Origin of the sequence: Leptospira tipperaryensis (assembly GCF_001729245.1) — a bacterium.
Classification (GTDB): Bacteria; Spirochaetota; Leptospiria; order Leptospirales; family Leptospiraceae; genus Leptospira; species Leptospira tipperaryensis.
Map to the genome: position 1 here is coordinate 3380001 of NZ_CP015217.1, position 57671 is coordinate 3437671.

A 57671-nucleotide genomic window follows, 5' to 3' on the forward strand; every position below is an offset into this window, starting at 1 on the left:
ATCTTATTATGAGCACATAAGAGAAGAGTTAGAGAAAAAAGCCTAAAAAAAGAAAAGGATTCTCCAAAACGGCATCAGATCGTTTTCAAAATTTTTTTAAGAGAATTTTTACAACACAAGCTCTTCGAAAGAGGAACTCCTTTTCTGAAACTTTCCCGAAAAGAAAAAGTAGGAACTCCTTCTTTAGAAAATTCTAAAATAAGCGATCATGCACTCCCGAGCGGAATTCAATTCCGACCGACGAAACCCGCAATTTTTCTTGATCTTCAAACGACCCAATACAAACGGAAAGAGAGAATCCCCGGAAGAGACGACAAAATTTAGATGGCAAAGGACATTCTAAAATTCTAAATTGAGAATCTGAATGAAGACCTTATCGGTAATCATCCCGGTTCAAGAAGGGGATTCAGAATCCGAGTCTCTTTTAAGGGAGCTCCCACATTTAATTCCTAAAGATTGGGAAATCGTCATTTCCACATCTCCCGAAAAAGGCAATCGCGCACAAACGCTGAACGAGGGAGTTGGAAAATCTCAAGGAGAATTTCTTTGGTTTCTCCATGGAGACAGTCAAATCACCTCGGAAACAATCTCTTTTCTTCAAAACGCAATTGCGACTTTTCCAAATGCATTACATTATTATAAACTTCAGTTCTATCCTGAAAGTTTACGAATGAAAATCAACTCGAACGGCGCAAATTTTCGTTCTTGGCTTTTAAACTCTCCTTTTGGAGACCAGGGGCTTTGCATCCGCAAAGAAACGTTTCTTCGCCTCGGCGGATTTGATGAAAAAACTCCCTATGGAGAAGATCTTCTTTTTGTTTGGACGTCTCAAGAGAATGGAATTCGTTTACACAGAATCAATTCTTTCCTGAGGACGAGCGATCGGAAGTATCGAAAAAAAGGTTGGTGGAAGATCACGCTACTTCATCAATATCTCTATTGGAAGTTGGCCTTTCTTCATTTCTTTGGAAAGAATGAAGATTCTCCGAAAATATAATCTTACATTTCAAAATATTTTTTTGAGAAGGTTTATCGGACACGATTTTTTGATTTTAGATTCCTCTGAAAAAGAACTCTATATTCTGTTTTAGCAAGAGCCGACAGATCCCCTTTAGACATATACATTCACGCAACGACGCGCGATTTTCATAGAAATATTTAAGAATAATTTAATTATCTAATATTACATTTATATTCAAGCCTGGAATCCGTTTGTCTTATGGGTTCCATCGCAATAAGGCTTATTCGCAGAACCTCCGCATCGACAGAGATAAGCTTCCGTAACTCGATTGATTGTTCTTCCCGTTCCGGAACAGAGCTCCAAACTTCCGGTAATTTTCAGAGGGCCGTTCCGAGTCGGCTTGACGATCAATTTTCCGTTTCTCACGGGAAGCGGAGTCGAATCCTGAGTTGTCGGTTCTCCAGTCGCATGAAAATCGATTTGATTATGACTCGAATCACAAAAGGGTTTATTTTTGGAGGCCCCACATCTGCATAACGTTACGCGAAACCCTGGATCTTCTTGACCTGTGATTTCCAGATCCGCGTGAAATGCAAGAGGACCGTTCTCGCGAACTCGAAGCAAATTGACGATCGGCGCCTTTTCATTTTCAGACTCGGCAACTGCCTCGTATCGAATCGCACCGGAAGGACAATTCAGCGCTAAGTTTTGAATTTCTCCGATGTTCGCCTTATCAGGATAGATCCAATCTCCTTCTACATTCGGAACAAAAACATCGGGTCTACTAAGAACACAATTTCTAGAATGAATACATTTTTTTCCATCGAAAAGTATGTTTGATTCTTTTCCTTTGACGATTTCCATTTTTAGACTCCTTCTTCCGAGCCTCCAAATCATAACTCAATTTTAGAATAAACCAAGCAGAATCATTTTCTAAAATTTATTTCCTCTTCCGGAAAATCGATTAAAAAAGAGTAATCACATTTCAAAACAAATTAGAAATCGTAGAAAAGAGGATTTGATATGGGATTGTTTTGGGGTTTTATCGAAGTTTTTATTTTTAGTCTCACTCTCCCCACGACCAAGTTGACCATAGAACATTTCGATCCTCTTTTTGTCGGATTGGGAAGAGCGGTCCTTGCGGGAATTCTCGCCGTCTTCGCATTAAAAATCACAAAGACTCAACTTCTTCCTCTCGCAACCGCGGTCGCGGGAACGATTCTCGCGAAAGAATCTCAGACGATTCTATTTTGGATATCGAGTCTTTTCGGTTCCTCAATCGTAATTTTCTATTTTCTCTGGAATCAGGAAGTATCGCTTCGTTTCGGAGATCTCTTTCTTTTCTTAGCGGTTCTCTCCGCGGCCGTCGGATACGCCGAAGGAGGAAAGTTAGCTCTTGGTCGCGCTCTCCATTTTCTCGGGAGAATCCGTTTCAAAAGTAAAAGGATTCTTCCGGAACCGCAGGTGAAATCATAATTTTAGTATATTCTAATTTTTTAAACTTCTGTTTCCATTCCATGAGAAGAATCTTCGGTTAAAATTTCAAACGCGGCTTTTCTTTTTGAAGTCAGCTTAAAGTAAGAAACGTCTTCTTTTCGTTTTACAAAAATTTCCGCGTTTGCGATCTTACTATTGAGGCAGTATTTCCATCCTCCGGGTGGATTCCAATACTGAAGACAGGCAAAGTCTTTACGATCGGCGAAGATTCTCCCTTTGATTGAAATTTCACTCGAACTCGCAGCAAAATGCCAATCAAAGTAACGATACTTTGCCCTCCCAAAACTTCGAAGGGGATGATTGAGTTTATAATCCTTTCCTCGAAATCGAAATACGATCGGAGTGATCGCGGGCGTCCAAAAAGGTCCGATCTTTAACTTCGCAGTCGCAAGCTCTAAAAAAGAATCTGCCTCTTCTTCAAATCCGACAACCTGTCCCCAAGCGTAACGATCCGTATGTTTGGATCCCCAGTTATGATTGTGGCTCCCGATCCAATCTTGAAGTCGTATCTCCTCGGTTCCGAGTTTGAGGGTTCCTGATATTTTGATCCAAGGATTTCCGACTAACACCTTCGCTTTGGGAAAACCTCCTTCGTATAAATTTTCAGGAAAAAGAAAAAGTGGAGGACTACCTCCCGCAATCTTAAGATCCCAGAAAAAGTTTTCGGGACCTTTTTTATTTCCAGCCTTTCCAATGAGATACGAATCCGTTAACTCGGAACCTCCTATCGAAATCAAGAGCGGCGAGGATTGAAAGGAACAAGAGGCAATCGGAAACTCCGACTTGGAAACAAAATGAGAATTTTTTTCTCCGTCAAAATAGATCGCCCAAAGTTCACCCATCGCTTTTTCCGGATGATCTTTTGGCGAAAAGATCGTATAACGGATCCAGACGGCCTTTGCTAAAGAAGGATGATTCGCCCTTACAAACCAGCTTTCGTAGTGCCCTCTCGGATCGTTCGGCTTAAACCTTGTGTAATTGAAATTGGATACGATTCCGCTCATAGCGCCTCTTTCCTCTAACTCTTTTTAAGATTTCTATATAAGAATTTTTTGCGAACTTCCCAACAAGAAGGAAGCCCGGTTCTTATTAAAGGAAAGCCCCCAACCCTCAAGAAGAATTCCTCTTTTCGGATCGAATTTTTTTCTCTATTTTTGTCTTCGTGATTGAAAGTATTCGCATCGAAATCGAATTTTTGATCCTTCCCCTTGCTTGTATTTGGATGAAAATCACTTTGATTTTAAGAATTTAGAGCCTCCGAATCCGATCGCCGCTTCCGTTTAGAAAACGAATTTCAATCGTCCTAATTCTAAATTCTATTTTGAAAGAATCCTTAGGATGAAAGAGGTCGAAGCGACTTCATTTTCGTTAACTCTCACTTATATTTGAATTATAAATATAAGAAAATTTATTTTCACCTGTTATAAATAAATTCAAAACTTTGAATGTCTTTTATCCAAGAAGCTTCTTTCTTACGTTCGTTTTAAATTTTGTTTGACCTTCCTTATTTTTCGGATACCCCTTCGGTGAGTGAGAGGGAATCGAAATGAAAAAGGAAAAATGGAAAATCATCTGCGTGTTAGTCGCATATCTTATCTTCGCAAATTGCGCGGATAGGAAAAACGAAACGGAAGCTCTCTTAGGTTTGTTAAATACAAATCAGGACCTCAATGTAGGAAGTAAAACTGCTGGAGTTTTGAACCTCGTAACCTCATCGGCCCCGGACGTTTTTCTTGTAGGCGCGGGAAAAGCCGATATAACCGGACCCTTTGTTCAATCGAGCACGGGATACAATAGCCCCGGAGACGAAATGTCAGGTCTTGCGATGAGATTATTTTCTCGCGCCTTCGTGATCGAAAGGCCGGGCGGTGCAAGGGTGGCAATCGTTACGAACGATATGATCCACATGTATCAGAGTATTAAGATGGGAGTGATTCAAAAACTTCAGGCGGACGGATACGGATCTGCGTTTAACAACGATAATGTGGTTTTATTCGCCACACATACGCATTCGGCGCCTTCCAACGTTTCCTGGTATACTTTATTCAATCTTTTTAATGGAGTTGTCGGCTTTGATAAGGTTCACTACAATCTCATCGTAAACGGAACCGCAGAAGCGATCAAAGCGGCATACAATCAGAGACGCGAAGCCAGAATCAAATTTGCGTCCGGGCCCCTTGTCGGCGGCTCCTTCAATCGTTCTTCCGCGGCGTATGAGTGGAACATCGATAAGGCGAATTATCCAAAAAACATAGAGGAGACGATGTCTCTCTTACGCTTCGAGGCCACGGACGGAAGTCCTATCGGGCTGGTAAACTGGTTTGCGGTACACGGAACTTCTCTGGGAATTACAAACCGAAGAGCGCACGGAGATAACAAGGGTTATGCGGCCTACCTCGTAGAAACAACGATGGGTGGAAATTTTGTGGCGGCGTTTCCTCAAGGACCGATGGGAGATTCCAGTCCCAATCATCCGAATCCTTCCGATATTACAAAACCGTTTCTTCGTCCGAACGACTTAGATCCAAGTCTCGATGCGCTCGAGAATCCGATCGTTCACGGAAGTTTGCAGGGAAACAAGGCGCTCGAACTCTACAACAATTCGACAACTGCGATTACGGGTAACGTAGGATTTCGACATTCTCACGTAACCTGGAATCAAAAAATTGCGATCGATCCGAATTATATCGGAGAAAACAAAATGCCTTGGGATTCGATCACCAATCCAACAACGTGTGTGGCGACGATCGGCGGGGGCTTTTTAGCAGGGGACGAAGAAGGAGCGCCGGTAGAATTTGCAAAAGAAGGAGAAATCCGAAACAACTTCGTTTTCGAAAACGGAACTTGGGTTAAAAAAAATTACAGCCTCACAAACTTGAGCGGCGCCGCTCAGATATTGGGTTATCTCTGGCCTCTCGCACAATTGGCTCTGAATTCTACGAAATACGAAGGTTGTGACAAAGAAAAATTTACCCTTCTCCCTGTAGGAGAAGTGGATAACTTCTGGTTTCCCAATCCGAACGTTCCTTTTGTTCCGGTTGTTCTTCCTTTGCAAGTAATCACGATCGGGAACACGGCGATTCTTGCTTCTCCTTTTGAAATTACGACTAACGCGGGAAGAAGACTCAAATCAAAAGTCAGCTCGACTCTATCTAACGCCGGTTATACGAACGTAGTCGTCGCGGCTATGGCAAATGCCTATGCTCAGTATCTCACAACCAGAGAAGAATACTCGGCTCAGAACTTTGAGGGCGGATTTACCGCTTACGGTCCTTGGGCAAACGCCGCGCTTCAACAAGAGTTTGATCGAATCGCAAAGGACATCGTAGCAGGAAGATCCACTAACGCAGGGTCGAATCCTCCCGATCTCTCCAATCAACAATTTATCCAAACCTGGCTTTCTCAAAATGGCGTTGTTAACGACGGAGGCGATTTTGGTAAAGTTTTAGCCGACGCCAATGTTTCGTATCAAAGAACAAAGGATAAGGTCGCGGTAAAATTTCAAGGCGCACATCCAAGAGTCGTTCAGGATAAAAAGTTGGACGGAAGCCTTTCTTCTTTCTACGATCCGAATCTTTATTCTTACTTGGAAGTGCAAAAGAAAAATGGGAATCAATGGACGACGATCGCAACGGATAACAACCCTTATACGGCGTATGATTGGGCGAGAACCGGAGGCGATCTTTCGATGACTTCCGAGGTCACGATTACTTGGTTGATTCGAAACCAAGAACCCGGAACCTATCGAATCGTCTACAACGGATTGGCGAAACAGTTCTGGGTATTTTTCTGGACGTATAAAAAGTTCACTGGAATTTCCAGAGAATTTGTATTGCAGTAGATCTTATACTAAGAAACGAAGATCGGAGAATAAAGAATCCTGACCTTGTGGAATTCTATATTCTCCATTTTTTTTATATTCAAAGTATAGAATGTATAAAAATAGAGACCGCGTTTTTTAGCTGAAACAATCCGGGTTCTTCGTAAGGAAAATGTCCCGCGCCTTCCAAAATTATAAATTTCTTTTCTCCGGGAATCCGATCAAAAAAAGGTCTACTAATAGACAATGGAGTCCAAGGATCCAGCTCAGGATGGACCAAAAGAATCGGACATATACGAAAGGAATCGGGTTCTATCTTTGCTTGGAATTCGGATATCGTACGCATCCAACGAAAGCTCACCTTAGCTCCGCCCGCGTAAGGATCCCCCGAAAACACTTTCGAAAAATCAGGGTCGTTTGTAATGAGCTCCATCTTGCTCAACCATCGAATCGGAACGTATAGATCGTCGGTGATCCAACTCAGCCAAGATGTCAAGGGAATCCCTAAGATTCTTAAAAAACGGTTTCGGGCAACCGCATCCTGGACCTCGGTTCGCCGGAGATCGGCGAGAGTCGTCACAATTAGACCTTGCACATTTCCGTTTTCCGCAGCGACATGATAAGCGAGCATACCGCCTATGCTCAATCCGAAAAGAATCATCTTTTTATCGGACTTCCTCTCAGCTTCTATCAAGTCGTTTAACAATTGGACCCAGTCATTATAGTCCATCTTGAAATTTTCATCCGTCAAAGTTAGTCCGAAGCCGGGAAGATCCGGCGCAATTACCTCACACCCGAGATCAAAGACTAACTTTGCCATCGAACCGAGAACTCTTCCATTTCCACCGCCTCCGTGAATCAATAATACCTTACAATCGGAGTTCGGATTTTCATATCGATCCAAATGAACTCTTAGCTTCTTCCAGACCCAATATTCTTCCTTTGGAAGTTTACCGTCCTTGAGTTTTAAACTTTCCGGTAAAAATTTCTGATATCTCTGCCAGTGAGTCGTGTTCAAATAACTTCCTCCCCTTTCCGGAGGAAAAGTTCCGCAATGAGAAAGAGCCAAAACACCGATAAGAATGATTTTTAATTTCATACTTTTCCAGGTTTTCCGAAAAAGTTTCTTTTTGTATATTTGGAAAACGATCGTCTTACTTTCAAAACTATACAGGTGTCAATTTTTATGTCTGAAAAAATAGAGAAACAATACAACACGATCATCCAAACGTTCCTGGATCGTTTTCTTAAAACGGAATATTCTAAGATTACGGTCGCGGATATCGCCGAGGACGCAGGAATGACAAGAGCCAACTTTTACAGCTATTTTACCGGCAAAGAAGAACTCCTCTGGAAGACTTTTAAATATGTTTTTTTAGAAAATAGCGAAAAGGTGAAAGAATTAAATGCGAATACTTTATTATCCGAGGGAAAGCCGCTTACATTCTATCTTTTTGAAAACGTAAAAAAGAACCGCGAGTTCTATAAACGGATTTTTCAGGAATCCGTACCGTATGAATTTCATATTAAACTTTCCGATTTTTTATCCGAAGAATCGTATCGAACCCATTCAAGTCTTAGAGAAAAATATGAGAATCCTTCCTTTCCCTACCAATACATTTCGCATTATCTTTCCGGCGCGGTGTTAGGCTTATTATCCCATCTTTTGCGGAAGGATTTGGACTGGGATTCGGAAACGATTTCAAACTGGTTTACTTCTCTTGCAGCCCCAGGAATCGTAAATCAACTCAAAGAAGGTTAAAAAGAAAAAGTGAAACCTGAAAAGATTGAATTCTTAAATTGGAAATTTATTCAGGTAGTTTGAATGTTGGAAGAGAAAGGTTGTAACGGACCGCAACGATACGAATCAGAACCACAAGAAGGACGGAAAAGCCCGTATTCCAATCTCCGTCTACATTCAAATAATTTAATGCGATATAAAGCGTAGCACCCGCAAGACAAGCGGTCGCATAAATTTCTTTTCTAAAGATCAAAGGAACTTCGTTAATCAGAGTATCGCGGATCACACCTCCAAAGATCGCAGAGATCATTCCTAAAATGACCGCGCCGAATGGATTGACTCCTGCACTGAGTGAAATTTTGGTTCCGATTACGGTATAAATTCCGATTCCAATGGAATCAAAAAGAAAGATTTCTCTGCGGAAACGAACCCAATAACGCGCAAAAAGAATCGTCAAAACAAATCCGAAAAAAATTGCCCAGAGAACGTTTGCGTCTCGAACCCAAGCGACTGGATAATTCCCGAGAGTGATGTCGCGGAGAGTCCCTCCTCCGATCGCAGTTATAAATCCGGTAAAGAAGGCGCTGAAGATATCGTTGTGATGACCCTTTTTTTCAGCGGCGGCCAAAGCGCCGGAGATTGCAAAAAAACCGACCCCGGTGAGTTCTATATAATATGATAAATTCAAATTCTTAAGTCGATAAAAAGTGTCGGGATGAATTTAAAATTTTCAAGAGCGAACTCAGAGTCCGTTCGTTTCGGACAAATGTCGGATCAACTCCGAAAGAGTTTGAATGTCTCCGTCTTCTCTTTTTAAATAAGACCTCCAACCGAGTGATTTCGGAACAACTACGTCGAGATCGAATTTATCTCCGCAATAGACCAAGGCTTCCGAAGGAAGATTTACAAGACGCATCGCTTCTTCGAAAATTTTCGGAGACGGTTTTTCGTATCCGAATTCCGCACTTACAATCACAGGATTCAAATGTTCTAATATTCCTTTCGCATCGAGCAAATCTCTCAGACGATGATCCCAATTGGAAATCGCGCCCAGACCCCAGCCTTGAGTTTTGCAAAAATCTTTGAGCTCCCAAAAACCGGGATCCACTTCCCAGAGTTCCGGATCCGCAAATCGATTGTAGATGATCGGAAACGCTTTTTCCAAAGGAACACTTTCCGGAATTCTTGAGAGAAAGTCGTTTAACAATTCTTTCCACCACCCCGGAGTTCCGCCTGGATGAAATTGATACTTATCTCGGTGATCGGGAGGAGCGTTCTCATTCATCTTATGCCAGGCTTCGGAGAAAGCTTTTCGAAAAATTTCACCCGCATTCTTTTCTTTTTTCAAGCCCGCGTCCAAAAGGATCTCAAGATACGTTTCTCCCGCGGCTTTCTTTAAGTGAAGAATGGTGTCTCCCACATCCAAAAATAAATAACGATTATGACTCACAAGACTGAGTTTCGGAAACCCTTTTGTTTTTGCATCCAGGTTTCGAAAGCGATTCCTCTAAAATCAAAAATGGCTTGTAAGAGTAATTCTAAAGTTCATTCTAAGAATCTATGTCAGGTGCAAATTTTTCCATTGGGATCTTTATCTTTCCGGGCGTCACACAACTTGACTTCACCGGTCCCTTCGAAGTGTTCTCAAGAATTCCGAACGCAAAGGTATTCTTGTTCGCCCAATCAAAGGGAACGATTACTACGGAATCGGGAATGAAATTTATTCCCGACTATGACTTTTCAAATTGTCCGGACTTAGATATTCTTCTCGTTCCTGGCGGGTCCGGAACGACTCATCTGATGGAAGACTACGAGGTTTTAGAATTCCTAAAGAAGAAGGCCGAAAATTCTAAGTTTATAACTTCGGTTTGCACAGGATCTTTGGTGCTTGCGGCCGCGGGACTTCTCGACGGTTACAAAGCGACGACCCACTGGCTTTCCTTGGATGTCTTAAAATTATTTCCGGTTCAAATTTCGAGTGAACGGTTTGTAAAAGATCGCAATCGAATCACGGGCGGAGGAGTTACCGCGGGAATTGATTTTGCCCTTTTTCTGACTGCGGAATTTTTCGGGTCCGAACTCGCGGAAGAAATTCAATTGATGATAGAATACAATCCCGCCCCTCCCTTTACATCCGGTCATCCGACCACCGCGAGCTCCCACCTTGTGGACAAGGTAAAAGGAAGTCGGGAGACCGCTCAAAATCGAAGAAAGGCCGCGGCGATTCGAGTATTAGAATCTCGTTCTAAAACCTGAGCTTTTAGATTCTTCTGTAAAAGGGGAAATGTAGGAACTCCCCTTTTTTTTCGGAGATCTCAGAAGAATTCCTCCGTGAGGAAAATTTTGGGTCTTTTTTTCTTCCCTCCTCTCACCTCCAAATTCTTTAAGAAAACGTCGATTCTTTGCTAAAGAGACATAATTCTCCACTTAAAATTGAAAAGTAGGAACTGACACTTTTCCTATCTCTTGAGAAAGTCTTGACCTTTAGTTACAAGTTACATATTTAGTTATTTGTAACTAAAGGAGAAAACGCAGATGAAACAAAAGAAATTGGGCAACAACGGTCCTCAAGTTTCGGAAGTCGGCCTTGGATGTATGGGAATGTCGGATTTTTACGGGAACAAAGAAACCCGAGATCGTTCGGAAAGCATTCGGGCGATTCACGCAGCCTTGGACGCGGGAATCAATCTTCTCAACACCGGAGATTTTTACGGAATCGGACACAACGAGCTCTTGATCTCGGAAGCTCTCAAAACGACTTCCGCAAAACCTCTCCTAAGCGTGAAGTTCGGAGCGATGAGAACTCCTCAGGGCGGTTTTACGGGATATGACGCAAGACCTGCCGCGGTGAAAAACTTCGCGGCCTATTCTTTGGTTCGCCTGGGCGTCGATGTAATCGATATCTATCAACCTTCTCGAGTGGATCCGAACGTTCCGATCGAAGAAACCGTAGGTGCGATCTCAGAACTGATAAAAGAAGGAAAGGTTCGTTACTTAGGTCTTTCGGAAGCTTCTCCGGAAAATATAAGAAGGGCGCATAAGATTCATCCTGTGACCGCGCTCGAGATAGAATATTCTTTGGCGACGAGACTCATTGAAAAGGAGATTCTTTCCACTGCAAGAGAACTCGGAATCGGAATCGTTCCGTATGGAATTCTTTCTCGCGGTTTGCTCTCCGGAAAAATTTCCGGAAATCTGCAAGAAGGAGATTTTAGATCCCATTCTCCTCGCTTTATGGGAAAAAACCTTGAATCCAATCTGGAGCGGGTCAATGTGCTTCAAGAACTCGCAAAGGAAAAGAACTGCACGCCTGCACAACTTGCAATTGCTTGGGTCCTTCATCAAGGAAACGATATCGTTCCTTTGTTGGGATCCACAAGAACAAGCAGTCTGAAAGAAAACTTAGGAGCCCTCTCGATCGAATTGAGTCCTGAAGAATTGAGAAGAATCGGAGATTCTTTTCCGGAAGGATCTTTTCAAGGAGAACGTTATCCAGCTCCTCAGATGCAGACGGTAGCAAAATGAAATATGCCCAGAACAGGCTTAACGCCGGAAGAACTCTATAACAAAGCGCTCGATTCCACGGAGACGGAAATTCGTAAGAATGGGGTCGAGCGTTTGAAACTGACCGACATCGCGAGGGATCTTAAAGTCAGTCACGCGGCCTTATACAAATTTTTTTCAGATAAACAATCTCTCTTGGACGAAGTTTCCAAGAGATGGTTGGATAGAATCGATCGGGAACTGGAAAGAATTTCCGCAAAAGAAGAACCGGTCGATGGAATTCTAAGAGAATGGTTTCTCAAACTTCATTCTATGAAACGGGAAAAAATTCTCGTGGATCCAAGACTTTTCACTGCCTTCAATCTCTCAGCGGAAAAAACAAGACCCTTTGTCGTTTCTCATCTTTCTACGATGTCCAGACTTTTAGAAGATCTGATTTCGAAGGGAATGAAATCCGGAATGTTTCATTGTTCCAGTCCGAAGGAAGGTGCGAGAATTCTTTTTGAAGGAACTGCTGCGTTTCATCACCCGAGACTCGTTTTAGAATCGATCGAGGAAGAAAGAACTCCTCTCTTGGAAGCTCTTCTGGAAACTCTACTCTCCGGTTTGAAAACGAAGTCCCCTGAAGTATCGAAAAAGTAGGAACTCCTCTTTCAAGCTATTTTACGATTTGAATCCTTTGTCGTAACAATTAGACAATTCAATGCGACTGATGAGGATGTAGTAGATGAGGCTCGTCTAAATCTTTCCAGAGCGCGGAATTCCCAATCGTAATCGAAGCCTCATGAATTTCGTGTAGGAACTCCTCTTCTTTTCCCGGATCTTTTTTCTTATCCTTCGAATCCAAGGATTCTTTCAGGCTCGCAAGAATCTTATCCAACAAAAAATTGATCGGCTTATCCCAAATCGCAGACGTCGTAACGATCACAATTCTCCGATGTGGGATCACATACACAAACTGGCTTCCCTTCCCGTTCGCCATAAATGTTTTTTTCCCTTCGAACTGATGAGTCCAGAGTTGATATCCGTAGTTCTGCGCCGCTCCGGGTTGAATCGCTTGTTTGACCCATTCCGGTTTAAGAATTTTCTTACCACGGAAAGTTCCATTGTCTAGATACAACATTCCTAATTTAGCCATATCGATGGATTTCAATCGAAGACCAAAACCTGCGGTCTGTCTTCCGGAAGGAGACGTATACCATTCATAACCTTTGAAATCGAGCCAAGAGAAAAGAGTCTTTTCGGCAAATTGTAAAAGAGTCATACCCGATTTATTTTCAAGAACGGCCGCAGCCAATTGAGAATCTCCGTTGCTATAATCGAACTTGGTTCCCGGCTTATCTTTGACTTCGGGTAACAGCGCGATGACGAGAGGATCCTCCGCAGTTCGGATATCATCCCTTTCCGGAAACTCGGACCAACGCATTCCGGAAGCCATGTGTAAAACGTCTCTCAAACGAAGAGATTCTTTTCCCTCTAAAAGAGGAAAAGGTAAATTTCCAAGAGAACGAAGTGAGTTCATAACGGGTTCGTCTACATTTTTTAGAACTCCTTCTAAATTAAGAATTCCTAATAGAGTAGACGTGACGGTTTTCGTCACGGAATATACGCTATGATTGTGATTGCGTGTAACACCGCCGGCATAACGTTCCATTACGAGTTTTCCGTCCTTAACAATCAGTAAAGATCGGACTTCGATTCCTTCTTCTCGAATGGATTTTGATAAACGAATCAGAGGAATCGAATCTAAGGAAACCTCTTCGGGAAACGCGACTGGAAATCCTTCAAAGGGAGTTCGATCCAGTTGTTTCGGAGGAAAAGAACGCGAGGCGCTTTTTAAATGAAGCTCGCCTTCCGGTTGAGCGGAAGCGCAGGAAAGAATCAATCCGATCCAAATCAGAATAAGCCAAATTCTCATATTTTAATTCAGTCTTGAATAATAGACTTTCAAATCGATTCTTTTTCTTTTGAATTCTACTTTTTTGAAATTTCTTTCCTAATTTACGGTAGTTGGTGCGCATTCTATGGATTCTTTTTTACGCGAGAGCATCTAACTTCGAAAAATGAAAGACTTTGTTCCATTTCAGTTCCAAACGTTAAAATCATCAGCTTCTCGTTGGAATACTCGAAGGCTAAGTCTTTTGCATTTTTCACAAAAAGAATTATAGATTCATCCGAGTTCTCCCTTTTGAATTTGTGTAGCTTTTTTACAATCTTTTGAAACAATCAAGATGGAACGGATCATTCGACAAATCAGATGAATTCAAGATGCATTCAACATTCTTTTCTGATATTCCTAATCCTGATTCAGATCGCGAGCGTCTCTTGTCTTATGCGGATCGACTGGGACGGAAATGATAAGAATCTGAAAAAACCTCCCTCCCCCGACGCCTTTCCCACCGCCGAAGAAGCAAATCTTACGCAAGCCGAACGAGCCAGATTGATCAAAGAAGGAAAAAGAACCACCTTGGGTCCCGAAGGAATGGAATTGGTTCACGGAGGAGATCCTAATTTTTCTTACGAAAAATCTTGTACACAACTTCTTTCCAAGTGCCAAGGGAATTGTATGGAAGAATGGTATCCTTTCACTTCCATATTCTTACCGATCATCGGCTATCGAAGCGCGAAACAACGTCAGTGTATGGAAAGATGTAATCAATTCTGCAATCTTCCCTTACCTACAAGAATTCTTTCGGGAGAAACGAGAACCTTTCCGACAAACCCCGGACCACAACCCCAATGAAATTCAACAAAGACAAAACAAGTCGATGTTTCAGAATCATTTTAAGAATTTATATTTTTACTTCATTACTATTCCTGTTGACCGATTGTATTCGAAATACGCGCGCCTTTGAAACTTCTAAACCGACCAAGGCTCAGACAGATTTTCGTTCCGAGATGAAAGTCACTCAAATTCAATCCGGTTCCAAAGATTCGGAATCGGGCAAACCAGTTTACAAAGACGGGCGCGAGGTAATCGCGACTTCCAGAGAATTCGATCCGGACCCTGCTCTCCTTGGAATCGAATTGGAAGAAACGGATGAAAGCGAAGAATCCAAAGAAAAAAAACCGAACGGATCCGCGAAAGAAACACAAGATCGAAATTCTCAAGAAGCTTGGAAATACTCTTGTATCTTTCTTCACCCGGATTGTACGAAAGGATGTAAACGAAGTTTGAATCTAACGAGCCAATATGTCCGGACTTCCAACTCGGATCTGTTAGCCGAATGTGTCCGGAATTGCACTTCCAATTGTAGCGAGTATTTTGAGGAAAGTCGCAGAAGAAGCAGAGGCCCACGATCAGCACAACCCCGCACTCGATGACCTGAGTCCTGAATTTTATCCCATCAATTCATCTTATAGAATGAAAACTTCTTGCCAAGGGAAGAAAATGAATCAATCTTTCCCTCCGGAGAAACCATGGCTGATTCAAATGAAATCATTGTATTTACCACTCTCAGTGATAGAGACCTCGCAGAGATCCAAATCTCAGAAATGCTCCAAGAAGGGATTATCATTTCCGGAACCATTTTTCCAGACGTAACGCTGATGTATCAGTGGGACGGAAAGATTGCGATGGATACGGAAAATAAGATTATGATCAAAGCGAGAGCCGATCAGTATTCCAAAATCGAGGAATACATCATGAAACAACATCCGTATCTTGCTCCCGAAATCATTCGGATGGACGTAAGTTTCGGATCGGAAAATTACAGAAAGTTTATCAAAACAAAGATAGAAAAAGCGGGTTAATCTCCGCTTCCTAACAAATTCCGCATTACTCTTCCTATAATCTGAGGATCGAGTAAAAGTGCGAAAGCGATTCCGCACAACGCACCCCAGAGATGCGCGTCGTGATTGATTCCGTCCGACTGAGAACTCTTAGAAGAATAATAAGTATAGGCCAAATACAATACCGCGTAGATCGCTCCCGGAATCGGGATCGGAATAAACATCATATAAAGAGAAAGGCCCGGATAAAACAGAACGGTCGCGAACAATACTCCGCAGACCCCACCCGAAGCGCCTAACGTAGCATAAAGAGGATTGTCTAAATTCTTTCTCCAGGAAATAACGCTCGTGATCAAAATCGTCCCGAGATAAAAGAGAACGTATTTTACCGGACCGACCGTCTGTTCCAAATTCTTTCCAAAAGAATAAAAGGAAACCATGTTAAAAATCAAATGCATCCAATCCGCGTGAATAAATCCGGATGTTAAGAGAGTATAATAATTCTTATCTCTTTCGAGCCGATACGGAGTTAAAATAAATTTCCGAAGTTGTGTTTCGGAAGAGAAACACCAAGCGCTGACGGCGAAAGTGACGACACAAATCAATATTGTAATCAAGATAAATTCCTGTGGTTTCTATTTTTCGATCGAGGGATCTTCTATATGAATGGAAAGCATTTTATCTCTTAAAATCGCCGCTCTTTCAAAATCCAGATCCTTGGCGGCCTTCATCATTTCCTCGTGAAGTTTTTCTTTAAACACGGCTCGGTCCGGGAACTTCTTAGGATTGAATTTTTTCTCGATGTCTTCGAGAATCAGATCTTCGGAAGTTTGTTCTTTTTCTTCCCTTTCGATAATATCGCCGACGTCCTTTTTGATCGTAAGAGGAGTGATTCCAAACTTGGTATTATGATCTTCCTGGATTTTTCTACGTCTTTTTGTTTCGTCGATCGCTTTCGCCATCGAATCGGTGATCCTATCGGCGTAAAGAATGGCGGTTCCGTTAACGTTTCTCGCCGCACGTCCGATCGTCTGTATTAGAGATTTATAATTTCTTAAAAAACCTTCCTTATCCGCGTCCAAAATCGCGACCAAAGAAACTTCGGGAATGTCCAATCCTTCTCTCAAAAGATTGATTCCTATCAAAACGTCATAGATTCCTTTTCTCAAATCTCGAATGATCGCGACACGATCCAGAGTTTCCACTTCGGAATGAAGATAGGCGACTTTTAAACCGATCTCTTCGTAGTAGTCGGTTAAATCTTCCGACATTTTTTTGGTAAGAGTGGTTACCAGGACGCGTTCTCCGGCGTCAATTCGTTTTCGAATTTCGACAAGGAGGTCTTCGATCTGATTTTTAGTGGATCTAACTTCAACAACCGGATCCAAAAGCCCCGTAGGACGAATGATCTGCTCCACTGCTTTCGAACTCTTTGCCAATTCGTATTCAGAAGGAGTCGCGGAAACATAAAGAGTTTTCGGGGTCAGCTTTTCAAACTCATCGAAGTTGAGAGGTCTGTTGTCGAGAGCGCTCGGGAGACGAAAGCCAAAGTCGACTAACGTTTGTTTTCTCGCCTTATCCCCGGCGAACATTCCTCCGATCTGAGGAATCGTAACGTGGGACTCGTCGACGATCAGAAGAAAATCCCCTCTGAAATAATCGATCAAACAAGCGGGTCTTTCTCCTGCCTTTCTTCCAGTGAGATGTCTGGAATAATTTTCGATCCCGTTACAATAACCCATCTCTTGGAGCATTTCCATATCGTAGTTGGTGCGGGAGACGATTCTTTCCGCTTCCAAAAGTTTTCCGTTTTTACGGAAGAATTCGGCCTGCGCGTCCACTTCCGCTTTTATGTTTTCAACGGCTTCCTTTACCTTAGGACCGGAAGTGATGAAGTGTTTTGCGGGATAAATATAAGCTTTTTCTAATTTAATAATCGTCTGTGCGGTGGTAGGATTGATTCTGCTGATGGAATCTATCTCGTCTCCGAAAAATTCGATTCTAATTCCGTCCGTATGATACGCGGGATAAATTTCGATAGAATCTCCGCGAACTCGAAAGTTCCCTCGAGAGAAGTCGATGTCGTTTCGATTGTATTGAATGTGAAGAAGTTTTCGAATGACCGCGTCTCTTTCGATCGTATCTCCGACCTTGAGAGAAACCACGGAGTTTGTATATTCTTCCGGAGAACCCAAACCGTAGATACAGGAAACCGAACTCACGATCACTACGTCGTCTCTTTCCAATAAGGAAGAAGTCGCTCTCAATCTGAGCTTATCGATTTCTTCGTTGATCGAGCTGTCTTTTTCGATAAACGTATCCGAAGAAGGAACATAGGCTTCCGGTTGGTAGTAATCGTAATAAGAAACAAAATACTCCACCGCGTTTTCGGGAAAGAATTCCTTGAATTCGCGGAACAACTGAGCCGCCAAAGTTTTGTTATGCGAGAGGACCAAGGTTGGCAATCCGAGAGTCTGAATCACCTGCGCCATCGTAAACGTTTTTCCGGATCCGGTGACGCCGACCAGAGTGATCTTTTGTTCCCCTTTTTGAAAAGCGGTTCCGATCGTTTCGATCGCCTTGATCTGATCTCCGGCGGGTTGATATGCGGAATGAATTTTAAAAATTGCGGACATCTTTGTTAAGATAATTTTTTCTTGGCGTTGAACTGAGCTTGTTTTCTTCCTTCCAAGATTTCAAGATCGAGTTCGTCAAAAAGTTTTTGCATCACCATCATACCGCGCATGAGCGTGGCAGTGGAAGAAAACTTTCCTCTTTCAATATCCTGTTCTAAGTTCAGCTCTTTGAGATTGTTTACAATTTTAATGAATAATGTCTGGGAACGATCTATGGAATATTCCACTTCCACCTCGGTTCCGTCTCCGTATTTTACCGCATTCTCGACGGCTTCGAGAGCGCCGATACAAAGATCCATAACGATGTCTTCCTGAGTGCCTTGACTTTTTAGAAAGAATTCGAAACGGCTTCGAACGTATTGCATCGGTTGAAAAGCGATCTTCCCAAGAAGAACATAACTGTCCTTAGACGGACTTTTTTTTCCCTGAGTGTGATCTGGGTGAATATGAAATTCTTTTTGATTGAACTTGTTGAGTTTTGCGAAACCGGAATTCACCAAGGATTCTAAGATCGTAGCGACAACTGAATTTTCCGTATCAGGTTCGTCTTTAAATTTGCGGAGAGTTTCCATCCGGATCCAAGCGTAAAAATCGTTTACGGTTCCGGTCAACCCCTGAGAAAGCATCGACTGAATTTGCTTTTCGATTTCTTCTCTTGTGAGGTGAAAGCTCATACTTTATCCATTTAGATGCAGAATTCTGAAAGTGTAAATCCGTTTTTACCAGGACTTAATTTGGCGCATCGCTTCATAAGAAATCACGGCGACTGAATTGCTTAGATTCAAACATCGGGATGAATCTTCCATCGGAATTTTTAAGATCTTTTCCTCATTCCAAGATTTTTTCATTTCTTCGGGAACTCCCGAAGTTTCATTTCCGAAGAGAAAAGCGTCTCCCGACTTATATTCGACTGACGTATAAGAGCGTTTACCGTGCACCGAGACCAAATACAAATTTGATTCAGGAGGAAGAACCTCTTTATATTCTTCTAAAGAAGAATGGAGTGAAATTTTTACCTTATCCCAATAATCCAAGCCCGCGCGACGCGCGGCCTTTTCGGAAAGATCGAAGGAAGCTTGTCCGATGATGTGAAGATCCGCTCCCAACGCGACACAGAGCCTCGCGATATTTCCTGTGTTGGGAGGGATTTCCGGTCTGTAGAGACCTATATGCAGAGACATAGAATCATTTTTTCTTATTCTTATTCAGAGAATTCTGAAGAATCGCTCCGAATGAACTCGTGGATCCGCTTGTGTCCGTACTCAAGTAACCGCTGTAATCCATTCTATCCTGAATCTCCTTAGCCTTCTGAATCGAAAGAGAAATCTGTTTTCTCTCCGGGTTTACTTCCATTACAAAAACGTCAACTACGTCTCCGGGTTTAAAACTCTGAGTCAAAGGAACACGGCTCGGAATTCCGGTTTCTCTTCCGGGAACGAGACCGTTGAAATGATCGTCTAACTTTACAAAAAGTCCGAATGTCTTCAGAGAATCGACGGTTCCTTTTACGATGTCGCCTTCTTTGAAAGGAACCGTCTGCGACCAAGGATCTTTTAAAAAGTCTTTTACGGTAAGAGCGATCTTCTGAGTTTCCCAATCTATTCGGAGAACTCTAGCGCGTAACGTTTGTCCGACTTGAAATTCTTTTTCGAGTTCCGGATTCTTTTTATAAGTAGCTTCGGAAATAGGAATGAGGGCGTTCAATCCGTCCATCTCCACGATGAGTCCGAAGTTCTGGATCGTCTTCACCTTGCAGGTGACGAACATTCCTTCTTTTAATTCTTGTTTGAGAACTCCGAGTTTGGCTTCCTTCGCTCGATCGGAAATTTTTTTCTGAGAGACGATGAGTTTGCCTCTGGTTCCGATATCCTGAATCAAAAACTTGAGTCGTTTCCCAACCAAACCCGACTTCTTAAATTCGGGATCAATTTGAGAGAAAGGACAGAATGCGGTAAACTCTCCGATCTTGACTTCGGCTCCGGATTCTCCCTCTGAAATAAATTGACCTAAGACTGGGATCTCAGCTCTTTTAGCGATTTCTAATAGATCTTTGTTGAGCGATTCTCCGCTCAAACAAGTAGTGAAGTGAATATCTCCGTGGTCTTCTCGCAAGAAATAAGCTTCGATCTCTTCTCCCGGAGTGGGCAAACCGGTCTCGAGAAATTCTTCGGAAGAAATGATCCCTTGAGTTTTCGAATCCTTTGCGGTAACGAATATAAAATCTTTTTTGGCGGAGTTCACAACTGCTGTGACTTTCGTGCCTGCTTCCATCGCTCTTTTCTTTTTAAAGGAAGCGTCTAACATTTTCTCAAAGAGTTCTTTTTCAGATTCTTTCATTTTTTCCCTCTCTTTTTTTGACTGGAAGTGGATTCCTTTTTTTCAGGCGGATAGGAAATTTCACCGGCGATCGTTTTACGAAGAGATTTCAAATTCTTTAAACTGATCATCGGGTCTTCCGTAAATACGTTGATATAAGCGGGCTTTCCTTCTCGTATCTTTCCTTCGTGCGGAGCTTCTAAGAAGGAACACGTGGACTCGGTTGCGATCCGAATCGTTTCTTCGTTTCCTAAAACGGAAGACAGAATTTCCATCTCCTTCCAACCGCCTATTCCCGGATGAACGTGAAGATAACCGGTGCCCGATGCGAGAAGCATCCCTTGACTCAGATTTTTTTGTCTGACTAAAAAAGCAAGATAGGATTTGTATTCTCTTTCCGCATTCTCCCTTTCTTCGTCTTTTAGATTGGTGAGTTTACCGGCAAATTCCGGTTCCGGAGAAAGATTCTTTGCAAAGAAAGGGCTCCATTCTTTCAGAGAATTGAGATCCGTTTCCCACTCGGGAGTTCCCGCGAGTTTTTGATAGTAGTAAACGGAAAACATAGGGCCCCAGTTCAGATTTCGAAACACACCGGGAGAAATTCTTCCCGCAATTCCATCGGGAACCGGATGAAAGAGTGTAGGAATTCCCGCGTTGATTCCTTCCAAAATGCTGAACTCGTCGCCAAAGGCGGATAACGCTAGTTTCATTCCTTCGGCGTCGGCGACTTTTTTTAACTGATATAAAAACGGACCGTCAAAGGCAAACGTTTCGCCTTCCTGATAACGATAGAAAAGATGCACGGGAGAATTCGGTCTTTTCTTCATTCTCGCAACCGCGTCTCCGGAAGAACGTATCACTGTATAACCTGGGAGGTTTCCTAAATTCTTAGTTTCCGCGCTTTCCGCGATCCAAGGAGAATCTGACTTTCGAACCCAGGGAACATACTTGCCGGACCTGAGCGCGTCTTTGGAAAGTGTTTCAACCCAAGTAGGATCTCCCACGGAAAAAACTCCGGTAAAACCGTGAGCTAAAAGAGATTGGAGAGAAAGAAAAACTCCCGCTCTATCTTTTTGTCCTCCGAGAGAATCCGTGGAAAGAGTTACATTCGAATCACAAAAACCCGGAAGCGCATAAGAAATTTTTCCGGAAAAAGAATTTATCTTTTTGATCGAGATAACTTTTCCGTTTTCAATTCGGATCTCGGATACATCCGAGTATTCTTTTTTTCCGGGAAGCAGATAACGCACTCCGCTTAAAGTAAAAGACTCTGCAAAGAGCGACGGAGAGATAGACAATAGCATCAAAGAAAATGCAGTCAGCTTAAAAAGAAAGCGTCGCGTCTTTGTTTCTAAAAGATGCTCCTTTTTTCCCTTTCTAACAATCACTCTCTTGACAAACAAAACAGATTCAGGAATGTTCATGGATGATGGGGCAGGAAATCCGAGATATATCCGACAATATCCGGCTAACAATTGAGAACGGAAAAATCCTGTCTCTTAAAACCCACAGGATGACTCATTCTGTCGAAGAGCATATCCAAGAGGCAGTCGGTCTGATTCTGGATAAGGTAACTCATCCTACTCTGGTTCCTACGGTTTATACTATAATAAAAGAGTTGGCAATCAACGCCTGCAAAGCAAACCAAAAAAGGATTTTTTTCGAAGAAAAAGGTCTCGATCTCAACGACGCCGCCGATTACGTAAAAGGTGTTCGAGAATATAAGAATATTTTCAGTGAAGCGATGTCCGAACTCTACGGACAAAAAGCGAAGAAAGAAGGTTACTACTGTCTGATCAGTTTTCACTATTCTTTTGATGGAATTCGAATCGAAGTCATCAACAACGCGCCCGTTACTCAACAAGAAGAAAAGTCTCTCCGAGAAAAATTAGAAAAGGGAATGCGCTACAACGACATTGCTCAGTTTTATTTGGACAACGCGGACAACACAGAAGGCGCCGGCATCGGACTGGCGCTCATTCTCATCATGTTGAAGGGAGAAGGAATCGATCCTTCTTATTTTAGAATCATCATCCGTGAAGACGTTACGATCGCAAGATTGGAAATACCGCTGACTCCCGACTTTCAGAGCGTCCGAAAATTAAATCCTAAGAATTAAATGCGACTTCCCCTTTCGGTTTGTATCATCACTCTCAACGAAGAAGACAATTTAGAGCGTTGTCTCAAACCTCTGGACTTCGTTTCCGAGATCATCGTCGTAGATTCCGGATCCAAGGACAAGACGGTTGAAATTGCAAAGAAGTACAACGCTAAGGTTCAGGAAAGAAAGTTCGACGACTATGTAAGTCAGAAGAATTTTGCTCTTTCTCTCGTGACGAACGACTGGGTTCTCACTCTAGACGCAGACGAAGAAGTTTCTCCCGATCTAAAAGAGGAAATTTTAAACTTATTTAAGAATGGTCTGCCAAAGGCAGACGGTTATTCCACTCCAAGACTTACCTGGTATTTGGGAAAATGGATTCGTCACGGCGGCTGGTATCCCAATCGTAGAATTCGACTCTTTGAAAAAGTAAAGGGAACGTTCGGCGGAGGTCTCGTCCACGAGACGGTTCATCTCACTGGAACATGCGAAAAACTGAATGCTCCGGTTTATCACTATTCTTATAAAAATATAAGCGATCATATACGATATATCAACGCCTATTCGGACTTAGGTGCTCAGGAAAAATTCAGAGCCGGTAAAACGAGCGGTCTTTTCCACGCTTTTATGGAAGGATTTTACAAAGCGTTTTGGATGTACACGATCCGTTTCGGCTTTTTAGACGGAAAACAAGGCTTCGTACTAGCGATCTTCGGATTCTATTATAATTTTTTAAAGTATATCAAGTTGTATGAATTGAATCTGAAGGATAAGAAAAAGAACTGATTGGTTCTTTAGGAAACGACTTTCTGTTTCCAATCTGAGATTTACTTTTTTCCGATAACGGAAGGATTCTACCCAGAGGACTGCCCAGTCAATCCGATCGAAGGGAAACACAGTTAGCTGTTAATCCCTTCTTTCTTTGTTGTGATTGATACGGTTCATGATGTAGAGAGCGAGTAAGCCGCCCAAGAGAACCGCGAGTAAATTTACGTTTGAGATTTGATAGATACCGAATTTTGGAGAAATTAACCAGAGAACTACGGAGCGAATAAAATCTTGTAGGAGCGAAAGAATGATCAGAGAACCGAGAAGCGCTACGATCAAAGCTCCCCAAAACCCGCCGAGTAGATCTTTACGTTTATAGTAGTAGTAATACCAAGAAAGTCCGCCGGAAATTCCCACAACGAAGAGAACATCGAGAATGGTTGTCCACCACGGTGAGCCTGAAAAAGAAGCAAGCGGCGCCAAAAAGAGTTGTGCACCCAGTCCGTGTAAAAAAGAATCAGGTAAATTCAATAGGCTCATTCCAATACAGCATTTTCGGGAATTGTCTTTTAGTCGACTCATTTTACGACTCGCTCCAAAACTTGCTTCTTCCGGAGCAAAAAAGTCCAACTCCCCGTAGTCACTGTTCTATTTTATAAGTTTCCCTAGACGGAATCCGGAAGCCGCCGAAAGAATTGATTTTAGAAACGAGCGCATCAAAAAGAGAATTTCAAGTTTGAACAACGAAACGAACCAACCAACTACGACTTTTGGTATAGTCGGTTTTCCACTTTCCCATTCCCTTTCCCCTCTTATTCATAATTCACTTTATAAAGACAAGGGAATGAATGCCTTCTACCAAGTTTTTGAAACCCGTGAATTTGATCGTTCTATCGTTTGGGAACTTCAAAAATCCGGGGTATCCGGACTATCGATCACGATTCCGCATAAGGAAAGAGCATTCGCGCTCGCAGACCAAGCGGACGAACCGTCGCAGATTATGAAGGCCTCCAATACTTTGGTCTTGAAGAAAGATTCGATTAACGCGTATAATACGGACGGAGAAGGAGCCTATCGCTCCATTTTGGAATGGTCTCCTGAATCTTTTCGACGCGGAAAAACTCTCATCCTTGGAAGCGGCGGAAGCGCCCGTGGAATCGCCTATAGCCTCGCGACCTCCGGAAACATTTCTGAATTAATTCTTTGTTCTCGCAATGAGAATACTGGAAAAGAAATTTGTTCTTTAATCTCTGAAAATTCTTCCACAAAAGCGGTGTTTGTCGATCCCAAGGAAATATTTAGCTATTGCGAGGAAATCTCTTTGATCGTACATACAACTCCGCTCGGAATGAAAGGTCAGGCACCCGGCCCTTTTATTGAGGAAGAATTTTTCGATTCTTCGATGACCGTTTTTGATATCGTCTACAATCCTTTGGAAACACCTTTAGTAAAAGCCGCTCAAAATGCCGGCGCGAAAATCATTCCGGGTTCCGAGATGCTTCTCTATCAGGCGATGAAACAGTTCGAACTTTTTACGGGCGTGATTCCGGATTCGACGGACATCCAAAAAACGAGAGAACGTTTGTCTGTCGCATTAGCAAATCGATGAATTCAGATTTTTTCGAATTCATATCTCAACTTTCCAATTTAGAGAAAACTAGAAATTTCAACGTGTTCTCGGGTTATTCTTTGGAACCGTTTGAGAATGTTTTGAAAAAATACGAATGGAATCGAAGGAGAAAGGAGACTCTTTGTAGAATTTCGGTTGTGGGAACAAATGCGAAGGGTTCGATCACCCATTTTTTAGGGGAATTCTTCCGGCTTTCCGGCTTCAAAACGGGGCTTTACACTTCTCCACATCTTCTATCTCCATTGGAAAGAATTCGAATCGGATCCCAAACGGAACCATTTCGACAAATTCTAAAAGAAGAATTGGATGTTTTGTTAAGCGAAATGGAAGCTCAGGGAGCCGAAGCCGACCTCAAGACTTTTTCTTTTTTTGAACTATTTACCTGCGCGGCGTTTCGTTTTTTTGAAAAGAACTCGGTTGAAATTCAGATCTACGAGGCCGGGCTGGGAGGCAGATTGGACGCAACCAAGCTGGCCAATCCGGACGTCGTCGTTTTAGGATCGATAGGTCTCGATCATAAAGAAATATTAGGGAATTCTAAATTAGAAATTTTAGAAGAAAAATTAGGGATCTGTTCTAAAAATACAAAATTTCTTTTTGCGATGGAACAAAAAGAATCGGAACTCAATCTTAGAATCCAAAAATTCTGCGATCAACACAAGATTGTTTGCGAAACTTTAAAAGAAGAACCGTTAGGAGCCGATTATCTGACTCGTAATCGATCTTTTTCCTTGAGAGTTTGGGGAAAAATTACAGACCTTAGAAAGATCGGAAATTCTAAATTTGAATTTAATAGTTTGAATCTTGCAGAAGTGAAAAACAGAGTTTCTCCGCCGCCGGGAAGACTCACCGTTTTGAGAAATTCTCCGTTGCTCGTCTTTGATCCTGCTCACAATCCCGATGCATTTTCGGAAACGTTTCGAAGTTTAGATTCTCTCTACCCTGATAAAAAATTTCGAGTTTTTACGGGTTTGTTAAGAGACAAGGACGGATCCGGCATTTTAGAATTTTTAAGAAACGCGAAGGAACGCGGTTCTATTGCGGGTTTTTATTTTTTAAAAGAAGAAGGCTTCCATCTTCCCGAAGATTGTAGAGAGAATGAAATGATATCGTTAAGAGAAATGAACGACCTTCTAAAATCGAGTTCTAATCTTTTCGAACCGATTTTAGTTCTGGGGAGCTTCCGTCTGTTCCCTATCGTTTCGGGACTGATCTAAAATAGAGGGGTTTTCTAAGAATCAAACCAGTCTCTATAATCTAAAATGCTAAAAAGATTAGCCGGATCGCATTCTAATCTTCGTGTTATCTTGTTGTTCAACAAATCGAGATGGAGAATAAATCTGTAGTTTCTGTGAAATGTGGGAGCTCCCTCATTCATGGTTCTCACGAGAAAAGAATCCATTCCGATCTCATCCAACCAAAGGAGATAATTAAAAAGATAACAGCGCGATACACCGTGTGCCTGAGCCAGCGCGCCTAACAAGGCCCAACTCCCTGTCCCGATCCGAACATTGATCCTCAGCATATTCTCCTTACCCGCACTTGGCTGATAAAGAATCTTTCCCGCTTTTTTCCCCAGTCTTCTCGAAGAGGTCAGATATTTTCCATATTTACTCAAGAGGCCCGGAATTCGTTTCGGAAGCTTTCTCATTTCCGATTCGCTCAAACCATACAAAGTCTTTTTCGGAATCAAAAGGGTAACAACATCGGAATTGTTTTCACGAAGATTGGATTTCAGTTCTTGATCTGAATTTAAAAGTAAAATTCCCATACTAGATACGTTTCCAAAGCTTCTTCAAAAACGCGGGAATTCTAAAAAAATAACTTCTATAAGAATAAAATTCTTAAACAAAAAACAAAAAAAGGAAGAATCAGCCGACAAAAATTGAAACTAAATCGCTAAAACTTCAGATTGAATTTAGCATACGAATCCATTTCCATCGTCTGACCGGGAATCGCGAACGGATTGTTGACCCTCGTAGGAACCACTCCCACGTCCAAGGTTTCCTCATCCAAACCAAGAAAGTAAAACGTCGCGGATAAAATCAACATCAACGCCATTCCGTAGACCATCACTCCTCCGGTCACGCCTTGATGCCTTCCAAAATTCCCCGCAAGTTTCTGATACTTCCCGGCATCCGAATTCGCTTCCCGAATGATTCTCTCTTCGTATAAATACATTCCAATAAACTGATCTTGAGGAACCACGTTCGCCGCAAGATACAAACGAGTCAGACTCACACGACTTTCGGCTCTATCATACAAGGCGTTCGCCTTCAAATTAAAATAATAATAACCTGCGTAAAACAAAAGGGTCCCATACATAGAATAGATCGAAAAGTCGTTATAAGAATGATCTAAGAAAACGTTTTGTTTATTCTTATAATACGTAACGCTATCCCCCGGCTTCAATGAGACGTCCAACTTGAACTCTTCTTCCTTTTTGACTTCCACTCCTTTTAAAATATCCACGTGCCCTTCCATAGATACACGAAGACGATTGTATCCCGTTTTCACCGGAACACGAACCAAAGGAGTTTTACCCAAAAACTCGGAGCCAAGATAAACGTTCGCACCTTCCGGATTGGAAGTGACTGAGATGAGACCTTCTTTCGGAGTTCGAGAAAGAATCATTTCAAAGTTCCCTCCGTCCTGAACGGAAACTCTTTTTTCCTGACTCTGGAATCCGTCCATGTAATATTTGATCACATGATTTCCCGGAAGAATATCGTTTTTCTGAAGAGGAGTTTTACCGAGGAACTGTCCGTCTAAAAAAACAAGAACCCCGTCCATATCGCCGGACTTAAAGGAGAATGAAATCGTGCTCTTTCCCAAAAGTTCCTTTTTGATTTCGCTTATCAATCCTTCCAGTTCTTGATAAGAACGTCTAACGCTGGTTTTAGCCCTGAATTCTTTTTTGGAAGCGTCTTTGGAGGATCTCAGAACGAGTTTAAGTTCCATCTGAGATTCGTTCTTTTTCTCATACGAACCTGCGAGATGATAAAAACAACCTTGTTTGTTTCCGGATATAAAGAGAGTGCTGTCTTCGGGCGGAGCCTCGTTAGAAATATAATCGATTTTTAAAGTTAAGAATCTAGGATCTTTGTCCGGAGAGATTTCTTTCGCATTCTTAACTTTTTCAAGTATCTCTGCGTCCCATTCTCCCTTTCTGAGTCTTTCTTTTCCGGTAGGTTTTCCAAAGCCGTGTTGAATGCTCTTAGGAATCATATCCGGATCATAGATTTGAAATAAACCTTTGAGACCGGAGTATAATACGCTTGCGTAACCTTTACTCAGATAGTCCAGATTTGCGTCCGCGTTTTGATTTTTGAGAGGGAATATGCAGAGTTTTCTTTCGGTTTCAAACGTGATTCTTTCTCTCATCCCGGCTTCCGGAAATCGATAATAGTCATCGATCCCTTGAGCCGAAATAGAAACACTCAAAATCGCTAATATTAAAATAAATGCAAATACTCTACTCATCTTCTGTCCACGTTTAAGGTGGTTACCAAACCCACGATTCCGAATATGGGAATCACCAAAGCAAGAGGTGCGGAATACGCGTAATCCCTTGCGAAAGAAATCTGTTCTCCCAATCCCGGACCAAACCAATCGCTTCCCGCGCTTACACCGAGATAACTGAAAAGCGCCAGTGTCATAACTACTCCGGGTAATCCTGTCGTAAACAGAACTTTCAACACAGGAATAGCCGAAGGAAAAATATGATTTCGAAACACGTTCGCCCTCGAAGCCCCGAAAAAAGTGGAAGCTAAAACGTAAGTGCTTCCATCCGTCTCACGGATTTTACTCTGAAGAGTCTCGTAAGACAAAGCCCAATCTCCCAGAAGAATCGCGACGACCAGAACCAAAGGCCCGTTCCCCAAAGCATGAACCGTGAGTAACGCAATGAGAAGAGAAGGCACGGAAACAAAAACGGAAGAGATCGGCGAAAAAAACCACTTCCCGGTAAACGGAATCGAGTATTGAAACAAACAGACTAAGGAACTAAACGCTAAAGTAAGAATCCGGGAAGGAAGAGAAAACAAAAGTGTCGAAAACGTTCCATAGGAAAAAAGACTAAAAACATCCCTTCCCAACCGATCACAACCAAACGGATGATTCCAGCCGACGGAACAAAAACTATCCTCTAAAAAAACTTCGGTCGGAGGGTTTTTCCAAAGAATCCCCGTGAGAACGAGAACTCCAAACAAAAGTCTCAGAGGATTGCCCGTGGAATTCAAGAGAGACTTTCCTTTCCGGTGAGATTCTCTTGAAACCGAAGAGAGATTCTACTGAAAATATAAAACGTAAGACCGCTGTAAAACAGGAGTGCGCTCAAAAGTTCGGCGTCCATCGTCTGAATCGCGTAGTACATAGATTTTCCGATCCCGGGAAAGAAAAAGATCTCTTCCACGATCATCGCCCCCGAGAGAAGGGAGCTAAAGTCGAGTAAAATTAAAACGACCAAAAACGGAAGAATCTTTAATAAAATATGATTCCATAATATTCTATTTTTAGAATATCCTCTCGCACGCAAAACCTTGGCGTAAGGTGATTTTAATTCGGATTCGGTGAGATTCAACGCGAATTGATAAATTCGGGCCCAAACTCTGGAACCCAACGCGATTCCCGGAAGAATCACATAGGTCGTGTTCCAAGACTCGTAGCCGCCGGGAGGAAGCCATTCTAATTGAACAAAAAAGATCAAAAGTAAAACCACGCCGACGACAAAGACCGGCGTGGATAAGATAAGATTACTCAAAAACAGAAAGAACTTCTTCGATGAATTCTCTTCCGTTCTTCCGCCCCAAAGAGCAAGAGCGATCGCAAAAAAACTTCCCCAACCGACGGAAAAGATCGCGAGATGCAAGGTCGGAAGTACTCGAGAAGAAATATGTTTCCAAACGGATTCTCCCGAAGCGGTCTTTCCGGATTGTAAGGTAAGAATTCCTTTCACAAAAGAAAGGATCTGGGAAGGAAAAGTTTTCTGTTCCAGGAACGATTCTTCTTTAGAAAAAGAAGAATCAGCATAAAGGTATTCTTTATTGAGGGAACGAAGATGACCGAAAAGAACGGAAAAAAAAATCAGAGCGACAAGAAATAAAAAGAACCTAGAGATTTCTCCCTGCACGATTAAACATTCCGAGAAAAAGCTTTTTGAATTTCCTCAAAGGATCTAGAACGAATCAATTTTTCTCTGTCTTCTTTTACGTTTAGGGCTTTTGCGATTTGAGCGAGGGTCTTGATGTGTTCTTGAAATTTCGTCTTGGGAACGATCAATAGAATAAAGATATGAACCGGTTGATGATCGATGGAATCAAAATCGACACCTTCTTGATTGAGGCCCATTACACATTTGAGTTCGTCGACAAGATTGACGGAACAATGAGGAATCGCGACGCCGCTTCCGATTCCGGTCGACATCGACTTTTCTCGGGCCAAAAGGGATTCTAAAATTTCTTCTTTGTTTTCGGAATCGATCTGATGTGTGTCTACGGCTTTTTGTAAGAGTCTGGAGATGACCTCTTCTTTATTGCCGGCTTCTAAATTGAAAATGACGGTCTCTGGATGAAGAAGAGTCAACAATTGATTCATAGAATCTCCTCTGACTCTTTTTGTTTTTTATTCATATTCTTATGTTTGCTACGATACGAGATCATCATTCTAACCACAAATCTCGGTCACTCTAATTGCCCGAAATTATCGACTCTGCTTCCCAGAAATATACGGATCAAACTGGCTTCAATGAAAAAATAGAAAACGGAATACGTGAAAAGCGGTAAGTAGAAGGCAATTAGGACTTGGATGACATAAAATAGGACGCCCGTTGCTAAAACTCCGATCAAAGAATAAATCCAAGCGGTATATAAATTTCTTCCGGGAGAAGCAAATAGAATCGCAAAAGAAATCCAGGTGGAAAGAAGAACCGGTGAAAATTCTTGAGCCAGACTCCCCGCTCCCAAAATCAATCCGAGACCGAAAAGCGCAGGAATCTGAAACGCAAAGGGGCGTTTTAAAAAAACGGGAATGAGAAAAAGAATCGAATACGCTCCCATCGTTTCCAAAGAAGAAAATCTCCATGGAGAATTCCCATCCTGAGAATAAGAAAGAACGCTATATATATCGGAGATATTGCCGTCTCGATAGGAAAACAAGGATTCGCCGGAAAGTCCGGAAAAAAGATCCACCGCCGGAAGAAGAAGATAGAAAAAAAGAAAAATCAAAAGTTGAATGAGTGAAAGAGGAACTTGAATTCTCAGACGGTTTTCCAAGGGAGAATACAAAACGATTCCTAAAATTCCGGCGAGGATCGCCCAAAGGACCGTTCCCGGATGAAGGGGCAAAAGGATCACAAAGATGCCGGTGTGGACGACCCATTTCAAAGGATATACAAATCGTTTTACGACGACGAATTGATAAACGAAACAAGACGCAAGAAGAAGTCCATAACAAATCCATAATGGAATCGTTCCAAAAAAAACGATCCCTAAAAGGGAAAGAATCGAGATCAGAAGATCCGGAAAAAACGGATCCGATTTTCGAAAGAATCCGGATTTTGTTACGAGGAGATATTCAGACATTTGCCGTCTCCTTCAAATCCGTTTTTACTTTTTGAATTTTATCCCGAAGAGAAATCCCCGAAGGACATAAGAATGTGCAGATACCACATTCGATACACGCGTTAGACGAAAACTTTCCCTGCCCCGTAACGAGAGCGATCGGGTTACATTCGAGAGGACAGTTGTATGTGCATTCTCCGCATTCCGTACAGGGAAGTTCTTTTTGTTCTCTGATCTTTCCGGCCACAAAAAGAATCGAATGATGTTTATAAATATCTAAATAATATTCCTCGGAGGAAGAATGAAATTCTCCCCCGTCAAAGAAAGAATTGAACGTAAAGTTCGGGTATTCTTTCTTTTTTTCCAAAAGAAGAAAACTAAGACTCTGTCCGTCTCTGAACTTGATCGGAGATTCTTCTTTTTTGAGTCCGCCGTTTTTGCCGACGTAGTAGATGCTGATATGTCTTTCAATAAACGGAATCTTTTTAAAAAGGGCGCGGTATAAGTGATATAAGGTTTCCGGACCGAGATAGAGAGTATTCTCTTTTTGGAATGTTTTTTGAGAAAGGGCCTTTTTTAAAAAATACTGAGGAAATCCCATCGGATATTCGTATTTTCGAAACGGAACCGGGCTGACGACAAAGTCCTTGACGACCGCGCCGGGAAACCAAGCGCCAAGATATTCTAAAAACTGAATATGCAATTCTTTGAATTCTTCCAGAAGAATTTTTCGAAAATCCACAGATTGTGTTTTTGTATAAGGAGAAAGGACAATCAGAGAAGAACTAAACGTTTTAAAAAGAGAAGAGAGAGTGAGGTCGGCAAAATCCAGAGAAACCAAACCAAGCTCGTCCATTCTTTCGAGAGCCTGCTCCAACTTGAGGGAAGGATCGATCTGTGTTTCGTTTGAAAGCTGAAAACTTCCGTCTTGTACGATCTTGATCTTTGTGGAATGTTCGCCTTGGATCAAACTCGCGATTCCGTCCACCGGAGAAAGTAAGGTTCCTACGGATTGTTTTAAAAGAGGTTCGCCTGCGCGTACACGGGTGGGGAATTCTTTGAGATAGAGGGCTCCCGGTTCGGGAAAAAGCGTAAAGGGTTCTTCCAGGACGGTCTTACGGGAAAATTTTCCGTGGACCAATCCTGGTTTGAGGGTAAAAGCGGATGGCTTCAAAACTCTTTAGGTGAGAGTTTTCACCATGTAGATTTCGTCTTTGATTGGAAGTTCTTTCTTAAGATTTTTGATATAAGGAAGAATTTCACCCATCGGCTCATAAAACTCGCAGTTCACTTGCATACGACGAGCAACTGTAAAGTATTTATAGAGTTTTTCTTCTCCGGATCTTTTGGACCATTTTTTCTTTGTACATTTTACGCGGAGAATGTATTTGTCTGCCTCGGATTCATACTGTCTTACAGTAACGCAGTGTAGGCAATTGGCGCAGTAAACTTTCTCACTCATCGGGGTTCCTATAATAGTAGCGGTATTTTGTCAAGTTTTCAGAAAAAAGTGCGAAGTCAAGCAGAAGCTCCGACAGAAAACCGCAGGATAGAGATCCCTACCCTGCTAGTTAGACCGGATTAAGCTTGAGCCGGAAGTTCTTCGGCGGATTTCTCTTTGGAAGCGCCCAAGTTCCAGAGCGCTTCTTTCAAGGAGAGATATCCTACGTAGAAGAATCCAATCGCGTAAATGACCAGGAATCCCACGATTTGCGGTTTTCCGAGCATAAAGGAGAGGATTACGGTTCCTAAACAGTAAAAGCCCATCATGAATTCAAGAACGACGTGAAAATCAAGAGGAACTGTGTATTTCAGTCTGTCTTTCAGAACGTCGGTGCTCTTCTCAATTTTGAGTTTTGGAGTGCGTTTGAAAGAAGATTGAATCCCGAGAATGGCTTCGAGCCAAGCTCTGGTGTTTACGATTGCAATTCCGGTTCCGATCATGATGAGAATCGGGAGATAAACCATTCTTCTCTTCCAATCTTTGTGAAGAGTTTTTTGAGAGTATGCGTAGAAGATCATCGGGCCGATCGATCCAACGGAAAGAATCGCCGCGGTTCCCATAAGAATCTCGATCGGTAGATCGTAGAAGCTGAATCCGGACCAATAGTCCATCAAAAGCAACGGTGCGCTAAAGAGAATATTGATCACCATCAAAGGGTGAACCGAATAATTGATTAAGTGAACGATGGCCTCGGATTTGATTCTCCAAGGAAGGTCCGCACGGAGAATTCTTGGAAGAAGTTTTACCGCAGTCTGAATCGATCCTTTACACCAACGGAACTGTTGGGATTTGTAAGCGGAGATCATCGCTGGGATTTCGGCCTTACATTCGATATCTTTAAAATAACGGAATTTCCAGCCTTTCATTTCTGCACGGTAAGAAAGATCAAAATCTTCCGTGAGAGTGTCGTGCTCCCATCCGCCGGAATCGATAATACAATCTTTTTTCCAGATTCCCGCAGTTCCATTGAAGTTCATCCAAAGGTGAGAACCATTCCGAGCTACCTGCTCGATCATGAAGTGACCGTCGATTCCAAAAGACTGAGCTTTGGTAAGAACGTTGTAGTCCGCGTTGACATGTCCCCAACGAACTTGAACCATCCCGATTTGAGGATCTTCGAAATAAGGAACGGTTTTGATTAAGAAGTCAGGGTCCGGCATGAAGTCGGCGTCGAAGATAGCGATGTACTGACCGCGAGCCACTTTCATTCCCGCTTCGAGCGCTCCCGCCTTATAACCGGTACGTTCTGCTCCGGTTCTGTGGAGGTGATGAATGTCGAAGCCGAGTGATTTATAGTGCGCTATGAGTTTTCTGGATTTTTCGACCGTCTCGTCCGTAGAATCATCGAGGAGTTGAATCTCGAGTTTATCTTTTGGATATTTGAGTGCGACGGTGGTTTCCAGTAAACGATCCACAACGTAGAATTCGTTGAAGATCGGAAGCTGAACCGTTACGACAGGAAGATTCGGATCGTTTATGTCGAGGATTCTATCCGGTTCCGATTCGCAGTATGCATGGTTCTTTTTGTAGAGATATACCATGATATAGGTATGAATCCCGAAGAAAAAGAGAGCGACAATGTCGATCCCATAAATGGCCAAAAACAGTACAGTTACGACGGTCAGCATGATGTAGCCAGGAAAAATTCTCTGGGTTAAAAGTCAAAGGGTTTTGCAGTGCATCAATTTTTTAGTTTTTTAAAATGTAAGGTCATTTTTTGTCTGAAGGCCTAATGTAGGAACTCCCAAAGCCGATATTTGGGAATGGATGGACAACAACCTCCCTGGTTGAAGTTCCTCCACTGCGAATTTTCATTTTGAAACGGACGGGGGACGAAAGTTGTACCGTCCCCTTTTTTTGTACCCCCGAGCGATTCTCTTTTTGTGAGAGTTCCCACATTTTTCTTAAAAATCCCCCTCTTCGATTGTTTTCCCTCTCCCATTTTTGCGGGAACTCCCCTATAATTTTTGGATTCTTCAGTGAAGTCCCCGAGTTTCTTTTTCAAAGTGTGAGTTCCTACTTTTAGAGCGGTATTAAAGTAGGATCTCACACTCTCAGAAAAGACTTTCCCCTTTTTCCAAAAAGCCCCGCGCAAAGGATCGAGGCGGAATCCATTCCCTTCTGGGAATGGATTGTAGCCGAGAGCCTGGTGATCGGCGTTTCAAAAGTAGGAACTCCTTCTTTCCAAAAAATTTCGCCCGAGCATGCGCCCGAATTCATTTTCCTATGAGACAGAATCTTCTTGTAAAAACGTCGGTTTGCGGGAACTCTTGCGGAAATGAATCCTACTCTCGTTGGTCTCTCCGTCGCATTCTTATCCGTCCTGATAGCGATTCTTCTGGAAGGTGCGCACTTCCTCTCTTTTCTCAAAATCTCCGCGCTCCTCTTGATCATCGGCGGCACTGCGGGCGCGACCTTCGCGAGTTTTTCCTTGGAGCAAATGAAGGACCTCCTCTTAAATCTCCAGGCGGCCGTTTTCCCAAGACGCAAACTTCCTCTCGGAGAACTCTTTCTTGATTTTGCGGAACGCGCTCGTAAGAACGGGCTCCTCTCTCTGGAAGACAATCTCAAGTCCATCCAAGATCCTTTTCTCCAGAGAGGAGTTCAACTCATCGTGGACGGAACCGACCCTCGCGCCGTGGAAGAAATTCTTTTTGAATCCGCAATCGCTATGGAAGACAAGGAAGCAAACTCCGCGAAGATCTTAGAAACCGCAGGCGGTTTTTCTCCTACGGTAGGAATCATCGGAACCGTCATGGGACTCGTCGGGGTTCTTGAGAATTTAGGCGGCGGGACCCGCGCTCTTGGAGAAGGAATCGCAACCGCTTTTATCGCGACCTTCTATGGAATCGCTTTTGCCAACCTCATCTTCTTTCCTCTCGCAAATCGTATCAAGGCTTGGTCCAAAGAACAATCGGACAGAAGACAAGCGATCATCCGAGGAGTCATTGCTCTTCAGAGCGGGGACAACCGCCGAATTCTTATGGAAAGAATGATGCCTTTTATCGGTTGAGAATTTTAGAATCTTCTAAAGTTCTTTTTTTTTAAAAAAGTAGGAACTCCTCCTTTTTTCAAGGTCTTAGGTTCGATCTCATTTCTTTTTCGATTCTTCCGACAAAGTATCTCTTTTTGAAAAAGCTTACGAACGACTTCAAGTTCGCTCCGTCGAGTTCTAAAAGATTTCTTTTCTCCGAGTTTGGAGGAGTTCCCACATTTTACCGAGTTCTAAAGGATTTCTTTTCTCCGAGTTTGGAGGAGTTCCCACATTTTACCGAGTTCTAAAGGATTTCCCTTCTCCGAGTTTGGAGGAGTTCCTACATTTTACTGAGCTCTAAAAGGTTTCTCTTCTCCGAGTTTGGGGGAGTTCCTCCATTTTACCGAGCTCTAAAAAGGTTTCTGCAGAAATGGAAAACAATCCTCGACGAGTTCAAAGAATTCTTTATAAAAATTGAATCTCCATTCTTAAAAACTTCTTTCCTTTTTCGAAAGAAAGAATGGATTCTTTCCCCATGTCTTCTTCTTTGCAAAAAGTTCTCGGACCTTTTCACCTCTGGGGAATTTCTGTCGGGCTCGTCATTTCGGGCGATTATTTTGGATGGAATCTGGGTTGGGCTCACGCGAATTTCTGGGAATTTTTGACTGCGGTTTCCATCATCGCGATTTTCTATTCTACTTTCTCGCTTTGTTTTACGGAACTCGCGACTTCGATTCCTCACGCGGGAGGACCTTCCGCTTACGCACACGTCGCGCTCGGTCCGGTGGGCGGCCTAGTCGCCGGATTTTTTACTCTCGTAGAATTTGTCTTGGCTCCTCCGGCCATCGCCTCCGCGCTCGGAGGTTACTTTCATTTTTTATTTCCCCTTATCAGCGAAGGATGGGCATCCAACGGTTTTTTTCTCGTTCTCCTCGGGATCAATCTCTTAGGAATCAAACAGACCGCGAGATTCGAGCTCTTCGTGACTTTAACCGCGGTCTTCGGGCTTCTTTTTTATTTTATTCTTATCTTTCCTCATTTCGATTTAGCAAAGATCACCGCAAATTCTTCTTTTTCTTTTTGGAATCTTTTTCCGGCGCTTCCCTATGCGATCTGGTTTTTTCTCGCGGTGGAAGGAGTTGCAATGGCCGCGGAGGAAGTGAAGAATCCGGAAAGGGATATTCCCAGAGGTTATCTCTCCGGAATCGGAACCCTGGTCCTTTTGGCATTTGGAGTTTTATTCGGAACCGCGGGTGTGATCTCAACGAACGAAGTTTCTAAGTTGGATTATCCTCTTTCTTTTACATTAGGAAATCTTTATGGATCTTCTTCCTGGACGACCTTGTTCTTTACCGGAATCGGGCTTTTCGGTCTCATCGCGTCCTTGCTCGGAATCATCCTCGGCTATTCCAGACAAATCTACGCGCTCTCAAAGGAAGGTTTTCTTCCTAAGATTTTCTCTCGTCTGAGTTCAAAGACAAAGGCTCCGAGTTTTGCAATTCTCTGCGGAGGATTGGTCGGTCTTGTTTCTCTTCAATTTGGTAATACGGGAGAATTGATCACGCTCTCCGCTTTTGGCGCCTGCGGAATGTACTGCGTCAGTATGATTTCCTTTTTTGTCTTGAGAATTCAAAACCCGGAACAAAAGAAACCCTATCGCGCTCCTTTTTATCCTTTTCTTCCGGCGTTTTCCCTCGTCTTGAGTTTTGTTTGCTTTATCACATTAGCTGTTTATAATACGTTTTTATTCCTTATTCTTCAGGGAGGATTGACTCTTTCTTTCCTTTTGTATTTCGGAAGTAAGGGTTTTGATCTGAGAAGAATTCCTCATTCCTCTCTCGCTCCGGAAAAGGAAGAAGCTCCGCTTTCTCGAGGAGATACGGATTTTTAAGAATTTTAGTTTCTTTCTTATTTTTTTTATAAGGCGAAGAATCGAAAATCAAAATCAAAATCAAATAAACCTACACGAATTCCATACGGGTAGGTTTATTTTTTAGAATATTCTTTAATTATTATATATCGTCATTAAACGATATCGACGTTCAACTCGGCGAGAATGTCTTCGAGTTCGCGTTTGTCTTTTACTTCGATCAAACAGTCTTCTCCGAATTCGTCGGACTCGAGACGAACCGCAAAGTAACCCGCGTCGTCTTCTCCTCTCAAAAAACTCACGTCCAGATTGACCAGATCGAAATCTTCTTCCAAGACCGGAGTCAGAAGAAGATATTGATTTTCATCGATCTCGAGAGCTTCCGCGATGATGAAAGAATGAGAATTTCCATCTTCATCCAAAAGCTGAACCGTTTCTTGACCGGATTCTTCGTGTTCTTGAAATTCGTCGTCTTGAGAAAGATCTTGCACGTTTTAACTCCCTTTAGTTCCCGGAATCGAATTCAAAAGGAAGTTTATTTTTTTTAGCGAAATTACATTCTTTGCATGCGGGAACCAGATTGGCCTTGATCGACTTTCCACCTTTTGCAAGAGGAATCAGATGATCCATCGTCAATTCCTCCGGAGGAAATTTTTTTCCGCAGTAGTGACAGATTCCGTCGGCCTTTTTCTTTTTCCACCAAGGAGTTTTACGAAGATCCTTCGCTATCTTTCTCTGTTTGGAAAGTTCTTCCTCGCTGATCCAAATGATGGGTTCTTCAGGGTCCATTCAAAAAATCTAATCTTTGTAGATTCCCCAATCGGAACCGGGACCGGAGACTGAGAGTTTTGCGAAAGCTCCCAAATTGATTGCGGAAATTCCTTCTTCCAAACCGGAAGCCGTCAAAAACGCAGTATCTCCTTCGGAAAGTTCCTCTCCTTCGATTTTGATTTTTCCCTGAAGGACGATCAAAATCTGAAAGACGGATTCTTTGTACAAGTTCGGGATTTGAAAAGTTTTTCCTTCTCCGGAAACTTCCAAAGTTTCCATTAAGAATTTATCGTTTGCCGTTAGACGAAATCTCTTTCCGTCTTCCCAGGATTTGGCTTCGGGTTTAAGAATGTCTTTTTCCGAAGGGCCGTCGTAGTCCAGAACGTCCAAAGCCTTTTTGAGATGAAGTTCTCTCGGTCTTCCGTAGTCATAGACCCTGTAAGTGGAATCCGAGGATTGTTGCACTTCCATCAAAAGAATTCCGGCTCCGATCGCGTGGATCCTTCCCGGATTGAGAAGAAAAGAATCCCCTTCTTTCACGGTAATTTCTCTGAGAATTTCCTCAGCGCGATTCGCTTCCACGAGGGATTGAAATTCTTCTCTGCTTGTTGTATTCGAAAAACCGCATACGAGTTTGGAACCGGGTTCCGCTTGTAAAACGGTCCACGCCTCTTTTTTACCCGCGTTTTGCGGATCGTATTTTTCCGCGTAGGCGTCGTCGGGATGAACTTGCACCGAAAGTTTTTCCTTCGCGTCTATGAGTTTGATAAGAAGAGGGAACGGTTTTCCTTGAAATGATTTACCTAAAATTGCATTTGTATTTTCTTGATACGCTTCTCGAAAGGATTTTCCTTTTAAGAAGCCGTTGCTGATCACGGAAACGTCGTTCCCGTAGTCCGAAATTTCCCAGGATTCTCCGATGTTTCCTTCGGGGATGGATCTTCCAGGATAATTTCCGAGTTTTCTTCCACCCCAAATTCTTTCTTTGTAGATCGGATAAAATCGGATCAACTTTTGCATAAGACCTATTTTTTACTCCCTTCCAGGAGTTCAATTTTTACTTTGAGACGATTTTTCTTAAAATGAACAAAACCGTCCGGTTTAAGTCCGGTGAGATCCAATTCATAAACTTTTCCGGGAAGAAGTTTACCGGCTTCGGCTTCCAGATTGAGATTTCGAAAACTCTTATAAGTTCCTTTTCCGCCGCAGGAATCGCAGAACACGTTAGACCCTCTGCAATCCGGACAAAGAACCCTAACCACCAGAGGAATCTTGGCAAAGATCGGAACGTTCAACTCTTCGGAAGTTAAGAGAATTCTAATATCGTAAAAGATGCCGGAATACTTTTTTCTTTCTTTGTTCCGCATCCCCGCACGAAGAAGTCCTTTTCTCGCGAGTTCAACGGCTTGACCCGCGTATAAAATTCTCGACGCGGGAATTTCTCTGGGTCGAAAAGAAACTTCTCCGGTTCCATTCTTCCCTTCGCTCGCGGATCGAAAACGAAAAAGAATTTCCGGATGTCTCGTGAGATACTGAAGATCGTATTCTTTTCTCCGAGTCGGGTGCGTAAGAATTTGATAGGAATGAGCGAATTTCTGAAAGAGATCGGAGGAACCGGTTTCTCTGTTATCGGGATGAAAAATTTTAGCCAATTCCCGATAACGTATTTTGACCTTTTCTACGGAAGCAAGAGGAGATAGCCCCAGATTTTTATAATGATCCGGGAAACCGTTTTGAAACCCCGGATCATTCATGAAAGGAGTTCAATCCTTTGGAAGATTCTCCTGATACGGCCCACCGTTCTCGACTTCTCGAAGGGTGGTTTCCACGTCTTCCGCGCTGGTCTTGATATTTCCTTCCACATACTTATCGATTCTACGAATAATTTCGATGAGGTTCGTTCTGTAAATACGAACGAGTTTTACTCTTTGCGCGGGTTCCCGAATCGTAGCGACATTATACACCGCTTCTTTGGTTCCTGCGTCCGTTTTTTTCTTCACTACCAATTCGATGGAATCCGAACCTTCCGTGTTTACCTTATCGTTTTTAAGAATGCTGATTTCCTCGTATTGAGGGCGCATCTTGGAAATTAATGATTTCCTACTCCAAAAAATGATCGATTCCAATTTAATCGGAGAATTCTGCGCGCCCGCGCCCGAAACCTTCAAAACAAAACGAAGATCGAGCATATAACGATTTCTGGTTTGAGGAATTTGATCCTCGTATGCGGGAATAAATTGACTGTAGAGATTGTCTTGGATCTGTTTCCTGCGATTTAAGAACGCAAGACGACTTTCGATCCTTTTGTGAAACTCGGCGATATCCTTTCCTAAGAGTTCCAGGTCTTTTACTTGACCCGGTTCGTAAGGAAGAATTTTTACTTTTCCGTCCGGCTCGAACTCCTGGCCCGAAATACCGCCAAATGCGCAAATTAAAATGAGGAAATAAAGTAATGTGCCTTTCATGTCAGTTTCCGGACGACGTCCTCTAATAGTTTCGGCGGTTCTCGGATTTTCCCCTTAATTTTATCAAAAATAGATTGAACTTATCGTCAAATTCTAGGAAAAGGGAAGGAAAGGATCGGTATGGAAATCAATCACAGAAAGTCAGGAGAAACAAACATAGTAAGTCTTTCGGGCAGTCTGGACATATACACATCGATCGATCTCAAAACGTTCTTCGAAACGAACGTAAACAAAGAAAATAAAAACGTAGTCGTAAATCTTGAAAAGCTGAATTACATCGATTCTTCCGGAATCGGAATGTTGATCAAACAGCTAAACTACGTACAAGACCTCAACGGATCTTTTTTTATCGCGAATATGAAACCTGCGATCGAAAAAGTCTTCAAAGTGGCGGGACTTACTTCTTACTTTAAGACAATCAGCCCTGCAGAATTCACGACCAACTTCCCATAAGGACCATCGAATCCCCTTCTCACGAGTCCAAACTTCGAAAGTAAGAATGAAGAATCGTATCTCATTCTTACTTCGAACGTCTTAGGCATTCTCTGAATCTAAATCTTTCTTCTTTTGGGCCCTCTCAAAAAACGCTTTTTACTTCGTAAGAAAAAAAAGTAGGAACTCCTCGTTCTCAGTTTAACAAAACATCAAACGATCTTTACTTACGGCGCGTGGTAGTGATAGAAAACGTCCCAGATTCCCCAGAAACGACCCAGCTCGCCGGCGTTTGGAACGAGACGAAAGTCCAATCGACCTTCGATCAATTCTCCAGGATCCACGCGAAAACGAACGGGAAACTGGGAAGAATACGAAGAAGAATTTCCGGGAAACACAATCGTCGCCTTTAAGACGCCGTTCACAAAAATTCTCAGATCACGGGGTTTGAGCCCTTTGGGTTTTTCGGTATATGTAAACTGCGTTAGGTCCAATTGAACGTAGAGGGGTTCGTTTCGAGAAGGATCCGCGGTGAGATAAAAACGAAGTCCTTCTTCCGGAATCATTCTACAGAGTCCGTTTTGAAGTTTTCCGGTTCCGGCGCCGGGAGCAAAGTCGGAACGGTCCCGGACCAATTGGAGACCGTTGTGAATCGCCCAAGTGGAAAGTTCGGCGTAAGTTCGAAAATCTTCCGTTTGAAGAGGCGCGCCCTCTTCCCCCTGATGATCGAAGTTGATGAATTTTTTAAATTTCGGATTTTCTTCCGGCTGGAGAAACCCCGTACTGGTAAAAGTTAAACAGAGAGAAAAGAATACTAAGCGGTAGAAAAACATCTACTCTTAGTATCGACAGGATCGGGAAGAATTTGATCACAATCCAGACACTTGAAGGCGCGGGAAAATCAATTCATTCTCCTTGCGTAGTCACATTGGGAAATTTTGACGGGATCCATTTGGGTCACCAAGCCCTGATCGATCGAGTTCTGAAGGTTTCTAAGGAAAGTGGACTTTCCTCCTGCATCGTCACCTACGATCCGAACCCCGCGATCGTCCTGGGAAAAAATCCGGAAATGAAGAGTCTGATGACTCTCAAAGACAAAGAAGAATGGATCCGCAGACAAGGGATCGATTATTTAGTAGTCCTTCCTTTCAACGCCGAATTGGCCGAGATGAGCGCAGAAACTTTCTTGGAAGAAATTCTCCTGAAAGAATTAAAAACGGAGAAGATTGTAATCGGATACAATCATTGTTTCGGGAAAGGAAGAAGGGGAAACTACGAACTCTTAAAAGAATATGCAACAAAGCTAAACTATACTGTAGAAAGAGTGGATCCGGTCTATTTGGGAGAAATCAAACTCTCCAGTTCTTATGTGAGAGGATTGATCGGAGAAGGAAACGTGAGAGAGGCGAAAAAATGTCTCAACCGTTTTTATTCCGTGACCGGGATCGTGGTCGGAGGTCATAAACGCGGAAGGACCATCGGATTTCCGACGGCGAACCTAAAACCGGACGCGAACATCCTTCTTCCCGGCGTAGGAGTTTACGCGGGTTATACGAATGTGGAGGGAAAAGAATATCCATCCATGATCAACGTCGGACGCAACCCTACCTTCGGAGAAAATCCACTCACAGTAGAATCGAATATTTTTGATTTTGATAAAGAGATCTACGATCAGACGGTTCGAATCACTTTTACGGATCGGCTCCGGGACGAAGTGAAATTCTCGGGAGTCGAAAATCTTATCTCTCAACTCAAAAAAGATGAAATCGATGCAAGAGAAATTCTAAAATCCAAGAGCTCTGAAAAACCGATTCATCTCTGATTTTTTCTAACCTTACTCACAAGTTGCGAAGAACTGCGACAAGGATCGTTCTACAAGAAAGGCTTTTAGGAGTTCCTACACGGGAATTTTTGCTTGCGAAAATTAGAATTTTGTGATAGAGAAAAGTTCCCGGAATTTTTCCCGCCACCACTCCCCTCCACCCAAGATCAGGGTGGGGCGCGCTGCCTTCACGGAAGAATTGTCGGAATTCCGACGGGATTCTCCTTGAGATTCAAGTATTTGAGGGAAGGATCTGGATTTTTTCCGGGCGGCTCCGTCTTCGACGGACCGGGCTCTCCTCTCCAGTCAATCCATCTTATTTTTTGAATATAATAAAATTCGATTCTTTTTGGATGGATTGACTCCGAGTCGATCCCTGCCGCGTTTTAAAAAAAGAAATTTTGCAGTGATAGCAGAGAACGGACTTTAAGTCCGCGTCAAACGATTTTTAAGATTGGATACTTTGTCGGAACAAGAAATTCTTTGAAGGAAAAAGGGAAGGAAGAGAATACCTTTCGGAAATATTGCAGATAAAAATCACCGAAATGAGAGGATCGTTCTTCAGCTCCACTGAAGAGTTTCGGTAAAGGAGAGATAAGTAATATTGAATACTTCTTTCCAACTTTCTTCGATCTCAAGGGTATGCCAAGGCCCCAACCATTCTTCCATGCCAAAGGACCAGGCCTTTTCTAAATGTAGGATGTCCTCCGGACGTCCGCAGATCTTCAGACACTCCGAACCGAAATTCCGAATCGCCTTCGGAAACAAAAAATCATGACTGGAAGAAGTTACGACCTCGCGCACAGAGCCCATAAAAGACCGAACATCTTCGATCTTGACGTTGTTAAAAATATTTTCGTATTTTGGATGATTGAATTTTAAAAAGGCAAAGACGAGCTCCGCAAATTTCACCTTATCCAGATTGATGATCTCAAACGATTCGCTCAAGCTCTGAGTTTGGTTCTTTGTTAAAGAATTCATAGATGCGGTCCTCATATCTTTTTGGATTTGAAGATCAATCATATCCGAATTCAGGAAAGAGACATCTTGCTTTATAAAATGGCGCAAACGGAAATATAAAAATGTGTAACTAAAAGGAATCGGAAAATGGGAGGAAAAGGTGGCAAAGAAGAAGGTTTCCAGCCGAAGATTCGGTTTTTTCTTTTTTCAAGACTTTCCCGTTCTCCTTTGCGCGGACTTCCCGCAAGCCTTGGCGGGAGAAAATTCTATCTTCTCGAAAAGTAGGGACTCCCTCTTTCTCCGATCCACGGCAAACCTTTCCCTTACAAACGGTAAAAAAATAGAATTCGGTTTAGGAAATTCTAGCATCTACGATCAAGATCCATTTCTGGATTTTAATCCGAATTACGTTTATAACGACAATAAAAAAAGCCAGGTCAACGCACCGGCTCCTTACATCGCTCTGAAACTTCCGGTAACGGACAAAGTCTCAACGAATGGTCGGGAGTCAATCTTCCGGGGCCGATCGTCTTCTTAAATGGAATCTTCCAGTCGTTTTGACATTTTTAGATTATGAAATTATTTATTTCCTAATTTTGGAAACATTTTAGAATGGAAAACCATAGCCTTTTTTCGTTGGAGTAAATAAAACGTCTCAGGAGATAATTTCGGCTTTAAACTCCATTAGAATTTTGTGTAACCTTTTTTCACTTTTGATGATTGATCCGAGTTTTCTCATTCCGAAATTTACCGATTCAAAAACAAAAACTTTTTCTTATTAGCGAGCAATGCTCACCTCCTCCCTGACAAAAAGAATGGGATTTTTATAAATAATTATTTTATAGTTTCAAATTCCTCGTCAAAACCAATAATAGGATTGGAATTCCGATTCTTTTTGGTCGGTTCGTTGGGGTGATCTTTATCCTATCATTTCAAGGTTATAACAGATTTCTTTCGTATGAATTATTACCTTTTTTTTCCCATGATCGCCTTGTTCGCGAATACGATCTTCATCGCCTTCGTTTATGCAAGACGCACGGGCAACCCGATCATTCGTTCTTATCTGATCTATTCCACCTCGCTCAACGCCTGGCTTTTTACCTATATTTTTACTTGGTCTTATCTTCCGGAATCTTGGATGACTTGGTCTTTCAAAATTCTTTCGGTTACCTGGCTTCCGGTGGGAGCCCTCTATTTAGAATTCGTTTATACGTTTCTCAATCGTTCGCCGGGTCTTTTTCTTTGGTTCTTTCGAATCGGAATCCCGCTCTCTTATCTTCTCACTCTGACAACAGATCTCGTTATCAAGGGAAGCATACTCTATTACTGGGGATACGAGAACGAACCCGGATCTCTTTATCTTTTCGTGATCCTCGCATTCGTCGCGCTTCCGGGTTTTATCGGATTGGCGATCCTCGCAAAATCTTTTTTATCCTCTCATAAAAATCAGAGAAAACAAATCGGACTCGCGATCGTAGGATCGACGGTGGCAATGTGCCTCAGTTTTTATTCGGAAATCATTCAAGTGGATGAACAAGGAAGAATCCTCTCAGTCCCTTGGACTCCGATGGCGATCGTAATTCAATCTTTTCTAATATTCATTGCGATTACTAAATACGGTTTTTTAAGAATCAACATCGAAGGATTAGCCGTAGAACTTTTCAAAGACATTCACGACGGAATGATCTTAGTCAAACAAGATCGTTCCCTCTTTTTTATGAACGAATCCGCGATTCGGATATTAGGAATTCCGAATACTCTTCCTTCTCACTTCTATCCATCCGACTATTTCAAAGGATATCAGGAGAATCCGAATCACCTTTCCCGGGAATACAAGGCTATCTTCAATCCGAGTTGTAAAGGAGTAGAACTAACAAGATCGAATATCGAGTTGACCGGGAACGAAAGGGGTTATCTTTTTATTCTTCGGGACATTACTGAAAAAATTGAATCTCGGGAGAAAATTGAAACGATCTATACGGCTCTGAGTAAGGATCTCGAAATCGCAAAAATTGCACAAACCTCGGCGATCTCCACAAAATTTCCGGAGAACATTCGATATAAATTCCATTCCCACTTTCAGCCTTTTGAACTCGTGGGAGGGGACTTTTTTAGAGCCCTCGAACGTTCGGACGGGAAGCTGGACATTTTTTTTGCCGACGTTTCCGGGCACGGAATCTCTTCTGCGATGGTTGCCGGAATGCTTTCCATTTCCTTTCAATTAGTTTCGGAAAAAAATCCGGAACCGAAACAGGCCCTCGAAAAAATTCAAAACTTACTTCTCGGAGCGGTCCTAAGCCATCACATTTCAGCCGCCTATCTCTCTTTCGATCCAAATACAAAGATATTAAAATATTCTTATGCAGGCCATCATCCTATTTTAGTCTTTAGAGAAGGAGAAGTTCTTTCTCTGGAAGGCTCCGGAAGAATTCTTTTAATCACTCCTGAAACGGACTTAACTGACTATTCTTTTACATTAAAAAAAGGTGATATTCTATTCTTACATTCGGATTGTCTTTTTGAAGTGAGAAACGCGGAGGGAGACATTCTCGGATACGAAAACTTTCTCGAAAAACTTCGCGAGATTCCCGTTCAAACTCCCTCCAAAATTCTTAAAACCTCAATCGATCATTCTCTGGCGTTCGGCCACGGAAAATTAACCGATGACCTTGCGGTTTTGATCTTGGAGGTTTTTTAATCGAATGAATCCTTACGTTCTCATTCCGTTTGCTGCATTGATGATCAACGGATCTTTGTTCGCTTATGTAAGCGCGCTCAAAGGAAAATCCAGAACCGTAAATCTCTATCTTAGATTTTCATTTCTCTTATCGATCTGGCATATCGCGCTCATTCTCTATTGGTCCTTTTTACCCGGTAACTGGCCGGAAATCATTTTCAAAGCCTCTTCCTTTGCGTGGATTTTTATAGGCTGTTTGTTTTTCGAGTTTGCGGTTCAGTTTACCGGTTCCTCTTATCGTTTCCTTATCTATTTCTTTCGAGGTCTTTCTCTGGTTTCGTTTATCATTTCACTTAGCACCGATTTGGTGATCTCCGGAAGCACGAGAGCGTATTGGGGGGACGTGATCGCGACGGGCCCGCTTTATCTCTACGTAAGTACGATCGTTATCGGCGTGCCGACTTTAACAGGTTCCATGATTTTGATCGTTAAGAGTTTTAGTTCTTCCAATTCTTTTTTTAAAAAGCAATCTCGCCTTGTCGCCTACGGAACCATCGTTACCTTCGTCTTTAGTTTTCTTACAACTCTTCTTCCCAGGTTTATCAATTCGTCTCTCACGTTTCCTCCGATGAGCGGAAGCGCAGCGGTAATCCAATCGATCTGTATCTTTATCGCGATTCACAAATACGGATTTATGGATTTAAAGTTGGAGCACATCGCGCTCAGACTCTACTCCGAAATCAGAGAAGGTGTGGTCCTTTTGTCTTCCAAGGGAACGCTTTTGTTTAGCAATCTCTCCGCACAAAAGATGTTAAATCTTCCGGAAGGATTTAATATGGGAATGAAGCTCGATCTTGGTCAATATTTAGACGGTTTCCCTTCGGATTCCTATTTTGAAAGAAAAGAGTTTACCAATCTTAGGGTGAGCTCGGAGAGAAATCTCGTAGGCCCGCAGGAAGATTTTTTTCATGTTCCCGAAAACAAATATTTGGAAGTCTCATCCTCTCCGATTCCTCTTTCCGGTAAAAACGGAGGAAAGGTTTATATACTCAGGGACATTACCGAAAAAAAGGAATCCTTAGAGAAAATTAGAAAATTATTATATAGATTGGACTTGGATTTGGATCTCGCGAGAGACATTCAAGAGATGATTACGACCCGCGACTTTCCGGATTCTCCGGATTACAAAATCCATTCTCATTTTCAACCGTATGTAAAAGTGGGCGGAGACATTTTAAACGTCAGAAAGGAAAAGGACGATAGCCTCCATATCCTTTTCGGAGACGTTTCCGGGCATGGAATCTCCGCCGCGATGGTGGCCGCGATGACTTCCATCGCATTCGGGGCGGCGACCGGTAGAAGCGCTCTTACGGACCAGAATCTTTTGTTTATGCATCATCTTCTAAAAGATACGATCACGTTGCACTTTCTTTCCTCCGTTTATATGAGATACGTCCCTTCCGCAAAAAAATTGGAATACAGTTACGGCGGTCATCATCCCGGACTTTTGATCCGAAACGGAGAATGTAGCTTTATCGAAGGCTCGGGTGGAATTCTTTTTGCGATCGCTTCTCCGAAAATTCAAAGATACGAATTGAATCTTCTCAAAGGTGATAGAATTCTTTTTTATTCGGATGGGTTGTTCGAAGTTAGAAACTCCGAAGGAAATATCTTAGGAAGACATCAATTTTTAGACGCGGTTAAATCCTTAGTGAGCGAAGATACCGGCTCCATGATCCGTTCTATTCTTTCTTACTCCAGTTCTTACGGAGGAGGAGAGATGTCGGATGACGTTACAATCTTTTGTTTGGAAGTATTTTGACTTGAGTTCGAACAAACCGCTACGAAAGCGATGGAAGCGGAATCGCCCAATCGTAATTTAGAAAGAATTTTTCTTTAAGCCCCGTCCATCGATTGATCGAAGCATTTCGTTGTGATCCATAGAGAACGACATTGAGTTCAAGCGTGCTCCGACCCTCATGGATCGGATTCGCCCAAACCTTTATGGAGAATTCGTTTTTGTTAAGAAATTTTTTCCCGAATCAATTTTAAGAACGGTAAAAATTCATCCAGGGTTCCCGGAAGTTCGTATTCGATCAAATCTCCGGCGCGAATGATGTCTTTCTCTTCCAACGCAACGGCAACCGAAGCGAGGATCTCGTTTAATTCTCCCGTCTTTTCCTCGAAACCGATTCCTTCGATTACGATTTCGGAAAGATCGAGATCGGGTTTTTTAAATTTCAAAGTGATAAACGAAGTCAGAAGAACGTTGATCTGAGAGATAGACTGAGTCAAAAGTTCGGAAGCTACTTCGTCCTTTCCGGATTGATAGGCTTCGTTTACTTTTACAAAACTTTCTTTGAGTCCGCCGACGTTTCCGATAAACGTATTCAAAATTTCTTTTAGAGTTGGAAGATCCAAATCCAAAACTTGAGTTCTCGCGATCAGATCCATGATAAAAAGTTTTAGATCTCTCAAATTTTCCAAGAAGGATTCGATCGCTTCCGTGCTGTCAAGGCTCGTACAATGAGCGGAAATTTCAGTCACGATTTGAGTAACGTTGTTTCCGGTTCCCATCGGTTTGATCTGATCCAACTTAAGATGAAGAAGATTGGATGCGGAGTTTAAAACGGATTGAATCCATTTTACCCCATCTAAAAGTTCTTTCGATTCCTTTTCGGTTAGAGAATCTCTTCCAAAAAGAGTGGAACCTACCTTATCAACGTAGAGATCCAGCTCGGTAAGAGTGGAAACCAAAAAGTCCATCTCTTCTCCGATAAAAAATTCCATCTTATGAGTGGAGTCGATTCCTTGATCTTGCATCACGGAAGGCTGAAACTCGATTCCGTCCACGGTGCAACCGAGAAGATACTTTCCTTTGGATTCCACCCATTTGGTGATCTCGCCAAAGACTTCGCCCAATTTTTTTTCGTTTTCAAGAGAACTATCTAAGAGATGTTCGTTGATATAAATTTCCATTTCACTCTCCTGCTTGAATCACTCGCTTCTGGCGCCTCTGAGGTTGTTGTTCAGATAAGCTCCTACGGCTTTGTTTTTACCGACTCCCTGCTCCATATAAAGAAACTTGGATTTCAGTTTTTTCTCGTAGCTTACGAGATGGTTTTCGTATTCTTTAATCTTCTTATTATTATCAGTGACTTGCTCTTCGAGCATCTTAACTTTTCCGGAAACAAGACCGCCCGCATACTGCGTGTAAGGTTTTACGTGTTCCAAAAGATCCACGGCGACTCCCGTATCCATTCTCGCGTCTGAGTTGGTATCGATCGCGAAAAGATTTCGGACCGCGTCCGGATTTTCGGCGAGTTTGTTTTTGAGTTTTTCTTCATCGAGGATCAAAAATCCGTCTTGGATATCGGTCCATTTGCTTCCGACGTTTCCGGTGCTGATTCCGATGTCGCTTAACATTCGGACCGGATTCTCACCCGCGACGGGGTAAGAAGAACTCGCAACCGTTTTCATTCCCGCGATCAAACGAAGCACTGTATGTTCTCCGGATAAAAGTCCAGTTTTGGTTTTACCTTCCCAAAAGGTTTGGCCGATTTCACCGCCGTCTTCTTTTCCGTCGTTAACTTGTGCGTTCTTATCAACGGCAGTGGATTCTTTTGAAAACTTCAGAACCGTATTGTAAGCGGCTATGAATTCTTTGATCATCTCGAGACCCTTGTCCGAGTCCGTTTTGATATCGATGCTCACCGGGCCTTCCGTTTTTTTAAGAAGGTTCATAGAAACCCCGTCGAGGACGTCAGTCAAACCTTCGTTCTTAGGACGATTGACTTCGATTCCGTCGACTAAAAAAACCGCATCCTTTGCTTCGGTGATTTCTTTGGCGGGTTTAGCTCCTCTAAATTCTCCAGGAACGACTATGTGAAAACTTTCTAAAACGACAGTCTTTCCGCTCGAGTTTGCAAAAAGAATCTTATGAGCTTTCATGCCCGATGGAAAACTTTTGAGATTGAGGACGATCTTTCCTTCCTGTTTGGAAGCGGTTTCCAAGATCATCTTCTCTTTATCGTTTTCTTTATAAAGAATTCCTAATTCTAGTTTGTCTTCCGGTGCAAACTGAGTAGATGTGATGAGTTCTATCTTCGTATTCTTCTTTAATTCCGAAGTCGGAATTCCGAATTGAAAAGAGCCGACGCTTGCGACTTCGATCCATTTCTTTCCATTCTCTTCTTTGAATGTTGGTTTTGCGTCTGCGGGAACTCCGTATTTTTCGGATTGAAAGACAAGAATCTGATCCGCTTCGGGAAGAAGATTGATTTCTTTCGGAGGATCGGCGGGCTCCGTAGCTCCCACAAGACCCGATGCTTGGAGAACCCCGTTTGCATCTTCGAATTTAAGTTTACGTTCCTTTCCCGAAAGACCCGCTGTCAGAGTGAGAACGTAATTATCGCTGTCCACTTTTACGAGCCCTGTATTTACAAGTCCCGCCGCAGAAACTTTGATGGAAGCCGCGAGATCTCGAATCGTTCCTCCGGAGAATTCGATTTCTTTTTCGGAATCCCCCGAAAAGATTTTAAAACTTCCAGCAGGGATTTGTTTGTTCGCGTCAGTCTTTTCGCCGGAGACTTGGTGAAAGGTCGCGAGTTCTTTGACTTCGATTTTGCGTTTTCCCGCGCTCGCAGAACGAGACGCGTCCCCGCTTACGACACCTTCCGGTTCGGAAACGATATTCTTCATAGCAAAGGGAGCGGTAAAAGATATGAGTGCTCTGGTTTTATTTTGGAGGTCCGTTGTAACGAGCTTGAGATCGTTCCAAGCTTTTACTTGAGCTTTGTTAAACGAATTCTGCTGCTCAAGTCGGCGAATCGGTTTTCCTTCCAATTCCACCAATTTTTTTACGATCAAATTGGTGTCTTGACCGGAGCTAAGTCCTGGAATCGTAAATGCTGGCATCTTGTCCTCCTAAGATCTACATCGGTCGAATCGGAAAAAAGATAAGGGAAAATGAAAAAATTGAGGGCTCTAAAAACCAATTGCCGATCTTAGAAATCCGTGGATTTTAGTCCCGATTTTCGTGGGGGAATTATGGTATCGCCTGTTTTAGGAGAATTTTTAGGGACTTTCGTTTTAATCCTTTTGGGGAACGGAGTCGTCGCAGGTGTTCTACTCGAACACAGTAAATCCAAGGACAGCGGATGGATCGTAATTACCACAGGCTGGGCCTTCGCGGTGATGCTCGGAATTTTTACGTCAAACGCCTTCGGCAGTCCGGACGCACATCTCAATCCGGCCGTTACTCTTGCCTTTGCAATCAAGTCCGGAGATTATTCAAAATTGCTTATATACGTTCCAGCACAGATCGCCGGCGCATTTTTAGGCGCGGTATTCAACTTTTTGCATTATCTTCCACATTGGAAAGAAACAAAAGACAAAGGAAAGATCCTTGCGGTCTTTTCGACCGAGCCCGCGATCTCAAACACCGCTTCGAATTTTTTCAGCGAATTCTTAGGAACCTTTTTATTGATCTTAGGAATCGTTTCCATTTTTTCTCCTACGATGCAAGGACTGACGACCCACTTCGGCGCCTTCTTGGTCGGAATCTTAGTTTGGAGCATCGGACTTTCGATGGGAGGAACCACCGGTTATGCGATCAACCCCGCAAGAGACTTAGGTCCGAGACTCGCTCACTTTCTTTTGCCGATTCCGGGAAAGGGTTCTTCGAATTGGAAGTATGCTTGGCTTCCCGTTGTCGCACCTTTGAGCGGAGCCGCGGCTGCCGGATTCGTGCTGGGATTTTTTTGATTGGGATCAAACCGAATTGAAGAATTTATCGACCAATAAGTTTTTAGAAAATTCAAAAACTGCGAATGGAACAAAATCTGCGGGATCTCCGTCGTTTCGATTGCGAACTTACTGAATCTTGTAAGTAGCTTCTTTCCAGATTTCGGGAGATGCTCTTAAGAATTTTCCGAAATTTTCTTCGAACAAATTTCAAGCCTTATTTTATACGAGAACGGACTTTAAGTCCGCCGCAAGCGAATTCTACGAAAAACGGCTTGTCGGAACAAGTGAACGGGTTTTAAAAAGATTGATTTTATTTAAGAAAAGAATCGAAAGATTTCCCTCGAATAATTTTTTAGAGTTCCCGATTTTCTATAAGCATCTTTTATCAAACAGAATCGGAAATGATTTCGCTTTGAGAATCGTTTTTATCCCGCAAGAACATGAAGAATTTTGAATCTTTTTTTACAAAACTCAAAGAAGATGAAAAAGAAATCGTCTCGATTCTTAGAGAATTTGTAATCGAGACCGTCCCGAATGTGACAGAGAAGATTTCATACAACGTTCCTTATTATTTTCTCAATTCAAGAATCTGTTTTATCTGGCCGTCCTCCTTTCCCCACGGGCCAAAGTTGGGAGTAGAATTCGGTTTTTGCCAAGGACATCTTCTTTCCGATCCTCGACAAATTCTCCGGGCGGGAGAAAGAAAAATCGTGAGATCGATTTCTTATCATTCTAAAAATGAAATCGATCTCCGGACGTTGCGGAATTTTCTCTTGGAAGCTGTAATTTTGGATGATCAGATCAAACCGGCTTTCAAAAGAAAACGTTGAGAATCCCTAAGTGCCGTTATCGTTTGGATAAAAATCCATTTCTTGATTTCGAGGAAAGAAAAACTTTCTTCGCCTATTCAAGCTATAAAATGATGATTTACTCCTTTTTTTGTTCACAAAATGTTGTTCCACAGTATGCGAAATCGAATTCTCATTCTTATCTTCCTTTCTTTCCCTTTGATTTCTCTTTTCTCCGAAACAAGCGACTTCAAAGGAGAATGCAAACCCAAAGAATGGATCTGCGTTCTTACTAAAAATGAGAATCAAAAGATTGAGTTTTATATTCAGAATAAAACTCCGAGTGCGGATTATCCTTTTACGGTTTATTTTAATTTTTCTTCCTTAGATAACTTTGAATCCGATGTTCCACTTCCTCTGCGTATCGTTTCCAGAGGAAGCAACGAACCTTTAAAGATTCTCAGCCTTCAACCGATCGACGTTCAGAAAGAACGTTCTTACAGCTCCAGCATCTACGTAAGAGCCGGCGACTTTAACGCGAGTAAGACGAAGAACGTTATCTATCATCTTCCTTTCGAATCTTCCGCAAGAGTCGGTCAAGGTTACAACGGAAAATTTACTCATTTCGGACAGTTTCCTTACGCTCTTGATTTTTCTCTTCCGGAAGGTAGTTCCGTTCTCGCAGCGAGAGAAGGCCTTGTCATCGCGGTTCAAGATAAATTTACCGCGGGAGGAACAACTCCCTTCTTTAAAGACAAAGCGAACTACGTCCAGATTCTTCATAAAGACGGAAGCATTGCGGAATACGCTCACCTCAAACACAAAGGTGTTTTAGTTCAGATCGGACAAATCGTAAAAGCGGGAGAAAGAATCGGTTTTTCAGGGAACACGGGTTTTAGCAGCGCCCCTCATCTTCACTTCCACGTCTTGAAGCCCACAGAAGACTTTCAAAACTTAGAAACCTTCCCTACGTCCTTTGAAACGGACGAAGGAATTGTAGAAGAACTCAAGGACGGGGTCGTCTATTGGAATCCTTCCAACTCACTTCCTGCGGGAAAACTTTTCTTTGAAGAAGATTTTAAGATCTGTTCCGAACTCTCAAAAAATAAACTTTCCGAATGTGATGAAAAGTTCAACCCTCAGAAACGACCGATCATCGCGTTGGATATCCGAAAACCGGGGAAGCGCGATCTTAAAGTCGAAGTTTGTAATCCGGATTCGGTTTGCAAAAGAGTCGATTGGATTCTTCAACCCGAATGGAAGGTTTCGATTTGGTATTTTGATTGGAGTATTCTTCCCATAATTTCAGGAAAGTATAAAATTCAAGTAATCAACGATATCGAAATTCTGAAAACCTGGGTGATAGAAAGATAAGAAAATCATTCTCCGTTTTTTAGAATCGATCTTGGAATCGTTCTGTGAACGATTTCGCTTTAAAAAACATTTTGTAGAGATAAAATGAATCTTCACCGGAGGATTTTGAACATCCGTCCGGCGCATTTCCATTCTATGATTTGAATATTCTATTTTTTTAATTTATCCTACGGGAACTTCGGAGTATTCGATTACAAAATTCTCTTTCGCCCTGCGAACTTTTGGGGCCTTCAAAAGCTGATCTTTTTCCACGTCTCTATAACCTAAGGTCAGAAGCGATGTGGATCTCAATCCTTTTTCTTTTAGATGCAACAACTCATCCAGCGCTTTTGCATTAAATCCTTCCATCGGAGTCGCATCCACATTCTCCAGAGCCGCCGCTACGATAGCGGTTCCAAACCCGATATACGTTTGTCTCGCAGCCCAGTTGTAACTAGTTTCCGGAGTATGAGACTTTAACCAATTCAACATGGAATTCTTAAATCCTTCCAGAGATTCCACCGGAGCGTTTCGTGTCTCGGAGATGAGTTGGATGTATTCTTTTATTCTTTCTTCTGTGACTTGATCCCAAGGGGCAAACACAAGGAGATGAGAAGATTCTTCAATCTGAGGTTGGTTGTTTGCGATCGGACGGATTTGGCGTTTTAATTCTTCATCTACGATTAGGATTACGTTGTAAGGTTGTAAACCGAATCCGGAAGCGGTCAGACGAACTGCTTCTAAAATTCTTTCCACTTTTTCTTGAGGAACTTTTTCCCCCGTCATTCTTTTGGTCGCGTAGCGCCAATTGAGCTTCTCCAATAATTCCATTTGTAAATTCTCCTTTTTTCTGAGATTTCAACCTGGATCCGGTTTTTGTCGGAAACCAGGATGTTAACTTGTTATAAACACCTTAACAGGTTAGACTCAAGAAAAGGAAAGAAGAAAACTGAAAAATCAATTCGTGAGGGACATTTTTTTTTGACATTCGCCTCGGACCTGCTCCATCACATCGGCAAGGGAGAATTCTCCGAGTTTTGCTTCCAATGCGGCTTGGGCTTGTGCGAAGACACATCCGAGGGTCGGGAGAATTCCCATTCCCACAGAACAGTCTTGTTTTGGGTGATCGTGAACGGTAAAGAGACAATCGGAATCTTCTATGGCGCGATAGATATCGGAAAGTAGGATCTCTGACGCCGGTTTTGCGAGGCTCGCACCGGGAACGCCCTGTCTTGTCAAAACGAGTCCCGCTTTTCTGAGTTTCCCGGTAAGGGTACGAACGATCGCAGGATTGGTCCCGACGGATTCTGCGATCGTATCCGAAGTCGTATCTCCCCCGTTCCTGTTTTCCAGGAAAGTGAGAATGTGAATTGCGACTGCGTAGCGACTGGGAATTGCCAATGGTTTGTTCCTTACACTGTATTCATTGTTTTAGACGAGTCTCTGCCAAGAAGAATTCGGCTTTTCTCTGGAATAAAATCGATTCGGTTCCATTCGGGATTCGATTGAAATGTGGGAACTCCCCGTTTTTTTGAAAAGAGACGGATTCTTCTGATGAGATTTTGAAAAGTAGGAACTCACACATTTCAAAACCACGGTTCAATTCCCGTCATTCAAAATGCGGGAACTCCCCACTCTCGAGATTCTTCGAAAAAGCGCCGAAACGTAGGATCTCCTTCGTCCAAAAAGAAGAAGGGTTACAAAGCTGTCACCGAAATCCTTCCTAGAATCATTGACTCCCCGCAAAGGAGGTTTAAACAGGAATAGAATCCCTCGTTCGATCTCTTCCTCCGCGGGCTTCCCAGAATTTTCAGGATATCCAAGTGTCAAAGCCAAGAATACAAGAACAAGCTCCGACAAAGACGAGCGAAAACGGTTCTTCCAACGGGAATCAATTAGAGATTCACCTCGGCAACCCGAATATATTTTTCGACCGGGAACTTTCCTGGATCGATTTTAACCGACGCGTTCTGGAAGAAGCGAACGATCCCGAAAATCCACTCTTAGAAAGACTGAAATTCTTAAGCATCACCGAAACCAATCTCGACGAATTCTACATGGTTCGTGTCGCCGGACTTCGAAATTTAGTAAAAGAAGGAAACGACGAAAGAAGTCTCAACGGAGACAGCGCTTCCGAAATTCTCTCCGATCTTTCGGACAAGGTCCGCACCTTCGTCCGGGAACAATACGAAACCTTTTCCGATACATTAGCAGAAATGAATACTGCCGGAATTCACGTAATTCTAAATCCGGAAGAATTGACGATAGACGAAATCAAACAGATCCAGAGTTACTACAAAGAAGACGTATCTCCGATCTTGACTCCACTCGCGATCGATACGTCTCATCCATTCCCTCATATTCTTAACAAATCCTTGAACCTCGCGATGGTCCTCAGCACCGACGACGAAAAAACCGGCGGTAAAAAAGATCTCTTCGCCGTAGTTCAAGTGCCTTCGGTTCTTCCCCGATTCTTACATCTAAAAACGAAGGGAGACGAAAGAAGATTCTTTCCTTTGGAAGAGATCATCAAACTTCACGTAGACGATCTTTTTTACGGAATGACGGTAAAGGAAATCTATCCTTTCCGAATCATCCGAGACGCGGACATCTCCATCGACGAAGAAAAATCCGTAAAAGATTTATTGATCACGATGAAAGACGAACTTCGCAACCGAATCTGGGGCGACGCGGTTCGGATGGACATTCATCAAGGAACTTCTCCTTTTATCAAAAACACTCTCAGGGAACTCCTGGAACTTCAAGATCACGAAGTTTTCGACGTTGCTTCTCTTTTGAATATCAACGACGCGATGTTCTTCTACGGTTTGGATCACACGTCCAAACTCAAGTATCCTTTTTTCCAACAGAAGATGACTCTGAAGTTTGATACTCCGGAAAAAATCTTCGAAGCGATGAAAAAAAAAGACCGTCTTCTTCATCATCCGTATCAATCATTCTCGGCGATCGAAGATCTTTTAAGAATCGCATCCGAAGATCCAAAAGTCCTCGGAATCAAAATGACCTTATATCGTACAAGC

58 protein-coding genes (1 of these 58 only partly in view) are annotated in these 57671 nt (G+C 42.6%); 25 read left to right on the forward strand and 33 right to left on the reverse strand.

Going from position 1 to position 57671, the window contains the following annotated elements; all coding sequences use genetic code 11:
• Positions 1-364: 364 nt before the first annotated feature.
• Positions 365-997, forward strand: coding sequence for a hypothetical protein (locus tag A0128_RS15870; protein WP_069608398.1), 633 nt, complete (start codon positions 365-367; stop codon positions 995-997).
• A gap of 198 nt (positions 998-1195) precedes the next feature.
• On the opposite strand, the gene A0128_RS15875 is transcribed toward A0128_RS15870, so the two are convergent.
• Positions 1196-1825 carry a CDGSH iron-sulfur domain-containing protein gene (locus A0128_RS15875; RefSeq protein WP_069609346.1) on the reverse strand — a complete coding sequence of 210 codons (630 nt, stop codon included), beginning with the start codon at positions 1823-1825 and terminating at the stop codon, positions 1196-1198.
• A 159-nt stretch (positions 1826-1984) separates the two neighbouring features.
• Between A0128_RS15875 and A0128_RS15880 the strand changes: the two genes are divergently transcribed.
• Positions 1985-2437 (forward strand): hypothetical protein, encoded by a 453-nt coding sequence (locus A0128_RS15880; protein WP_069608399.1) that lies wholly within the window; start codon positions 1985-1987, stop codon positions 2435-2437.
• A 20-nt stretch (positions 2438-2457) separates the two neighbouring features.
• On the opposite strand, the gene A0128_RS15885 is transcribed toward A0128_RS15880, so the two are convergent.
• On the reverse strand, positions 2458-3462 hold the full coding sequence (locus A0128_RS15885; protein ID WP_069608400.1) for a hypothetical protein: 1005 nt from the start codon (positions 3460-3462) through the stop codon (positions 2458-2460).
• A 542-nt stretch (positions 3463-4004) separates the two neighbouring features.
• Between A0128_RS15885 and A0128_RS15890 the strand changes: the two genes are divergently transcribed.
• Positions 4005-6299, forward strand: a complete 2295-nt coding sequence (locus A0128_RS15890; protein WP_069608401.1) for a neutral/alkaline non-lysosomal ceramidase N-terminal domain-containing protein — start codon at positions 4005-4007, stop codon at positions 6297-6299.
• A gap of 79 nt (positions 6300-6378) precedes the next feature.
• On the opposite strand, the gene A0128_RS15895 is transcribed toward A0128_RS15890, so the two are convergent.
• Complete coding sequence (locus A0128_RS15895) at positions 6379-7377, reverse strand: alpha/beta hydrolase (protein WP_083244151.1); 999 nt, start codon at positions 7375-7377, stop codon at positions 6379-6381.
• An 87-nt stretch (positions 7378-7464) separates the two neighbouring features.
• On the opposite strand from A0128_RS15895, the gene A0128_RS15900 reads away from it, so the two are divergent.
• The gene (locus tag A0128_RS15900; protein ID WP_069608402.1) at positions 7465-8040 is read left to right on the forward strand and encodes a TetR/AcrR family transcriptional regulator; all 576 of its coding nucleotides are present in this window, start codon (positions 7465-7467) and stop codon (positions 8038-8040) included.
• A gap of 46 nt (positions 8041-8086) precedes the next feature.
• On the opposite strand, the gene A0128_RS15905 is transcribed toward A0128_RS15900, so the two are convergent.
• Positions 8087-8707 (reverse strand): trimeric intracellular cation channel family protein, encoded by a 621-nt coding sequence (locus A0128_RS15905; protein ID WP_069608403.1) that lies wholly within the window; start codon positions 8705-8707, stop codon positions 8087-8089.
• Positions 8708-8761: 54 nt separating this feature from the next.
• Complete coding sequence (locus A0128_RS15910; protein ID WP_069608404.1) at positions 8762-9469, reverse strand: HAD-IA family hydrolase; 708 nt, start codon at positions 9467-9469, stop codon at positions 8762-8764.
• Positions 9470-9579: 110 nt separating this feature from the next.
• On the opposite strand from A0128_RS15910, the gene A0128_RS15915 reads away from it, so the two are divergent.
• From A0128_RS15915 to A0128_RS15930, 3 genes are all read left to right on the forward strand, one after another.
• Positions 9580-10275 carry a DJ-1/PfpI family protein gene (locus A0128_RS15915; protein WP_069608405.1) on the forward strand — a complete coding sequence of 232 codons (696 nt, stop codon included), beginning with the start codon at positions 9580-9582 and terminating at the stop codon, positions 10273-10275.
• Positions 10276-10554: 279 nt separating this feature from the next.
• On the forward strand, positions 10555-11544 hold the full coding sequence (locus A0128_RS15925; protein ID WP_069608407.1) for an aldo/keto reductase: 990 nt from the start codon (positions 10555-10557) through the stop codon (positions 11542-11544).
• A 3-nt stretch (positions 11545-11547) separates the two neighbouring features.
• Positions 11548-12165 (forward strand): TetR/AcrR family transcriptional regulator, encoded by a 618-nt coding sequence (locus tag A0128_RS15930; RefSeq protein WP_069608408.1) that lies wholly within the window; start codon positions 11548-11550, stop codon positions 12163-12165.
• A gap of 58 nt (positions 12166-12223) precedes the next feature.
• Here the strand turns inward: A0128_RS15930 and A0128_RS15935 are convergent, their stop codons facing one another.
• The gene (locus A0128_RS15935; protein WP_069608409.1) at positions 12224-13441 is read right to left on the reverse strand and encodes a serine hydrolase domain-containing protein; all 1218 of its coding nucleotides are present in this window, start codon (positions 13439-13441) and stop codon (positions 12224-12226) included.
• Between the two features lie 339 nt (positions 13442-13780).
• Between A0128_RS15935 and A0128_RS15945 the strand changes: the two genes are divergently transcribed.
• From A0128_RS15945 to cutA, 3 genes are all read left to right on the forward strand, one after another.
• A complete protein-coding gene (locus tag A0128_RS15945; RefSeq protein WP_069608411.1) occupies positions 13781-14266 on the forward strand; it encodes an LIC_10730 family protein in 486 nt (161 codons plus the stop codon).
• Positions 14263-14847, forward strand: coding sequence for a hypothetical protein (locus A0128_RS15950; protein WP_069608412.1), 585 nt, complete (start codon positions 14263-14265; stop codon positions 14845-14847). The genes A0128_RS15945 and A0128_RS15950 overlap by 4 nt, the downstream gene beginning before the upstream one ends.
• 96 nt (positions 14848-14943) lie before the next feature.
• Entirely contained in the window at positions 14944-15276 is a 333-nt protein-coding gene (gene cutA, locus A0128_RS15955) for a divalent-cation tolerance protein CutA (protein ID WP_069609348.1), read from the forward strand.
• Here cutA and A0128_RS15960 read toward each other — a convergent pair.
• Genes A0128_RS15960 through A0128_RS15985 form a run of 6 tightly spaced genes read right to left on the reverse strand, consistent with a single transcriptional unit; the run spans position 15273 to position 21631 of the window.
• Positions 15273-15872: a rhomboid family intramembrane serine protease gene (locus A0128_RS15960; RefSeq protein WP_069608413.1), complete on the reverse strand. Its 600-nt coding sequence runs from the start codon at positions 15870-15872 to the stop codon at positions 15273-15275. The two genes, cutA and A0128_RS15960, sit on opposite strands and share 4 nt — an antisense overlap.
• 18 nt (positions 15873-15890) lie before the next feature.
• A complete protein-coding gene (gene uvrB, locus A0128_RS15965) occupies positions 15891-17891 on the reverse strand; it encodes an excinuclease ABC subunit UvrB (protein WP_069608414.1) in 2001 nt (666 codons plus the stop codon).
• 5 nt (positions 17892-17896) lie between these two features.
• Complete coding sequence (locus tag A0128_RS15970) at positions 17897-18565, reverse strand: ATP-binding protein (protein ID WP_069608415.1); 669 nt, start codon at positions 18563-18565, stop codon at positions 17897-17899.
• Between the two features lie 45 nt (positions 18566-18610).
• A complete protein-coding gene (locus tag A0128_RS15975; protein ID WP_069608416.1) occupies positions 18611-19072 on the reverse strand; it encodes a tRNA (cytidine(34)-2'-O)-methyltransferase in 462 nt (153 codons plus the stop codon).
• Between the two features lie 4 nt (positions 19073-19076).
• Positions 19077-20228, reverse strand: a complete 1152-nt coding sequence (locus A0128_RS15980) for a S1 RNA-binding domain-containing protein (protein ID WP_069608417.1) — start codon at positions 20226-20228, stop codon at positions 19077-19079.
• Positions 20225-21631, reverse strand: a complete 1407-nt coding sequence (locus A0128_RS15985) for a hypothetical protein (protein WP_156781863.1) — start codon at positions 21629-21631, stop codon at positions 20225-20227. Before A0128_RS15985 ends, A0128_RS15980 begins: the two co-directional genes overlap by 4 nt.
• Positions 21632-21633: 2 nt before the next feature.
• On the opposite strand from A0128_RS15985, the gene A0128_RS15990 reads away from it, so the two are divergent.
• Both A0128_RS15990 and A0128_RS15995 read left to right on the forward strand, forming a co-directional pair.
• The gene (locus tag A0128_RS15990) at positions 21634-22326 is read left to right on the forward strand and encodes a histidine kinase (RefSeq protein WP_069608418.1); all 693 of its coding nucleotides are present in this window, start codon (positions 21634-21636) and stop codon (positions 22324-22326) included.
• Complete coding sequence (locus A0128_RS15995) at positions 22327-23094, forward strand: glycosyltransferase family 2 protein (protein ID WP_069608419.1); 768 nt, start codon at positions 22327-22329, stop codon at positions 23092-23094. It abuts the gene before it with no gap.
• Positions 23095-23214: 120 nt separating this feature from the next.
• On the opposite strand, the gene A0128_RS16000 is transcribed toward A0128_RS15995, so the two are convergent.
• Positions 23215-23607 carry a hypothetical protein gene (locus tag A0128_RS16000; RefSeq protein ID WP_156781864.1) on the reverse strand — a complete coding sequence of 131 codons (393 nt, stop codon included), beginning with the start codon at positions 23605-23607 and terminating at the stop codon, positions 23215-23217.
• A gap of 205 nt (positions 23608-23812) precedes the next feature.
• Here A0128_RS16000 and aroE point away from each other — a divergent pair, with 205 nt between their 5' ends.
• A complete protein-coding gene (gene aroE, locus A0128_RS16005; protein ID WP_069608420.1) occupies positions 23813-24685 on the forward strand; it encodes a shikimate dehydrogenase in 873 nt (290 codons plus the stop codon).
• Complete coding sequence (locus A0128_RS16010; RefSeq protein WP_069608421.1) at positions 24682-25923, forward strand: folylpolyglutamate synthase/dihydrofolate synthase family protein; 1242 nt, start codon at positions 24682-24684, stop codon at positions 25921-25923. Before aroE ends, A0128_RS16010 begins: the two co-directional genes overlap by 4 nt.
• 14 nt (positions 25924-25937) lie before the next feature.
• On the opposite strand, the gene A0128_RS16015 is transcribed toward A0128_RS16010, so the two are convergent.
• From A0128_RS16015 to A0128_RS16055, 9 genes are all read right to left on the reverse strand, one after another.
• Positions 25938-26477: a DUF1564 domain-containing protein gene (locus A0128_RS16015; protein ID WP_069608422.1), complete on the reverse strand. Its 540-nt coding sequence runs from the start codon at positions 26475-26477 to the stop codon at positions 25938-25940.
• Between the two features lie 128 nt (positions 26478-26605).
• Positions 26606-28189, reverse strand: a complete 1584-nt coding sequence (locus A0128_RS16020; RefSeq protein WP_069608423.1) for a PEGA domain-containing protein — start codon at positions 28187-28189, stop codon at positions 26606-26608.
• The gene (locus tag A0128_RS16025) at positions 28186-28947 is read right to left on the reverse strand and encodes an ABC transporter permease (RefSeq protein WP_069608424.1); all 762 of its coding nucleotides are present in this window, start codon (positions 28945-28947) and stop codon (positions 28186-28188) included. Before A0128_RS16025 ends, A0128_RS16020 begins: the two co-directional genes overlap by 4 nt.
• Positions 28944-29837 (reverse strand): ABC transporter permease subunit, encoded by an 894-nt coding sequence (locus A0128_RS16030; protein ID WP_069608425.1) that lies wholly within the window; start codon positions 29835-29837, stop codon positions 28944-28946. Before A0128_RS16030 ends, A0128_RS16025 begins: the two co-directional genes overlap by 4 nt.
• Positions 29838-29839: 2 nt before the next feature.
• Positions 29840-30301 carry a PTS sugar transporter subunit IIA gene (locus A0128_RS16035; protein ID WP_069608426.1) on the reverse strand — a complete coding sequence of 154 codons (462 nt, stop codon included), beginning with the start codon at positions 30299-30301 and terminating at the stop codon, positions 29840-29842.
• 86 nt (positions 30302-30387) lie between these two features.
• On the reverse strand, positions 30388-31287 hold the full coding sequence (locus A0128_RS16040) for a hypothetical protein (protein ID WP_069608427.1): 900 nt from the start codon (positions 31285-31287) through the stop codon (positions 30388-30390).
• Positions 31280-32440: an oxidoreductase gene (locus A0128_RS16045; RefSeq protein WP_069608428.1), complete on the reverse strand. Its 1161-nt coding sequence runs from the start codon at positions 32438-32440 to the stop codon at positions 31280-31282. The genes A0128_RS16040 and A0128_RS16045 overlap by 8 nt, the downstream gene beginning before the upstream one ends.
• A gap of 6 nt (positions 32441-32446) precedes the next feature.
• Complete coding sequence (locus tag A0128_RS16050; RefSeq protein ID WP_004459036.1) at positions 32447-32728, reverse strand: hypothetical protein; 282 nt, start codon at positions 32726-32728, stop codon at positions 32447-32449.
• Between the two features lie 119 nt (positions 32729-32847).
• Positions 32848-34398 carry a cellulose synthase family protein gene (locus A0128_RS16055; RefSeq protein ID WP_083244152.1) on the reverse strand — a complete coding sequence of 517 codons (1551 nt, stop codon included), beginning with the start codon at positions 34396-34398 and terminating at the stop codon, positions 32848-32850.
• A gap of 650 nt (positions 34399-35048) precedes the next feature.
• Here A0128_RS16055 and A0128_RS16065 point away from each other — a divergent pair.
• Positions 35049-35783 (forward strand): motility protein A, encoded by a 735-nt coding sequence (locus A0128_RS16065; protein ID WP_069608430.1) that lies wholly within the window; start codon positions 35049-35051, stop codon positions 35781-35783.
• Positions 35784-36264: 481 nt separating this feature from the next.
• Positions 36265-37635: an ethanolamine permease gene (gene eat, locus A0128_RS16070; protein WP_069608431.1), complete on the forward strand. Its 1371-nt coding sequence runs from the start codon at positions 36265-36267 to the stop codon at positions 37633-37635.
• A 134-nt stretch (positions 37636-37769) separates the two neighbouring features.
• Here eat and A0128_RS16075 read toward each other — a convergent pair whose 3' ends face one another.
• Genes A0128_RS16075 through A0128_RS16095 form a run of 5 tightly spaced genes read right to left on the reverse strand, consistent with a single transcriptional unit; the run spans position 37770 to position 40850 of the window.
• A complete protein-coding gene (locus tag A0128_RS16075) occupies positions 37770-38105 on the reverse strand; it encodes a DUF1292 domain-containing protein (protein ID WP_069608432.1) in 336 nt (111 codons plus the stop codon).
• 13 nt (positions 38106-38118) lie between these two features.
• A complete protein-coding gene (locus A0128_RS16080) occupies positions 38119-38403 on the reverse strand; it encodes an HNH endonuclease (protein WP_069608433.1) in 285 nt (94 codons plus the stop codon).
• Between the two features lie 9 nt (positions 38404-38412).
• Positions 38413-39405, reverse strand: coding sequence for a type I phosphomannose isomerase catalytic subunit (locus A0128_RS16085; RefSeq protein ID WP_069608434.1), 993 nt, complete (start codon positions 39403-39405; stop codon positions 38413-38415).
• A gap of 5 nt (positions 39406-39410) precedes the next feature.
• The gene (locus A0128_RS16090) at positions 39411-40139 is read right to left on the reverse strand and encodes a J domain-containing protein (protein WP_069608435.1); all 729 of its coding nucleotides are present in this window, start codon (positions 40137-40139) and stop codon (positions 39411-39413) included.
• Between the two features lie 9 nt (positions 40140-40148).
• Positions 40149-40850, reverse strand: a complete 702-nt coding sequence (locus tag A0128_RS16095) for an LIC_12936 family protein (RefSeq protein WP_069608436.1) — start codon at positions 40848-40850, stop codon at positions 40149-40151.
• A gap of 120 nt (positions 40851-40970) precedes the next feature.
• Between A0128_RS16095 and A0128_RS16100 the strand changes: the two genes are divergently transcribed.
• Positions 40971-41303: an STAS domain-containing protein gene (locus A0128_RS16100; protein ID WP_069608437.1), complete on the forward strand. Its 333-nt coding sequence runs from the start codon at positions 40971-40973 to the stop codon at positions 41301-41303.
• 206 nt (positions 41304-41509) lie between these two features.
• Here A0128_RS16100 and A0128_RS16105 read toward each other — a convergent pair whose 3' ends face one another.
• Positions 41510-42115 (reverse strand): LIC10729 family protein, encoded by a 606-nt coding sequence (locus tag A0128_RS16105; protein WP_069608438.1) that lies wholly within the window; start codon positions 42113-42115, stop codon positions 41510-41512.
• Positions 42116-42147: 32 nt separating this feature from the next.
• On the opposite strand from A0128_RS16105, the gene A0128_RS16110 reads away from it, so the two are divergent.
• Positions 42148-43104, forward strand: a complete 957-nt coding sequence (locus A0128_RS16110) for a bifunctional riboflavin kinase/FAD synthetase (RefSeq protein ID WP_069608439.1) — start codon at positions 42148-42150, stop codon at positions 43102-43104.
• A 561-nt stretch (positions 43105-43665) separates the two neighbouring features.
• On the opposite strand, the gene A0128_RS16120 is transcribed toward A0128_RS16110, so the two are convergent.
• Positions 43666-44085, reverse strand: coding sequence for a globin family protein (locus A0128_RS16120; protein ID WP_069609351.1), 420 nt, complete (start codon positions 44083-44085; stop codon positions 43666-43668).
• 139 nt (positions 44086-44224) lie between these two features.
• Here A0128_RS16120 and A0128_RS16125 point away from each other — a divergent pair, with 139 nt between their 5' ends.
• From A0128_RS16125 to A0128_RS16135, 3 genes are all read left to right on the forward strand, one after another.
• Positions 44225-44602, forward strand: a complete 378-nt coding sequence (locus A0128_RS16125; RefSeq protein WP_069608441.1) for a hypothetical protein — start codon at positions 44225-44227, stop codon at positions 44600-44602.
• A gap of 420 nt (positions 44603-45022) precedes the next feature.
• A complete protein-coding gene (locus A0128_RS16130) occupies positions 45023-46762 on the forward strand; it encodes a SpoIIE family protein phosphatase (RefSeq protein WP_069608442.1) in 1740 nt (579 codons plus the stop codon).
• 4 nt (positions 46763-46766) lie between these two features.
• Positions 46767-48563: a SpoIIE family protein phosphatase gene (locus A0128_RS16135; RefSeq protein ID WP_069608443.1), complete on the forward strand. Its 1797-nt coding sequence runs from the start codon at positions 46767-46769 to the stop codon at positions 48561-48563.
• A 200-nt stretch (positions 48564-48763) separates the two neighbouring features.
• On the opposite strand, the gene A0128_RS16140 is transcribed toward A0128_RS16135, so the two are convergent.
• The gene (locus tag A0128_RS16140; protein ID WP_069608444.1) at positions 48764-49720 is read right to left on the reverse strand and encodes a hypothetical protein; all 957 of its coding nucleotides are present in this window, start codon (positions 49718-49720) and stop codon (positions 48764-48766) included.
• An 18-nt stretch (positions 49721-49738) separates the two neighbouring features.
• Positions 49739-51658 (reverse strand): flagellar filament capping protein FliD, encoded by a 1920-nt coding sequence (fliD, locus tag A0128_RS16145; RefSeq protein WP_069608445.1) that lies wholly within the window; start codon positions 51656-51658, stop codon positions 49739-49741.
• Positions 51659-51790: 132 nt separating this feature from the next.
• Between fliD and A0128_RS16150 the strand changes: the two genes are divergently transcribed.
• From A0128_RS16150 to A0128_RS16160, 3 genes are all read left to right on the forward strand, one after another.
• The gene (locus tag A0128_RS16150; RefSeq protein WP_069608446.1) at positions 51791-52507 is read left to right on the forward strand and encodes an MIP/aquaporin family protein; all 717 of its coding nucleotides are present in this window, start codon (positions 51791-51793) and stop codon (positions 52505-52507) included.
• 422 nt (positions 52508-52929) lie between these two features.
• Complete coding sequence (locus A0128_RS16155; protein WP_069608447.1) at positions 52930-53319, forward strand: DUF1801 domain-containing protein; 390 nt, start codon at positions 52930-52932, stop codon at positions 53317-53319.
• Between the two features lie 135 nt (positions 53320-53454).
• Positions 53455-54651 (forward strand): M23 family metallopeptidase, encoded by a 1197-nt coding sequence (locus A0128_RS16160; protein ID WP_069608448.1) that lies wholly within the window; start codon positions 53455-53457, stop codon positions 54649-54651.
• A gap of 162 nt (positions 54652-54813) precedes the next feature.
• On the opposite strand, the gene A0128_RS16165 is transcribed toward A0128_RS16160, so the two are convergent.
• Both A0128_RS16165 and A0128_RS16170 read right to left on the reverse strand, forming a co-directional pair.
• Positions 54814-55461, reverse strand: a complete 648-nt coding sequence (locus A0128_RS16165; RefSeq protein ID WP_069608449.1) for an NAD(P)H-dependent oxidoreductase — start codon at positions 55459-55461, stop codon at positions 54814-54816.
• A 126-nt stretch (positions 55462-55587) separates the two neighbouring features.
• Positions 55588-56031, reverse strand: coding sequence for an Rrf2 family transcriptional regulator (locus tag A0128_RS16170; protein WP_069608450.1), 444 nt, complete (start codon positions 56029-56031; stop codon positions 55588-55590).
• 422 nt (positions 56032-56453) lie between these two features.
• On the opposite strand from A0128_RS16170, the gene ppk1 reads away from it, so the two are divergent.
• Positions 56454-57671 carry the 5' portion of a polyphosphate kinase 1 gene (gene ppk1, locus A0128_RS16175; protein WP_069608451.1) on the forward strand. The gene runs 921 nt beyond the window's last position, so only the first 1218 of its 2139 coding nucleotides appear in the window; it begins with the start codon at positions 56454-56456; the stop codon falls past the right edge of the window.

Bases quoted from the DNA above. Each gene is read 5' to 3' on its own strand.
- A0128_RS16080 (WP_069608433.1), bottom strand. From the start codon at position 38,403: ATGGACCCTGAAGAACCCATCATTTGGATCAGCGAGGAAGAACTTTCC.
- A0128_RS16090 (WP_069608435.1), bottom strand. From the start codon at position 40,139: ATGAATGATCCGGGGTTTCAAAACGGTTTCCCGGATCATTATAAAAAT.
- eat (WP_069608431.1), top strand. From the start codon at position 36,265: ATGGATTCTTTCCCCATGTCTTCTTCTTTGCAAAAAGTTCTCGGACCT.
- A0128_RS16100 (WP_069608437.1), top strand. From the start codon at position 40,971: ATGGAAATCAATCACAGAAAGTCAGGAGAAACAAACATAGTAAGTCTT.
- A0128_RS16015 (WP_069608422.1), bottom strand. From the start codon at position 26,477: ATGGGAATTTTACTTTTAAATTCAGATCAAGAACTGAAATCCAATCTT.
- A0128_RS15950 (WP_069608412.1), top strand. From the start codon at position 14,263: ATGAAATTCAACAAAGACAAAACAAGTCGATGTTTCAGAATCATTTTA.
- A0128_RS15980 (WP_069608417.1), bottom strand. From the start codon at position 20,228: ATGAAAGAATCTGAAAAAGAACTCTTTGAGAAAATGTTAGACGCTTCC.
- A0128_RS16065 (WP_069608430.1), top strand. From the start codon at position 35,049: ATGAATCCTACTCTCGTTGGTCTCTCCGTCGCATTCTTATCCGTCCTG.
- A0128_RS16020 (WP_069608423.1), bottom strand. From the start codon at position 28,189: ATGAGTAGAGTATTTGCATTTATTTTAATATTAGCGATTTTGAGTGTT.
- A0128_RS16140 (WP_069608444.1), bottom strand. From the start codon at position 49,720: ATGGAAATTTATATCAACGAACATCTCTTAGATAGTTCTCTTGAAAAC.
- A0128_RS16135 (WP_069608443.1), top strand. From the start codon at position 46,767: ATGAATCCTTACGTTCTCATTCCGTTTGCTGCATTGATGATCAACGGA.
- A0128_RS15985 (WP_156781863.1), bottom strand. From the start codon at position 21,631: ATGAACATTCCTGAATCTGTTTTGTTTGTCAAGAGAGTGATTGTTAGA.
- A0128_RS16010 (WP_069608421.1), top strand. From the start codon at position 24,682: ATGAATTCAGATTTTTTCGAATTCATATCTCAACTTTCCAATTTAGAG.
- A0128_RS15925 (WP_069608407.1), top strand. From the start codon at position 10,555: ATGAAACAAAAGAAATTGGGCAACAACGGTCCTCAAGTTTCGGAAGTC.
- A0128_RS15915 (WP_069608405.1), top strand. From the start codon at position 9,580: ATGTCAGGTGCAAATTTTTCCATTGGGATCTTTATCTTTCCGGGCGTC.
- A0128_RS16150 (WP_069608446.1), top strand. From the start codon at position 51,791: ATGGTATCGCCTGTTTTAGGAGAATTTTTAGGGACTTTCGTTTTAATC.
- A0128_RS15930 (WP_069608408.1), top strand. From the start codon at position 11,548: ATGCCCAGAACAGGCTTAACGCCGGAAGAACTCTATAACAAAGCGCTC.
- A0128_RS15990 (WP_069608418.1), top strand. From the start codon at position 21,634: ATGATGGGGCAGGAAATCCGAGATATATCCGACAATATCCGGCTAACA.
- A0128_RS16105 (WP_069608438.1), bottom strand. From the start codon at position 42,115: ATGTTTTTCTACCGCTTAGTATTCTTTTCTCTCTGTTTAACTTTTACC.
- A0128_RS15900 (WP_069608402.1), top strand. From the start codon at position 7,465: ATGTCTGAAAAAATAGAGAAACAATACAACACGATCATCCAAACGTTC.
- uvrB (WP_069608414.1), bottom strand. From the start codon at position 17,891: ATGTCCGCAATTTTTAAAATTCATTCCGCATATCAACCCGCCGGAGAT.
- A0128_RS16035 (WP_069608426.1), bottom strand. From the start codon at position 30,301: ATGAATCAATTGTTGACTCTTCTTCATCCAGAGACCGTCATTTTCAAT.
- A0128_RS15890 (WP_069608401.1), top strand. From the start codon at position 4,005: ATGAAAAAGGAAAAATGGAAAATCATCTGCGTGTTAGTCGCATATCTT.
- A0128_RS15870 (WP_069608398.1), top strand. From the start codon at position 365: ATGAAGACCTTATCGGTAATCATCCCGGTTCAAGAAGGGGATTCAGAA.
- A0128_RS16165 (WP_069608449.1), bottom strand. From the start codon at position 55,461: ATGGAATTATTGGAGAAGCTCAATTGGCGCTACGCGACCAAAAGAATG.
- A0128_RS16120 (WP_069609351.1), bottom strand. From the start codon at position 44,085: ATGAATTCTTTAACAAAGAACCAAACTCAGAGCTTGAGCGAATCGTTT.
- A0128_RS15935 (WP_069608409.1), bottom strand. From the start codon at position 13,441: ATGAGAATTTGGCTTATTCTGATTTGGATCGGATTGATTCTTTCCTGC.
- A0128_RS16055 (WP_083244152.1), bottom strand. From the start codon at position 34,398: ATGCTGACCGTCGTAACTGTACTGTTTTTGGCCATTTATGGGATCGAC.
- A0128_RS15975 (WP_069608416.1), bottom strand. From the start codon at position 19,072: ATGTCTCTGCATATAGGTCTCTACAGACCGGAAATCCCTCCCAACACA.
- A0128_RS15875 (WP_069609346.1), bottom strand. From the start codon at position 1,825: ATGGAAATCGTCAAAGGAAAAGAATCAAACATACTTTTCGATGGAAAA.
- A0128_RS15970 (WP_069608415.1), bottom strand. From the start codon at position 18,565: ATGAGCTTTCACCTCACAAGAGAAGAAATCGAAAAGCAAATTCAGTCG.
- A0128_RS15885 (WP_069608400.1), bottom strand. From the start codon at position 3,462: ATGAGCGGAATCGTATCCAATTTCAATTACACAAGGTTTAAGCCGAAC.
- A0128_RS16050 (WP_004459036.1), bottom strand. From the start codon at position 32,728: ATGAGTGAGAAAGTTTACTGCGCCAATTGCCTACACTGCGTTACTGTA.
- A0128_RS15995 (WP_069608419.1), top strand. From the start codon at position 22,327: ATGCGACTTCCCCTTTCGGTTTGTATCATCACTCTCAACGAAGAAGAC.
- A0128_RS15880 (WP_069608399.1), top strand. From the start codon at position 1,985: ATGGGATTGTTTTGGGGTTTTATCGAAGTTTTTATTTTTAGTCTCACT.
- A0128_RS16095 (WP_069608436.1), bottom strand. From the start codon at position 40,850: ATGAAAGGCACATTACTTTATTTCCTCATTTTAATTTGCGCATTTGGC.
- cutA (WP_069609348.1), top strand. From the start codon at position 14,944: ATGGCTGATTCAAATGAAATCATTGTATTTACCACTCTCAGTGATAGA.
- A0128_RS16160 (WP_069608448.1), top strand. From the start codon at position 53,455: ATGCGAAATCGAATTCTCATTCTTATCTTCCTTTCTTTCCCTTTGATT.
- A0128_RS15945 (WP_069608411.1), top strand. From the start codon at position 13,781: ATGAATTCAAGATGCATTCAACATTCTTTTCTGATATTCCTAATCCTG.
- A0128_RS16085 (WP_069608434.1), bottom strand. From the start codon at position 39,405: ATGCAAAAGTTGATCCGATTTTATCCGATCTACAAAGAAAGAATTTGG.
- A0128_RS16155 (WP_069608447.1), top strand. From the start codon at position 52,930: ATGAAGAATTTTGAATCTTTTTTTACAAAACTCAAAGAAGATGAAAAA.
- A0128_RS16130 (WP_069608442.1), top strand. From the start codon at position 45,023: ATGAATTATTACCTTTTTTTTCCCATGATCGCCTTGTTCGCGAATACG.
- A0128_RS16040 (WP_069608427.1), bottom strand. From the start codon at position 31,287: ATGTCTGAATATCTCCTCGTAACAAAATCCGGATTCTTTCGAAAATCG.
- fliD (WP_069608445.1), bottom strand. From the start codon at position 51,658: ATGCCAGCATTTACGATTCCAGGACTTAGCTCCGGTCAAGACACCAAT.
- A0128_RS15895 (WP_083244151.1), bottom strand. From the start codon at position 7,377: ATGAAATTAAAAATCATTCTTATCGGTGTTTTGGCTCTTTCTCATTGC.